Source organism: Congregibacter sp., assembly GCF_047617445.1.
GTDB lineage: Bacteria > Pseudomonadota > Gammaproteobacteria > Pseudomonadales > Halieaceae > Congregibacter.
Window position 1 is genome coordinate 1 of sequence record NZ_JBLGBE010000014.1, and the last position, 52,507, is coordinate 52,507.

Below are 52,507 nucleotides of genomic sequence, written 5' to 3' on the forward strand. Positions count from 1 at the left end.
GTCGTTGCGTTTCAATCAGGTACTACGCTTAGCGGCGAAGATGGAAGCTTCGAGCGGACGTTGCTGGTCGATTGCTACTATGCATTGAGTTTGTTTGTCATCGGTGGCATCGACATCGGCACACCACAATCTGGTCCTACCTGGGCGGTCGTGTCACTTTGGGTGGCCTACTTTGCAGCGCCAATTCTCGCCGTTTCGACCGTGCTGGATCTGTTTTTAAGGATGTTTACGCGGCAGCGCTGGCGATTAAAGCGACTGCGAAATCATGTCATCATTGATGGCGGCGACGAGCTTACGCGAAGCTATCTTAGACACCTTCGACAGATAGATCCCAGTCGTCAGGTGGTGGTTTTGCAAGGCGTCGGTTTTTCAGACACGTCACACGAGCAGCTTCGACGGAGCTTCGGTGCGTTGACCTGGGAAGGCGACTTGATCGACGATTTCACCTTTGATCAGCTGCGAGTTAAACATGCAGCTAAAGTTTTATTGTTCTCAAACTACAATCTCAAAAATTACGAAACAGCGAAAGCAATGCTTGATCGACGCCCGGAGCTGGCCGGAAAAATCATTATGAATGTGGATCGCTTACGATTCATGCGGTCGATGTCCTCGTCGCGTATTGCCGAGGCTGTTACCGTGTTTAACGGTTATCAAAGCGCCGCCGAAAGTCTTGTCACAACGCTAGCGGTGCCTCATGTGCGCCAAAATGGTTCAAAGGTGGGCGTTGTCATTGCCGGTTTCGGACGCTTTGGGCAATCTGTCCTTGAGTCGCTTCAGAATGCGCTACCCGATGAAATCGCTGCAGTTGCAGTGATCGAACACGATGCCGAGCGTCGCGTTATGGTGACGCGGGAACAGTTTTCTATATCTACAAATTTTGAGTTAAAAATCCTCCAGGGCGATATGACTCATCCTGGCGTGTGGGAGGACTTGGATGGATTCTGGGATAGGAATCGCCATGACACGCTATTTGTATTCGCCACTAATCGCGAAGAAGACAATCTAAGGTCGGCACTGTGGTTACGTCGACATAACCCTAAGGCCTGGATCTTTGCGCGCACAAGTCGCTATTCCAGCTTTGCACAGGAAGTCGCAGAAGATAACGACATCATCGTATTGGGAATTTCGCAACTGATCGAGCGCTCGTTTCCACAAAGTTGGATTGATTGTTCGATTGAGGATACTGCCGATTTGATCCCTAAAAATGGCTAGTGTCTGTGTGCGCAGTAACGCCCAGAAAACCCCAGCTCAGGCCTTGGCGAGGCAGACGACGCATCTCGGGTTCGCTGGAGCGAAACCCTGTTCTAGAGCGACAAGCGTCTGCAGTACCAATCTAAAACTAACGACACAGACCTGTGGCTGGGCTTGCGTTTTTAGTCGCGCTTCGACGAAAACTCCGGGGATATTCGCAGTCCCGATGATATTGACGCCGCTGCTGGCAGTGAGCTGGAAATGCGCCGGGCGAGGATCAAGGGTGGGCGATTCTTCAGGTGGTCGATGTCGTAGCCGAGCCGCTAAGTCTTCCGCTTTGGTTTCCGACGGTGATGATCGTGCTGATAGCGCTAGGTTTTGCGATCGCGTTTGTATTTGGTTGGATTATCTTTGCGGATATCATCGACAGCGTTGTGTCCCTTTCAATTAAGCGACATTAAGAGCGGTACGCGCGCCTTGGGTACCGGCTCGGGCTATCAATGGCCTTCATTGACGCTTTCGGGGTCCGATTGAAACCAGTCGCTCATTTTGCGTCGGGCGGCCTCTCTGACATCGTCGTCGATATACATCGCCACTGATGCAACCGCGGCGGCCAGCGCCCCTAGATCGTCAGTGAAACCCACCAGCGGAATCAGGTCAGGAATAGCGTCGACGGGGAGTACAAAATACGCAAGCGCGCCGTAGATGACAGACTTGGCCCATTTAGGCGTGTTGGGCGACTGCGCTGCGTAATACAGCCATAGCGACTTCTCGATCACTCCTCGGCCTGCAGTACGTGCATAGCCAGACACTTTGTTCCAGAAGCTCTGCTCGTCAAAGTCATCGTTCACCGTAATGCCCATCCTCTGTTCTTTGGCCTGTGTGCCTTGTGTGAGATCTAGTCGTCATGCAGAAATCGCTGCAATCGCTGCTTGAGTAACTGGTTCTCCTGGTCCAGTTGCTCGCGCTCGCGGAGCAGGTCGATGACCATGGCGATGGCCACCCAATCCAGATCGAGATCGCGGTGCAGATGAATGGCTTTGCGCAGCCATACAACGTGAGTCGCGTCGAAGACCCAGTCGCTCGCACCTTCGCCCTCTGCCGGGGCGACGATCTCATGTTCCACTGCGGCGACAAGTAAGGATTCCGAGATGTCTTCGCATTCGCAGAGTTCATGCACAGTTATCTGCAACGTAGTTATGGTCATACTCATTTCTCCCACTCAGCACGCGGATTGAATGCGGCGCTCTCGGCAAGTTTTTTCCAGATCTCATCGACGCCATCGGTGCCAGCAGGTGGCATCACCACTTTTAGCTGTGCGAAGAGGTCTCCACGTCCCCCTTTGAGAAGCAGGCCTTTGCCTTTGATGCGCAGTTTTTGTCCCGCCTGACTATCCGGCTGTATGGTCAAACTGATTTTCCCTTCGAGGGTTGGCACAGTGACTTTGGCACCGAGCGCTGCTTCCCAGGGCGCCAAAGGAACCGTCACCAGAAGATTATGGCCCTCAATGTCGAACACCGGGTGGGGCACCAGCCGTACGTGGAGATACAGGTCGCCCGCGGGCGCGTTGCCTACACCGGGTGCTCCTTGCCCCTTCACACGTACTCGCGCCCCGTCGGCTGTGCCGGCCGGGATCGTCACCTTGAGCGACTTGCGAACCGCCGTGTTCTGACCGCTCTCATCCCGGGCCGGTATCTGGTAAGCGACGGGCTTTTGAGTGTCTACAAGTGTCTCTTCCAGAAAGACGGGCATCTCAATTTCGAGATCCTGTCCCCGTATACCAAAACCCCGGGACCCAGCGCCCGCTTGCCCGCTGCTGCGAAAACCGCCCCCAAAAACAGAGTTGAAAAACTCCGAGAAGTCGGCCCCGTCCGCCCCAGCGCGCGACTCCCAGCCCGGCGGTGCCTGAAATCCACCGTCGGGTCGCTGACCGCCGTACTCACGCAGTTCATCGTATTCTGCCCGTCGCTCGGGATTCTTGAGGGCTTCGTAGGCTTCTGCAATCGCCTTGAATTTTTCTTCGGCTTCGGGCCCTGGATTCAGGTCCGGGTGCGTCTTCCGCGCGAGCTGGCGGTACGCCTTTTTGATGTCCTTGGCCTCAGCCTTGGGATCGACACCGAGAATCTTGTAGTAATCTTTGAATTCCATAATTTGGGCTTACTCCGGAAACAACCGCCTATCAACTATCAACTATCAACTATCAACTATCCGCTAAGCACTCTTTCCATAATGATACAACGCGGTCTTGGCGGAAAGCCCTGAAAAGCCCGTCCTGACTATGGCCTCCTGACTATGGTCTCCTGATTATGACCTCCTAAGTTTGGCGTGTGCCGGTGCTGTAGCTATGCAGTTATGCAGTTACCTGAGATGCTTACGCTGGTCTAAGGCGCCGAGCTTTGGCTCGCCAGCGACGCACTCATTCAGCGCGCTCAACCCGCAGACTTCGGTATCGCCATCCAAAAGATCCGTCCTTGGGTATTAGCTGGCTTGATTACTGCATAAATGTCCTGTGATAGCCCGACGGGCTCTGCCATGACCAACAATGGTGCAATTTCTATGGGCTTACACACCACACAGAGGAACGAAAATGAGTGCTAACTCAAGCCGGCAACAGGCCATCCAAAACATTGTTAATCGATCCCCGATGGATGTATCCCCGCCCGAAGCTCTCGGAGAAATCTGGGCCGTGGACGTTTTTAACCTAAGCAGGATGGAGTGGGCTCTGTCCAAAACGGCGTTCAAGGCGATCAAGAAGACGGTCCAGACGGGCGCGCCCCTGGATGCCGCGACAGCTGATGTCGTTGCCGCCGCAATGAAAGAGTGGGCGGTCTCACGGGGTGCGAAGTTCTTTTCACACATCTTTTACCCGATGACGAACATTACCGCGGAAAAACATGACGGTTTTATCGTCACCAATTCGGATGGTGGCGCGATCACGGAATTCACCGGGAGCCTACTTATTAAGGGTGAGCCCGACGGATCGTCATTCCCGAACGGTAGTTTGCGCATGACCAATGCGGCCCGCGGATACACCGCCTGGGATCCCACTAGTCCGGCCTACATCATGCAAACGGACAACGGCGCTACGCTGATGATTCCCAGCGTTTTTATGTCTTGGACCGGAGAAGCACTGGACAAGAAAATTCCCTTGCTGCGCTCTAATGCGGCGATGAATGAAGCGGGGCAGAAAGTATTGGCACTGATGGGCGAAACCGACATCGCAACGCTCAACTCCAGCTGCGGCGCCGAGCAGGAATACTTTCTGGTGGACGCGTACTTTGCCAACAGTCGTCCGGACTTGTTGCTGGCCGGGCGCACCTTGTTTGGTGCACCCTCGGCGAAAGGTCAGGAGTTCGACGACCACTATTTTGGTGCAATACCGGCTCGCGTGCAGGTGTTCATGCAGGACTATGAAGATCAGCTGTATAGATTGGGTATTCCCGCAAAAACGCACCACAATGAGGTCGCCCCGGGCCAGTTTGAGATTGCGCCCTATTTTGAGGCAGCGAATGTCGCTGCGGACCACCAGCAGTTGATGATGACTCTCATGAAGGCCACTGCAAAGAAGCATGGCTTTATGTGTCTGCTGCACGAAAAGCCCTTTGCAGGGATCAATGGCTCGGGCAAACACGTCAACTGGTCGGTGGGTAACTCAACGCAGGGTAATCTGCTGGATCCCGGCTCCACCCCTCATGAAAACCTGCTGTTTCTGTTGTTCTGTGGCGCCGTGATTCGCGGTGTACATCTGTACGGTCCGCTGCTGCGTGCAGTAATAGCCACCGCGTCCAATGATCATCGTCTGGGCGCGAACGAGGCTCCCCCGGCTATCCTGTCGGTCTATCTCGGAGATCAGCTCGAAAAAGTATTTACGGACATCAAAGAAGGCAATATTCACAGCGGAGAGCTGGGCGGTGAGATGGATCTGGGGCTGTCGCAAATTCTCAAGTTCGAGCGTGACCCCGGCGACCGCAACCGCACGTCTCCATTCGCGTTCACTGGCAACCGGTTTGAGTTTCGAGCGGTGGGCTCTTCACAGTCAGTATCCGGCCCGCTGGTGGCTATGAATACAATGCTCGCCGACTCGCTTAATTGGATTGCGGGGAAGCTTGAAACAGCACTGGATGGCGGTGCCAGTCAGGCTGATGCGGTAGTTGGCGTGCTCAAAGAGTTGATGAGCGAGCATAGCAACGTGGTGTTCGGCGGTGATGGTTATTCTGCAGAGTGGCATAGAGCGGCTGTGGAAGAGCGAGGTCTAAAAAACATCCCTACCACCGCGGACGCACTGCCTGCACTGCGCGAAGCGTCCGTTGTGGAGTTGTTTTCCAGTACCGGCGTTCTCAGTCCGGTAGAACTGGAGAGTCGCTTCGAGGTGTACGCAGAGCAATACGTACTCTCGATAGAGGTAGAAGCCAAGCTGGTTATCGATATGGCACAGACACTGATCTATCCCGCAGCAACCAGCTATCTTGAAATGCTGTCCAGCACGGCCCAGAACATGTCGATCATGGGCGTAGAGATGGATGACTCCATCGCCAAAATCGTTGCGGGCCACATCAATGCGATGACCGCCACGACAGCGAAATTGCGAGAGGCGCTTGCTACTGAAGACTTTTCTTCCACTGAGGAGCACATGCAATTCTGTGCGAAGAGCATCAGGCCCTTGATGGACGAAGTTCGCGTTGCCGCCGATGCTCTGGAGGGTTACGTCGCAGATGAGTTATGGCCATTGCCGAAGTATCAGGAAATGCTGTTCATTCGTTAAGCACTATATCCGGGCCACCAGCGCGGCTGGGGCCCGGCAGACAGCTATTGATCATTAGCGGGGAGCATCGACAGTCACTCAACGGATGTTGCCTTGAAATCACTGCTTTCAGCGACTTCATAGAATAGCGGCAGGATATCGGGGTCGAATATGCTGCCAGACTCCTGATCAATAATTTCCATGATCTGATGGTGTTGTTTGGTCCGATGATACGAGCGCGTCGTGCCCATGGCATCGTAAGCATCTACGATATTACCGATTTAATCTCAGTCACCGCGATATCGAAGATCTGCTAGCTGAGCGAGGTATCACTGTCAGCCGCGAACCAATCCGGCTCTGGAGCATCAAATTCGGAGCTTTGTGGTCTGGAGAAGTTAACGTGCCAGCGCCGTTTTGCAGACTGTTGTGTAGCGGTAACGTGGGTCTATACTTGGTCTATCCCAACACTGGGGTACAGGCGAACAAAAGAATGCAGGTAACGAATCATCAAGCTTTCGACGGTGCTGCGGGGGCGCAGGCAAGTTCAAAAGGCTTGCCCGCGCTTTGCCGTGTTGTTGCGCTGCTTATGCTGTTGGTCGCGGCTTACCCGTCATCTGCAGAACTGTTATTGGCACTGGGTACACAGTACGAGGACAGCGTCGCCGATGTTGTAGTTGAGCCCTGCGATGACGCTGACGCCAATTTCACCCAGATTGTTAATGTCGCATTCTCGGCCTCACTCTATGCACTGGGTGAACCAGTCGTCCTAAGTGGTAGCTCTGCGCACTATTCGCCTGCACAAGCTCGCGCTCCCCCATACCCCTTCTCCTGATCCGTCGTACCACCGAATTATTGGTTTGATTAAGCCTTGCGCAATCAGGCGAGCTGCGTGCGTGCCGTGCAGCGAGGCAATGGAGAAAACAATGTCTGAGTTTAAGCACCTTAAAACTGTGCCGCTCGCAACAATCTCGCGAATCCAAAGACCTCAGGTTAATGTGCCGGTTACGGTGAGCAGTCCGGCAACTGCGGTACTTACAGACTTCAGTCTGCAGCAGCCACTTGTACTGGAACATACCACTACGATTGACGAAGCCGAGGCGCTGATGAAAAAAACTCACGTGCGCCTGAAGCTCGTCGTTGATGCCCGCGATGCCTTCAAAGGCGTTGTGTCACTGGCAGATCTATTGTCGGTGAAAGTGATGCAGGCGGTGAAGCGCACCGGGGTAGAGCGTAGCGAACTCACGGTAGAGTCGGTGATGACGAAAAAAGACGCCATGCTCGCTGTCGACATCGCGTCTCTGAAGGCCGCAAAAATTGGCGACCTACTCCTAACGATGCAGTCTTTTGGTGACCAGCATGTGTTGGTGGTGGATGGAGTCGATGGCAGTATTCGTGGCCTCGTGTCGGCCAGTGATATAGCGCGACGCCTGAATATCCCCGTGACTATTAACGAGCGTGCTAACTCGCTTGCGCAAATTTACCAGGCCGTACGTCAGGCTTAGTGTGAGTGCTTTTTCTCTTGCTGCTCCTGCGCCTGGATCCAAGGTATCCAAGATTTCGCCCAGCGGAGACTGGCAGAAAATTTCCGCTGCCACGATCACCGGAAACGTGGCGTCCTACACCATAGTAGATAATGGAAGTCTTGATCTAAATGGGGCCTCAGGCACTATCGAGGACCGCTGTCACCGCAGCGGTACGCCAATAATCGGGCGGAGCAATCGCATGAGGCAACGAGGGTCAGGGAGCGGGGCATGCGCAAGTTCAAATCAAGCCCAAGCGCAGGCCTTCGTGACTGCCCATGCCGCTGTAACTAATCTATTTAACCTTGGCAGGCATCTGGTTCGGGCTCGGCATTACCGCAATCTTAGGACGAATGCGTTCAGTGAGTGGAGCAGGGCGGGTGCGTGAGAATCAAGGCCAGATTACGGTGGTTTTTAAAAGTTAACTTGCCGATACCTGCGCGGGGTTAGGGCGCATACCCCTGCGCTGTGCATCCACTTTTGATGCTCGTTGGGTACACTAGCCCTAAACTTGTGTGAGCAAATTAATGACTAATAACAATAATGGGTCTTCGGAATTTGACGTTGTGATCGTGGGCGCCGGCTTTGCCGGTATGTACCAGTTAAAACGGATGCGCGAAGCGAGTTTTAGTGCGGTCGTGCTTGAGACTGCTGATGACGTTGGCGGGACCTGGTACTGGAATCGCTATCCCGGTGCCCGCTGCGACATTCTCACCGTCGACTATTCGTATAGTTGGGACCGGGAACTCGAAAAAGAGTGGGTTTGGTCCGAGCGCTATGCCACCCAGCCCGAAATTTTGCGCTACGCGCAATTCGTGGCCGACAAGCACGACCTCCGTCGCGATATCCGCTTCAATACGCGTGTTAACGCCGCTCGCTGGGACGAGGAGCAACGCAGGTGGGTAATCACTACGAATGACGGTGGCCAGCTCAATGCGCGCTACTACGTGATGGCCACCGGCTGCCTGTCGATGCCCAAAGTACCTGACGTTGCCGGTAGCGAGCGTTTTACAGGTGAGGTGTATTTTACGAGCACCTGGCCTCACGACGGCGTGGACTTCAGCGGCAAGCGCGTAGGCGTGATTGGTACGGGCTCGTCGGCGGTGCAGTCTATTCCACTGATTGCTGAGCAATGCGAGCAACTCACGGTGTTTCAGCGCACGCCGAACTTTGCGATTCCTGCGCGCAACGGCGCGATCTCCGAAGAGCGTATTGCAGCGTACAAAAAAGACCCCGTGGCTTATCGTGAAGAAGCGCGCTGGTCCGAGATTGGAGTGCCCAGAGAGCGACCGCAGCTGAGTGCGCTCCAGGTCTCCGAAGAAGAGCGGAGTGCGCGTTACGAGGCAATGTGGGAAGAGGGCGAGCTTCGCGCGGTCGGTGCGGTGTACAACGACATTCTTACCAACGCTGACGCCAACGATACGATGCGGCGCTTTATCAACGATAAGATTCGCGCGAAAGTGGATGACCCGGCGATTGCGGAACTGCTCTGTCCTGATAATCATTATGTGGCGTCCAAGCGCCCCTGCCTCGACACGAATTACTTCGAGACCTATAACCTCCCACATGTGAAGTTGCTTGATCTGCGTGACGATCCTATTGCTACGATCACTGAGACCGGCATAGACACGGGTAAGGCTTCTTTTGAGTTTGATGCCATCGTCTTTGCCACGGGGTTTGATGCGATGACGGGTGCGCTGGTGGGCGTGGATATTATTGGCAGCGATGGTTTGACGCTGCGCGATGCCTGGGATCACGGGCCGCAGACCTACCTGGGTCTCATGAGCGTGGGTTTTCCTAACCTATTTATGATCACGGGTCCGGGTAGCCCGTCGGTACTGTCAAACATGATGGTGTCCATCGAGCAGCACGTCGATCTGATTACTGACACGCTCGTCAGCTTACGAGAAAAGGACTTTGACCGAATTGAGCCGACGGAACTCGCCCAGTCTCGCTGGGTTGAGCACAACAATGAGTTTGCGGACCTCACACTGATGCCTTCGGCAAATTCCTGGTACATGGGCGCGAACGTGCCCGGCAAGCCGCAAGTCTTTCTACCCTACATCGGGGGAGTAGATCGCTACCGGACCGCCTGTGATGAAGTGGTGGCACGGAACTACCTGGGATTCGCTCTGAACGGGCCCAGTGGTCAACAGGTCAACGACGGGATCATCCGTGAGCTCAAGCCGGACGTGCAGTTGCTTCTCGAAGCTATTGCGGAGCTCGACCTGCCACCCATGGAGACCATGGGTGTCGACGGAGCCCGGCAGTTTATGATCGAGTCCGGGGCGAGCATGCCGCCGGGGCCAGACGTTGGTGAGATCATGGACGGGACACTGTCCGGCGCTGACCGCAGTGCCCTGGAGTACCGTCTCTACCGTCCGCCCTCGGGTGGTCCTCACCCCATTACGGTCTACTTTCATGGTGGTGGCTGGGTGTTGGGGAATGCAATCACGGACGATCCGCTTTGCCGTTATCTCTGCCTGCATTCAGATTCTATTGTCATTTCGGTTAATTATCGTCACGCCCCCGAAGCCCGTTTTCCTGCGGCTGCCGATGATGGGCTCGCCGCTGTGACCTGGGTTTCAGAGCATGCGCAGGAGCTTGGAGGAGTACCCGGCCGTCTTGCCGTGGCTGGCTGGAGCGCCGGCGGTAACGTTGCTGCCGTCGCGGCGCAGCAGGCGAGGTTTGCCGGTGGCCCCGAGATATGCGGGCAGGTGTTGCTGTGCCCAGCGACCGATGGCACGGATCGACGGCCGTCGCATCATGAGAATGCGGAGAACCTAGGGCTGACTCTCTCGCTGATGGATTGGTTCTGGGATAACTATTGTGACGAGGGCAATCGATCGGATCCAAAGGCCTCGCCGCTACTTGCACGCGACCTCTCGGGGCTGCCACCCGCACTGGTGCTTACCTGTCAGTTTGACCCCCTGCGGGACGAGGGTGATGCCTACGCCGACGCGCTCAAAGGCGCGGGAGTTAAGGTGCGGCACTTGGAATGCGAAGGTCAGATTCACACGTCGATCCCGGCCGTAGATGTGGTGGTGACTGCCGAATATGCAAGGGAGGCAATGGCTACAGCCTTGCGTGAATTTTTCGGTGAGCCATCGCCGGTTTCAAGCGGGCTATAGACGCAATTTGGAGCGACAAAGAAGCGAAGAAAATAGCACGGATTACCCTGGCTACCTTGGTCGTAGCCTTGGGCATTGGCGGGTCTCTCGATGAATTCATCACGAGTATCAAGCTACAAAGAGAGCCCGGCACCCAAATCGTGCGTGAGGAATGGGTCAGTAGTGCAAGACACAGCACTAAGTCGCACTTGTTGCCCGGCTCACGCAGCTGGGCTCGAACCAGCGACCCAATCATTGACAGTAAGGCTGGGAGGCGATTTTGGGGGCTGCGCAATACGCCTCGATCTCTGTAAGCCGCTAACGCCTTGCTTTTTCTTCCCGCCGAGCCCTTTTGGTCAGCGGCGTACCATCTGCATCAACGGTACTTTCGGGCTTCTCGCCCTTTGCCGTCTTTGATGCGCGGCTACGAGTAACTAGCCGCAGGGTTTCCGCATCACGCAATTGGGTCGCGTTCTTTTCGAGGGTATCCAGCTCTTCAAAGCTGTATAGGTCCTTCTTCAACTTCTCTATTCTATTCACGTTGTGCTCTTATGAGGGGTGGCCAGAGTCGGATGCTCTGCGATCGACGAGTATTACACGGAGGCAATAAAAAAGGGCTGCATCGCTGCAACCCCTTTGATATCTATCGAAATATGGATCCGCCTGCTGGGCTCTAATCAGCGACCCAATGATTAACAGAAGCTCTGAGAGGGGCTTTCAGCCGCTGTAAGCACAAGATTTCTAAGCCTTTATCAGCTGCGAAGATCCGCTGCAATTCATATCCGAACCTCTTCCGAACCCGGTTTGGAGGGTAATGCCTCTAGAGCGTCAGTAAGCCCAAGAAAGCCAACGCAAAAGCCAAGCCGAAATCCGAACCAGTGCAGCTTTTTGCTGAGCGCCTCGCCTGCGCGAGAGAGCTCATCGGAGCGCTACTTGTATGTTGATAAGGCCCAGGGGGAGGGGGCCATGCCGACGAGCTGTTCGCAATCAGTCTCATCAAGCCTCGCTGATGAGTTGATTTCAACTTCCGCTTCCACCTCTTTCAGGACATTCGCCTAAGCCAAACCAACTGCCTGTATTGGCAGAAACACCACACAGCGGTCGTACCGTTCGCTAATAACCTATATAAGAAAGGGTTATAACGTGTCGGTTTTTTTTACACTTCCGATTACTTCTAATTTGGACGTTTCTGCCAGCCTTTGATTTCTATAGTTATAAAATAGTTGGTATGGTTCGTGCTTATGCAAACCCATATGCGTAGTTAAGTTCGAGTAATTCTCTGCGGAAGCAGTGGGTCCCTACCCGCTTCGAGACGCAAACTTGTTGACTTTAAATTGGTGACCAGCGTCATGAGCAAAATAGCTATCAAGTGTGCGTCTTTTGTCCTTCCGTTCTTTTGCTTTTCCGCGGCTAATGCGGGGCCAATAAATTTTTTTACGGAAGATTTTGAATCCTTTGCACAGGGTCCCACTGCTTGTTTCGGCACACAGACTTTGTCTAACGGGTGGCTGAACGACACGGGCGACAACCTGGACTTTGTTGCAGACAGTGGTAGGACTCCTTCAGGTTCAACTGGCCCAAATGGGGTGGATTCCAACCCAGGCAGCAGCACAGGGAAATATCTGTACATGGAAACTAGCTGCAATAGCAATGGCAATATCGCTAATTTGCTCTCTCCCATATTTGACTTGTCAGCGAGAAACGGCACGGGTGTATCGTTTGCTTACCATATGTATGGAGCGACCATCGGATCACTACACTTCGATACCAGCTTAAATGGGGGAACCTCTTTCACAAACGACTTTGAGGCGGCGATAGTTGGAAATCAGGGCAACCAGTGGCTCGTTAAAACCATTGATCTCTCACAATTTGACGGTGAAATCGCGTTCCGTCTTCGATTAAGAGGAATATCAGGAGCTAGCTTTACAGGCGATATAGCCTTGGACGACTTTCAGTTTTTTGCGGACTCGACAGTACCCGCACCTGCGACCCTCGCTCTCATGGGCCTCGGTCTCGCGGGGCTTGGTTGGAAGCGCCGCAGGAAAGCGTAAACAGAACTTCTGATGCACTAGCCCACTTCGGTGGGCTTTTTATTGCCTGAAACTTGAGAATGCTAATGTCTCAAAGTAGGCGAAAGCGGTAGTAGCGGCCAAAACCCGACAGGGTCACACGCGTACCCACCTCGGCCAATGCGCTGGAAAGATCACTCGATAGGTGTACCGATTAACTTCCACTTACCGCAGGAGGAAGTCGATATGTACCCAACAATCATTCAACAACCAGTTCATATTCCATGGAATAAAGGAAAGCTATCGGGACAAAAGCGTCCGCTGAAACTTCAAGAAATCTGGGCGATAAGGATTCGATTACAGCTTCAGGAGCGCAGTCGTGAGCTGGCATTGTTCAACCTGGCCATCGACAGCAAGCTGAGAGCCTGCGACCTCATGGCGCTGACGGTCACGGACATCGCTCAAGGAGGCCGAGTGCAGTCCAGAGCGCAGATCGTGCAACAGAAAACTGGCAGGCCTGTTCAGTTTGAGATCACGGAGCAGACGAGGCTGTCGCTCGACCGATGGATCACTGAGGCGGGCTTGCTGCCCCCTGACTACTTATTTCCTAGCAGGGTGAATAACTCACTGCACCTATCCAGGCGACAATATGCCCGTATTGTTGACCGATGGGTGACTGAAATTGGCTTGGACCCGTCTCTTTACGGAACACACTCGCTCAGGAGAACGAAGGTCTCATTGATCTATCGCCGGACGAAGAATCTTCGCGCAATCCAACTTCTGCTTGGGCATACCAAGCTGGAGAGTACTGTTCGTTATCTGGGGGTCGAAGTGGATGATGCGCTGGTATTGTCCGAGCAAACGGAAGTGTGAGTGATGGCAATGGGCGGCTCCCCCCTTGAGTCGCCCATTGCTGCTCCCGCAAACTCCACAGATAAGGCAGCAACCACCTCGAAGCGGCCGAAGTCAGGCAGCGAATTCAATCAATTTCATGTCCGCTTTCGGCCAACAGGCGACATATCCGCGCTCAATTTACAGGCACAAAAAAGCCCGCTCAAGGCAGGCTCTTTATCAAGCTTTCAGTCTACGCCTTCTTGCGGCGCCTCCACCCAAGGCCAGCAAGGCCAAGGCCGAATAGGGCGAGGGTGGCGGGCGTTGGCACATCAACAAACCGCAGTGTGATCGAATCCGCCGTCCCACCGCTGCCCCACGACCACGTGTAGTCGCCTGGTGTAACGCCGAGCGTCTGAAAAGTGGCTCCACTAAACACTGCGCCAGCCGATGGCAATACGGCGCCGCTGACATAGCCAACGGGGAGAAAAATGCTTGCCACGTTTGGGCCTGCATTGACGCCGAAAGCTCCACCTGAGGTCGCTGTTGCAAAAACAGTGTCGTCACTTGTTCCGTAGCCGTATCCACCAAGGCCAAGGCCGGTAAAGTTCCGTGTCACGGCTGATGCGGTGTACTGGTACACGGTGGTCACCCCGGTACCTAATGTAAAGTAGGCGTTGGCGGGCCTTATTCGGGCAGAAGGATACCGCGTACTCGGCCCACTAAGCCCCGCTAGGTTCAGCGTACTGTTGGCATCCAAAGATAACGAAACACCTCCATTTTCCTGCACCGCAGTCACAATAACTCCAGAATAAGATTGCGTGCTGATCGTCAGCAGCATGAGAGCAAATGTGCGTTGTATGCACCTGATCAAGGTGTCACTTCCAAAAAATGAGTTGTGCATTCGTTTATCGCCATCAGGATGTCTGCAATATCGACGCTAGAATCGTGCCAGTATTGGCATTTTTTAACTGTATTAATCTTTTAACTATTTTTTTTGCGGGCTCAGGAATGTGAGTGTAAAAAAACCTGACACTCCGCCACCAGTGAGAGTCCACAGTCGAAAGCGGTCATCGGCCCAAGATTCTCCCAACGACTCAAAGTTGGTTTTGCCCCTGCTCAGTGGACAGTTTCTAAAGATCCTGCGGACTGCTTCTCGAAGTCTACGGGACTGATGTTGCCAAGGTAACCATGCCGTCGTTTCCTGTTATAAAACACTTCGATGTAATCAAAGATATCAGCACGTGCCTCTTCGCGTGTCCTGTATCGCGTTCGATTTATCCGCTCTCGCTTGAGTAGTCCGCAGAAGCTTTCGGCAACAGCGTTGTCGTAGCAGCTGCCGGTGCTACTCATGCTGCACACGATATTGTGTTTTGCCAACTCATTGCGGAAGTCGTCACTCGTGTATTGACCGCCCCGATCCGAGTGATGGATCAGATCGCATTCAGGGTCTCTAGCGTCAATCGCCATTCGCAATGCATCAACTACGATGCGGCGGCTCATCCACTGGCTCATGGACCAACCGACCACTTTCCTTGAGTACAGATCGAGCACAACGGCCAAGTACAGCCAGCCTTGATTTGTAGCTACATAGGTAATGTCTGCGACCCATCCCTGATTGGGTTTGGCTGTTGCGAAGTTCTGCTTGAGGAGGTTTTTTGCAACACGGTGCCCGGGTTCTCGCTGTGTGGTCACTCGGTAGCGGCGCGTAGGACAACCGCGCAAGCCCTCTAAACGCATAAGCTGCGCGACTTTATGCGACCCACGGGGCGACCCTCATCTGCCAGCTCTGCTCGGATTCTTGGGCTACCGTAGACGCCCTTGCTTTGCGCGTGGATGCGTTTGATTTCGCCTAGTAACTCTCGGTTACGTATTGATCGATTGCTCTCTGGGCGACTCTTAGCCGCATAGAATCCGCTGCGAGACACGCCCAGCAATCGGCACATGAGTTGAACTGAATAACGGTCGCGACAGCGCTCGATGCAGGCGTACTTCACTTCGATTCCTTGGCGAAGTACGCCGCCGCTTCCTTTAGGAAGTCTCGTTCCTTTTTGACTTGGGCTAGCTCGCGCTTAAGAGCAGTTACTCCATCATCGCGACTCACGCCCTTGCCAGGGAAAGCGTCTTTCCCGAGTACTTCCAATTCATATCGCCAGCGTCTGAATTGCCGGGTGCTGATATCGAGTTCTTCGCAGACAGCTTTATCAGTCGTGCCTTCCTCTGCTGCTCTGCGTACAGCCTCTTGCTTAAACTCTGCGCTATAACGTTTGTACGGCTTTGGGTTCGTCATATGACACCTCCAACGGGCTTTCTGGCCCTATTCTAGGTGTCCACGGATTTAGGGCAAAACCAGTGCGTCGAAAGCGGTCATCGGCCCAAGATTCTCCCAACGACTCAGAATAGGCGAAAGCGGTCTCTGGCGATGTCGCAACACACCTCAAGGCGGTCGTTCGTTCGTGTGTGAATCAAATAGTTTGAGATTTTGACTCGCGCCGGTTTCATAGCAATGATAGCTTTCTGCATTATCGGGTTTTGAGGGAGGCTAGGACTCTATGAGTGAAACCTATGTCGACGCGACTGATGAATCAGCGTTGAGTTTGTTTGCCAGGAATATTAGTGGTGAGGTCGTTATGCTGAATCTGCTGAGATTCCGAGCGGTCGCCGATTACGCTGACTTTCCGGATCTGGCTCCGGAGCGGGCGATTTCAGGTCGAGAGGCGTATCAGCGATACATCGATCATACGCGGCCTTTTTTACTGCAGTCTGGCGGGGATATTGAGTTTCTGGGCGAAGGTGGGAAATTCTTTGTCGGTCCGCAGGACGAGCACTGGGATCTGCTAATGCTGATTCGTCAGGACTCACTGCAGAGCTTTGTTGCTTTTGCGACGAATGAAGCCTACGTCGCAGGTGTTGGTCATCGAACGGCTGCGCTGGAAGACTCGCGACTGCTGCCGTTGGAACGATATAAAGGCCATAACATTACCGGTCAGAGATAATAGGCTGTGGCTATCTCCTCCTCCTGAGGTCTGGATCATCCTCCAGCGCACCAAGAATATCTGCAATTGCACCTAGGGCACCCCAGTTCATCGCTGATTGTTCTTGGAGTAAAAGTCGGATCGGATGTGAGTATAGCTGCCACTTCTGCTTTTAGGTGCGACCTCAACCGATCGACGCAACACACGCGACAAATCGGTCTGCCGGTGTTGCGTAGTCTAGTGTTTTTCTTGGGCGTTCGTTTAAGCGTCTGGCTACGCGATTGAGCTCGGCCTGCGAATGCACCGATAGATCAGTGCCCTTCGGGAAGTACTGCCTCAAGAGTCGATTGGTGTTTTCGTTGGAGCCTCGCTGCCACGGACTCTTCGGGTCGCAGAAGTAAACCTGTATATCCGTCGCCAATGTAAACTTCTTGTGGGCCGATAGTTCTGATCCGCGATCCCAGGTCAGCGACTTGTACAACTCGGAGGGCAACTTGACCGCTTGTTTAATCAAGGCATTGATAACGGTATTGGTCGTCTTGTCGTCGACCTTCGCCAGCATGACATAACGAGTCTGACGTTCCACCAGCGTCGCTATGTGGCTGCCACGAGACCCGGCTATTAGATCGCCTTCCCAGTGACCCGGTACCGCTCAATCTTCCAATGATGCGGGTCTTTCGCTGATAGATGCCGCATCGGCTATCGAGCCCAGACCTTTTCCTTTGAGCGTCGTGCGTCTTGGCCGACGGATCGTCCGCTGCGTTCTCAAGTGGGCTAAAAGCTCTTTCTTTAAAGCACCGCGGGCCTGGATGAACAAACTCTTGTAGATCGTTTCGTGTGACACGTGATAACGCTCGTCGTCGGGATATCGTGTTTTTAACCAGCCCGCTATTTGCTCTGGCGACCCTTCGAGCTGGAGCTTTATAGTCACCTCCCTCGCAAGCTTTGGCCGTGCAGCCAGTTTGCACACTTTAGGACGAAGTCCTCGCTCCCAAGCAGCGCTCTCCGCTTTGCTGGCTCTGTAAGTAGTATGGCCGTCGTTACGATGAATTTCCCGACTTATCGTCGAGGGCGAGCGACTCAACTGACGCGCTATGGTTCGAAGCGATAGTTGCTGTGCTAGACCCCGCGAGATGACCTCGCGTTCAGCTAGCGTAAGCGCCAGAGGAGACCGCTTTCTTTCCCGAGGACGGATACCGCCATTCTCGGTGAGAATGCGTTGAACAGAGGAATGGTATCGATCAAAGAGCCTGGCGATGTGGTGCATCGAATCGCCTTGTTGCCAGCAATCCCGCATTAAGGCTTTCTGGGCGTCCGTATAGATAATTCGAGTTCGTCGTTTCATTTGCAGCACTCCTTCTCCGTATTGGAAGTTTAGAGTGTTGCGTCGACCGGTTGAGGTCGCCCCACATTGCGGCCTTAAAAGCCACGATAGGATTCTTTACACAATAAGATGAGGTTTTTGAATCATTTTTGGGATCGATGATCACGGAGTGGCTGAAAACACCACTCTAGAGACATTCACTGCTGGTTATATTCTGTACAGTTATTTTGTCAGCTTTCTTTACAAATGTGACTCATATCACAGCCATGGACCGCTGGAGGTCACGTGTTTGCTGGGTTGGCATGAAAAGTGCCTAAGAGATCTTAGAGAATTGAATGTGGCGATCAAGTCAAAGCTCAACGAGTTGGCCATGGCAATGCTGGTTTTAAATGATAAAAAAATAAGGAATATGTTATGCGCTCATCTCTGCTCTCTCTGCTAGCCGGTTTGGTCCTCTCCTGTTCCAATGCTTGGTCTGGCCCGATTTTCTATGATTTTAGCGGCACCTGCGCCTTTGAATGCGGTCCTGTCGGCGGGCCGGTCAATGGTTATCTTGAACTCAATGATGGATACGTACCCGGGGCAGCTATCTCTGCTGTAGATTTTGCTCGTATTAAATTCACGGGGCCGCGAGCGTTCGGAGAATATGTAAACCCCTCTTTCCTAACTGTGGTTCCTACCGGAGTCCCTCTTTCAGGCAGCGGTGTTATTCTTCAACTTCAGGATCTTCGAGACCCACAACCATTATTTGCCGGCCGCTATAGCCTCACCGCTGGCGCGAACGCTCAGTGGTTGGCGAGTTGGAGTAACGGCACGACGTTCAGCCAGATCGACAGTATGGGTTTGACGTTGCGACAAGCCAATGTGCCCATCCCAGCCACCCTCGCCCTATTCGGCATTGGACTCGCCGGCCTTGGATGGTCAAGGCGCAAGAAAGCTTAAAGAACTAAGTCCAGTGATTAGCCCGCTTCGGCGGGCTTTATTTTGCCTGAGATTTGAGAATGGCTACTGTCTCAAGATAGGACAAGCAAAGTCGTCAGGGGCTAATGGCCGCTTTCACCTGCGAAAGCGGACCTTAACGCTATGAGTTACATAGCAGGCGTCAGTTCGCTATCTGTGAGATTGCGGTATGTATCTAGAGTTAGCTGAAGGCGGGGTGTTCTTCACGTTCTTAGGTAAAAGACCAGAATACTGAATCTGAAGGTTTGGCTTGTATAGAGCTACTCATACGTTTGAAGAAAAAGGTTTTTAGGCGGTTCTGGTATTGAGAAAAAAAGATGTGCTCTACGATCTCGTTCCATCCAAACCATGACCCATCTTTCGGAGAAATTCGGGAGGTCGGATTAGGACTGAGTAGGCTCCAATCCTTCGAGTTGGCAGAGCGATCATAGGGTGCCTATCCCACAGTCAGCAACCTTTTCGATCTCAGTAGATATTTGGTCAGGGTGGGGGCACTATCGGAATCTCAGGGTGAATGCGGCCGAGTTAGAGGGCTAACATTGCTAGAGTCGTCCACTAAGCGCCTCAGGGGGCAGTGTGGTAGATGTTCTGCACATCCTCCAGGTAATCCAGCATGTCGATTAGATTGTCCAGGACTGCCCGGTCTTCATCGCCAAGGGGCGTAGATAATTGCGGCACGAACTGAATTTCATCAACCTCGAATTCGGTTTCACCGTATTCATCAATAATGGCCTGTCTGGCTTTGAAGTACTCGGTATGTGGTGTGAAAACGGTAACTTTCCCATCCTCGCTTTCTATATCGCTGACATCGACTTCAGCCATCATCAGCGCTTCAAGAACGGCCTCTTCGTCGTTATGAGAGAAGACGAAAATGGCGTTGTGGTCGAACATGTGGCTGACGCTACCGGTGTTGCCTAGTTTGCACTTGGTCTTGTTGAAACATAGACGCACATCGCCAAAGGTGCGGTTGGGGTTGTCGGTGAGGCAGTCCACGATAACCATAGAGCCGCTGGGGCCGAAGCCTTCGTAGCGTGCCAGAGCGAAATCTTCGCCACTGGTGCCCTTGGCCTTGTCGATAGCCTTATCGATAACATGGGTGGGCACCTGGTCTTTCTTGGCTCGCTCGATAATGCTGCGCAAGGACAGATTGCCGGCCGGATCCAGGCCGCCAGATTTCGCCGAAACATAGATTTCCCGGGCGTATTTGCTGTAAACCCGGGCTTTTTGGTCCGACGTTTTGGCCATGGACAATTTTCGGTTTTGGTAAGCTCTACCCATAATCTGTATTCATTTTTGCGCTGACTAGCAGCGCAAGATAAAGCTTTAGCTGCTTTGTATCCAGAGCGAGGGTATTGGCAACTCAACGCACTGAAATCTCGGGGCAAATGATACCCTCCGGTTTCCGCACGGTATCGCCAAGTTAAACGGCCGAAATGGGTAGAATTGGAACAGGACGGTGGCTTGAGCTTAGGCGCTCGCTTTTCCGATTCCACGGAAGTTAATTTGCCAGTATCGTCACGGTGATAAGCACGGCATTCGTCAACGCCGTGATTCTTTCAGACGGATAACTGATATCCTCATTTCGATATAAAGTAGGGCAAAAACAGCATGGAAAAATTTGCCGCAATCGGTCAGTGGCTAACTGAGAATGAGTCAATACTCAGTGGCGCGGCTGCTATGGCCGCCCTGGCCGGCATCTTATTCTCGGCATTTGCGCTTATCGGCAAACGCATGACCAAGTCTCGGCTGGAAGCATCGACTACCGCCAGTGCTGCGGCGGAAAAACCCATGAGCCTTAAAGAACTTACGGCACCGGCTCCCTATGCCATTCATTATGCGCAAAGCGATGGTTTGCGAATTGCCTACGCCAAGATGGGCAGTGGGCCGTACAACATCATGGTGGCGCCGGGCATTATCTCGCACCTCAACATCACGGCGAACATGCCGTCTATTCGCGATACCTTTAATGCTGTCGGTGAGTTCGGTAACGTCGTCACTTTTGATAAGCGGGGGCAAGGTCTGTCGGATCCCTGCGTTGATCCTCCGGATGTGGTGCAACGCGTTCATGATATCGAAGCGGTCCTGGATGCTGCTGGGCTAGACAAAGTTGTGCTTTTTGGAATCTCGGAAGGTGGTCCTATGTCCGTAAAGTTCGCGCATGAGCACCCGGAGCGCGTTCAAGGGCTTGTTCTGTTGGGCTCTACCGCGTGTTGGCTACAGGGAGCGAATTGTCCCGGCGGGATTGAAGAAAGCATGCTCGATAGATTGGCGGCTGTCTGGGGGACGGGCGTGCTTAGACGCGTTTTCTTTCCAAGCATTTCGCAAGCGCAAATGAGTGATGAAGTGTACAAAGCTTTTGAGCGTCTCATCGCCACTCGGAGTTCGGTAAGACAGATTGTTGAGTATATAAAACGCACAGACGTGCGCGATCTCTTGCCGCAGATTAGCTGTCCTACCTTGGTTATTCACTTTTCTGGTGATTTGGCCGTTCCGGTAAGAATGGGGCGTGCCATGGCCGATGCCATCCCCAACGCCGAGTTTGTCGAGTTGCCCGGCATTGATCACGCCGATCTTTCTTCTGCGCCAGAAGGCCTGGCGAAGGTGCGTCAGTTTGTCGAAATGGTGAATGCAACTGCTGAGGCTTAATTAGTCTTTTGAAAGCAGCTTGCGGTTCTGTAGCAAGACACACCACAACACCCCAGTTTTACTATCCTTTCTGACATCGGGGCACACGCTTCCAGTGCATCCTGAGATCTCGCACAGCCTCATCGGGGGTAGTGCGCACGGGCACAAGACACGTGGGTGGCTGTCGCGGCGGGGCTGTATGACCACTGCTTTCGGTCCATAGGTCGCTCCCGTTTCACGACTACTGGGTGACCCACTGATTCGCTACCGTTGCCCGGAGCTTTCCTAGAACCCAATAAAAAAGGGCTGCATCTCTGCAACCCTTTGATATCTAACTAAATATGGCTCCGCCTGCTGGGCTCGAACCAGCGACCCAATGATTAACAGTCATTTGCTCTACCAACTGAGCTAAGGCGGAGTAACACTCTCCTCTCGAAGAGGGACGCGATTCTAATCAGCCTCCGCTTCGGAATCAACACCAATTATACTAATAAGCTTTTGGTCAACAGTATCCATTATGAGCAAGCCGTTTAAAGTTCACTCGTCCTTCGAGCCCGCCGGAGATCAGCCGGCGGCGATTAAGGCTCTCGTTGAGGGTATTCATGCGGGGTTGGCGGCCCAGACGCTGTTAGGTGTAACGGGCTCGGGCAAGACCTTCACCATTGCGCACGTGATTGAACAATTACAGCGACCCACCATCGTCATGGCACACAACAAGACGCTGGCAGCGCAGTTGTACGGTGAATTTAAAGAATTCTTTCCGGACAACGCGGTGGAGTACTTTGTCTCCTACTACGATTACTTCCAGCCAGAAGCTTACGTGCCGTCCTCTGACACCTTTATCGAAAAAGACGCGTCTGTGAACGAACACATCGAGCAGATGCGTCTGTCGGCGACTAAGGCCTTGCTGGAGCGCAAGGACTGCATCGTGGTCGCAACCGTGTCAGCAATTTATGGCTTGGGCGATCCTAAGGCTTATTTCAAAATGGTCATGCACGTCTCTCGAGGCGAGATCATTGATCAACGGCAGTTGTTAAGGCAGTTGGCGGAGCTGCAATACAAGCGCAACGACGTCGATTTTTCTCGGGGGACGTATCGTGTGCGCGGAGACGTGATTGACGTGTTTCCCGCAGAGGCAGAAGCAGAGGCGGTGCGCATCGAACTCTTCGATGAAGAGGTCGAGAAAATCAGCCTGTTCGATCCTCTGACAGGAGTAGTCATTGCCAAAGTGCCCCGGGTAACTATTTACCCCAAGACTCACTACGTCACCTCCCGAGAGACCATGCTCAATGCCATCGAACACATTGAGGTGGAGCTCGAAGAGCGGGTAACCCAGCTCAAATCCGTCGAGAAGCTGGTAGAGGCCCAGCGCTTGTCCCAGCGAACGCGCTACGACATCGAAATGATTCGAGAACTGGGTTATTGCCAAGGCGTGGAGAATTACTCTCGCTACCTGTCGGGCCGTGGCCCCGGCGAACCGCCGCCGACCCTCTATGAGTACCTGCCCGATAATGCGCTGGTGATCGTCGATGAATCTCATGCCAGCATCCCGCAAATTGGCGCGATGTATAAGGGCGATCGGTCACGTAAAGAAACGCTCGTTGAGTACGGCTTTCGTTTGCCCTCTGCTTTAGACAACCGCCCCTTGCGCTTCGAAGAGTGGGAGAACCTTCGGCCTCAGGCCGTATTCGTATCAGCTACCCCGGGACCCTACGAAGCGGCGCACGCGGGTCAGGTAGTGGAGCAGGTAGTACGGCCGACGGGTTTAGTTGACCCTGAAATTGAGATCCGCCCTGCAACAACGCAGATTGATGACTTACTCGGAGAAATCCATAAAGAGGTAGCAATGGGTGATCGCGTGCTGGTCACGACGCTGACCAAGCGTATGTCGGAGGATTTGACCGAGTATCTCGCCGAGCACGATGTGCGGGTCCGGTATCTGCACTCGGATATTGATACTGTCGAGCGCGTGGAGATTATTCGCGATCTGCGTTTGGGCCATTTTGATGTGCTGGTTGGCATCAACCTGTTGCGGGAAGGTTTGGACATGCCCGAGGTTGCCCTGGTCGCTATCTTGGACGCCGACAAAGAAGGCTTCCTGCGTTCAGAGCGCTCCCTCATTCAGACCATCGGACGCGGAGCGCGGAACCTGCGGGGCAGGGCAATACTCTATGCGGACAGAGTGACGGGTTCCATGCAGCGTGCCATCGATGAGACCGACCGCCGTCGGGCCAAGCAGGTGGAGTTCAATGCCGCCAATAACATCACGCCGGTGGGGGTCATCAAGAGTGTTCAGGACATTATGGAAGGCGCTCGGCGCATGCCGACCAAGGCCAAAACCAAAGGTCAGAAGGTTGCAGAAGAAACCCTGGCTTACAGTCAGGAGCTACTCAAGCTCTCACCGACCGCGCTGGCTCGGCGTCTCGATAAAATGGAAGGGCAGATGCACGAGCATGCCAAGAACCTGGAGTTTGAACAGGCCGCTGCGCTCCGCGATCAACTCACGGAGATCAAGCAGCAGGCCTTTATGAGCTGACTCTTGCAAGCTTAGCTAGCGAATAACCAGCACTCGGTTCGTGACCGGATAAACCCACTCAACACCACGCTCGGTCACGACCGCGTCGTCTTCTAAGGGGACTCGCAGCTTTTTGCCGCCCCACTCAGGAATCGCGGTGTACGCAAATAGTTCGATGGAGAACAAATTGCTGGGGTGAATCATGTACTTCATGCGCTCAGGGTTAAACCAGGCGATGGAAGGGCCAATGCCATGGCCCAGGTTCCCCACACTGTGACAGCCTATGATGACGTCAACCACGTTGGGGTCGTCCGTAGGCTGATTGAATTTTTCCATGACCTTAAAGCCTGCTTCATTAATCTTGCCGTTCACTAGATCGTAGGTGTCTCCTGCGGTACGTCCGGCTTTGATATTGGCCTTGATGATGTCCCGCACTTTTCGCGCGTTTTCAAAAGCTTTTTGGATACTTGCGGGCACTTCTGTCTCGCCTTCCTCAAGCACATAGGCCTGTCGCTTCATGTCGGTGTAGAAATTGAGATAGCCAACGCCCCAGTCGATCGCCAAAAAGTCGCCGCGTTGAATAACGTGGTCGTCCGATAGTGCAACGAAGCCGTCCGGCCCGGTGATGTACACCGAGGGCATGCCAAAGGAGGTGCCCAAGTTGTTCGCAAATTGCTGTTCGCGCATCCACCAGGCTACGTCTGCCAGCGTTGTTACTCCGGGGGTGATGACTTCGTTAGAAAACGCGGTCTCGGCAATCTTGCGCGACATTTCTCCGGCGCGGGCGAATGCAGCAATTTCTGTAGCGACTCGCCGCGATCTAAAGTCTGAGGCGAGTTTTTCTGCGGACACAAATCGTTCGCTGTATTTGTCACCCAGGATTTTCTGTAAGTGCCGATACGCGGTGAGGGTGAGTCCGTCGGCGCCGCCAATGTGTTCGGCGTAGTTCAGCGCAATGCTTTTGGGATCGCGCTCTGCGACAAATGCGGCGAGATCGAACTCGCCGTCGGTGGTGTAATCGTAGGCACCGTTCTCTTCGATAAGATGTGTGCCGATGCCCAGTGCGACGCGCTCTACACGGCCTTTGTCATAGTCGTCTTCGCGGTAGGTAAATATGTAATAGCCCCAGCCGCCGACATAGCCCTCGCCAAAGTCTTCGGTGAGTGGGTCTTTGTAGCCTTCACGATTAACAGTGATCCACATTTCGACACCGTTCTCTCGCATGACTTCGGGCATTACTAAATCGAACTTTTCCTGGCGAATCTGATTCATGAGCTCCCAGCGCGTTTGTGCCTCTCCCTTGCCAAGGGCAGACATGCTGGAAAGCGTAACCAGCACGGTGAGTAGCAGTCTTGTGACCAGAGTCATGGGCGATATTCCTGTTTGGTTGGCTAGGCCGAAACTCTAGCAGCTGCTGCGCGGTACTTCTTCTCTTTAATCTTGGCTTGCACTGGGGCAGAATGCGCGCCCCGCGGTGGAGGTCTACCTTTACCGAAATCAAGTGGCCCATCGTGGGGGCCACCACTGAAGGAAACGCACTAGATGCCAACCATTACTTTGCCTGATGGCAGCCAACGAGAATTTGACAGCGCCGTTACCGTCGCTGAAGTCGCCGCGGATATCGGTCCAGGCCTTGCCAAAGCCGCATTGGCCGGCGTGGTCGATGGCCGTGAGGTCGACACCAGTTTTAGTATTCAAGCTGACGCCGCGCTTGCGATCATCACCGAGCGTGATGAAGCGGGCGTTGAGTTAATCCGTCATTCAACCGCACATCTGCTGGCTATGGCTGTGCAGGACTTGTTCCCGGGCACCCAGGTCACCATCGGTCCTGTCATCGAAGATGGCTTTTACTACGATTTTGCCGGTGAGCATCACTTCACGCCCGAAGACCTGCCCAAGATCGAAGAGCGCATGGCACAGATCGTTGCCGACGATCTGCCGGTAGAGCGCATCGTGATGGATCGAGATGACGCTGCGGCCGCGTTTGAGAAGATGGGTGAGAGCTACAAGGTTGAGATCATTCGTGACCTGCCCGAAGGAGAAGAGATCTCCTTGTATCGCCAGGGAGCCTGGATGGATCTCTGTCGTGGCCCCCATGTGCCCAGTACCGGTAAGCTTGGCGCCTTCAAGCTGACAAAGCTGGCAGGCGCCTACTGGCGGGGTGATTCAAACAACGACATGCTTCAGCGTGTGTATGGCACAGCCTGGGCCAACAAGAAGCAGCTCAAGCAGTACCTCCGCCGCATAGAAGAAGCCGAGAAGCGGGATCATCGCAAGATTGGCAAGAAGCTGGATTTGTTCCACACCCAGGAAGAAGCCCCCGGTATGGTGTTTTGGCATCCGCAGGGCTGGACGATTTATCAGGTTATCGAGCAGTACATGCGCGAGCAGCAGCGTTCGCAGGACTACCAGGAGATCAAGACTCCTCAGGTAGTCGACATGTCGCTGTGGGAGAAGTCCGGTCACGCAGACAAGTTTGGCGATGACATGTTCACCCTCAAGACAGATGAGCGCGAGTACGCCGTCAAACCTATGAACTGTCCCTGCCACGTTCAGGTCTTTAATCAGGGGCTGCGTTCTTATCGTGACCTGCCGCTGAGACTCGCAGAATTTGGTAGCTGCCACCGGAATGAACCCTCAGGGTCACTGCATGGCATCATGCGGGTTCGTGGGTTTACGCAGGACGACGGCCACATATTCTGTACTGAAGAGCAGATCCAGCCGGAAGTTTCGACGTTTATTGATTTTTTGCATGCGGTTTACGCCGATTTTGGCTTTGATGAGGTGATTTATCGTCTCTCAACACGGCCTGCACAGCGCGTGGGATCTGACGAAGACTGGGATCGAGCCGAGAAGGCGCTGGCCGATGCGCTGGATGCTCAGGGTCTGGATTGGCAGGAGCTTCCCGGTGAGGGGGCTTTTTATGGGCCGAAGATTGAGTTTTCGCTAAAAGATTGCATCGGCCGGGTTTGGCAAATGGGCACCATGCAGGTGGATTTTTCGATGCCTGGAAGATTGGATGCACAGTACGTCGCCGAAGACGGATCGCGTAAAACACCGGTCATGTTGCACCGTGCGATTTTGGGATCTTTCGAGCGATTTATCGGAATTCTCATCGAAAACTTCGAAGGCTCGTTCCCTGTTTGGTTGGCGCCAAAACAGGCGGTGGTCATAAATATCACCGAAAAGCAGGACGAATATGTACGATTTGTGGAAGATTCCTTGAAAAACAAGGGTTTTCGGGTTTTTTCGGACTTGAGAAACGAGAAAATCGGCTTTAAAATCCGCGAGCACACAATTCAGCGCGTTCCCTACCTTCTCGTGGTGGGGGAAAAAGAAGTCGAAGCGAAGACAGTGGCGGTGCGGTCGCGTAATGGTGAAGATCTCGGAACGATGTCGATAGAGGCATTTGTAGAGATTCTCGACCAAGACGTGGCACGACTCGGTCGTATGACTGTCGGCGACGCTCAGGACGTGTAGCCCTTAATAACGGCGAAGTGTTCAAGGCCCCAAAAGGCTGAGTAGCAACGAATTGAAAGAAGGCTCCCAATTGATGGAGCGCAGAAATGGAGAACAGCGATCAGCAAAGATAGCGGTAAGGGTAAGAAATCCCTTATCAATGACGAAATAGTCGCGGATAAGGTCCGTCTTGTAGGTGCCGAAGGAGAGCAGGTGGGCGTTGTCCCTCTTGCCGAGGCACGAGCTGCTGCTGAGGCGGCGAGCATGGACCTTGTATTGATTGCGGATCAGTCGGATCCCATGGTCTGTAAGGTCATGGATTACGGCAAGCACATCTTTGAGGCGAAGAAACAGAAAAACGCCCAGAAGAAGAAGCAAAAGCGTACGCAGCTTAAAGAAATGAAGTTTCGTCCAGGGACGGAGGAAGGGGACTACCAGGTAAAACTACGCAACCTGGTGCGTTTTCTTGAGAACGGGGATAAGGCCAAAGTCACGCTGCGTTTTCGCGGTCGTGAAATGGCTCACCAGGAGATAGGCATGGAGCTACTCAAACGAGTAGAAGCCGATCTTGCTGAACTTGGCGGTGTCGAGCAATTTCCGAAAATGGAAGGCCGGCAGATGACCATGGTTATTGCCCCGAAAAGGAAGAATGGCTAGCGGCCCGTGAATGCCCTAGACCGTTTGATTTTATGTGAGTTTCGACGATAAGCCTCCGGGCACAGTCGAACCCAATGCGGAGTAAAAGTAATGCCTAAAGCAAAAGTTCACAGCGGAGCGGCTAAACGCTTCAAGAAAACCGCAGGCGGCTACAAGCGCAAAAGTGCGCATAAGAGCCATATCCTGACCAAAATGACCACTAAGCGTAAGCGTCAGCTGCGTGGAACTTCAATGATCCATGACAATGACAAAGTGCTAATCGACCGTATGTTGCGGGCACGCTAAGCGGCTTTTTATTAAGGACAGGAGAAAACTATGCCTCGCGTAAAACGTGGAGTCGTCGCACACCGTCGACACAAGAAAATTCTAAAGCAAGCCAAAGGTTATTACGGAGCGCGCTCACGCGTCTTTCGCGTAGCCAAGCAGGCTGTCACTAAAGCAGGTCAGTACGCTTATCGTGACCGTCGTCAACGCAAGCGTCAGTTCCGTGCACTGTGGATTACGCGTATTAACGCCCAATCCCGTGCCAATGGTTTGACTTACAGCAGGCTGATCAATGGTCTTAAGAAGGCCAACATTGGTTTGGATCGTCGCGTACTTGCGGATCTCGCAGTACATGACAAGCCAGCCTTTGCAGCGGTCGTGGAGCAAGCGAAAGCAGCTATCGCTGCTTAAGCCACTGGCTGGATCAATCCCGCCGCGATAGCGGTACGGCTTGCAACACAGAAAAATCAAAGGGAGAGGGCGCAGCCTTTTCCCTTTTTTTATGGGTACTAATGGACCATGGAAAACCTCGAACAACTTGCCAGCGAAGCACGTCAGGCGATTAACGCCGCCCCTGATGTGCCGGCGCTGGAGACGGCCCGAGTCGACTATCTGGGTAAAAAAGGTGCGCTAACGGCTCTGCTTAAAGGCCTGTCGTCACTCTCCCCAGAAGACCGGCCGGCTGCGGGTGCGCAGATCAATGTAGTAAAGCAGGAGATGCAGGCGCTGATCGGCGGGCGCAAGGCCGCTCTGGAAGAAGCTGCCGTCAGTGCTCGCCTGGCGAACGAATCCATCGATGTGACGCTACCCGGCCGCGCTGCGGGCGGTGGTCGTGTGCATCCGATTAGCCGCACCATTGAACGCATTGAAGAGTTCTTTGGCGCCGCCGGATTCTCGGTGGCCGATGGTCCCGAGGTCGAAGACGACTATTACAACTTTGAGGCGCTGAACTTTCCTCCTCATCATCCGGCGCGCGCGGAACACGATACGTTTTTTGTCGATCCAAGAACCGTCCTGCGGACTCATACTTCACCTGTGCAGGTGCGGGTGATGGAAAGCAGCGAGCCGCCGCTTAGAGTGATTTGCCCCGGACGTGTGTATCGCTGTGATTCAGATTTGACGCATACACCTATGTTCCATCAGGTCGAAGGGCTGTTGGTGGACGAGCATTCGAGTCTTGCGGATCTGAAGGGGCTCATTGAGCAGTTCCTTCAGGTTTTCTTCGAAAAGGAATTCGCGGTGCGTTTTCGTCCTTCGTACTTTCCCTTCGTTGAGCCTGGTGCCGAGGTCGATATTCAGTGCGTGCACTGCGGTGGTGATGGCTGTCGTGTCTGTAGCCACACCGGTTGGCTTGAGGTGATGGGCTGCGGCATGGTTCATCCTCGCGTATTTGAAATGGCGGGTATTGATCCTGAGCGCTACTCTGGCTTCGCTTTTGGTATGGGAGTAGAGCGTCTCGCCATGCTGCGTTATGGCGTCAACGACCTGCGACTCTTCTTCGAAAACGACCTGCGTTTCCTTGCGCAATTTTGATTGCGCGGCAACTGTTGCGGCATAAAGGAGTTATCACGTGAAATTCAGTGAGCAATGGCTGCGCGAGTGGGTGAATCCCGCTATGGGCAGTGAGGCCCTGGGACATCAAATTACGATGGCAGGTCTCGAGGTGGATGCTATCGAGCCCGTGGCTGGTGCGTTTAGCGGCGTGATCGTCGCCGAGATTACCGAGGCTGTTCAGCACCCGGATGCGGACAAATTGCGCGTTTGCACCGTGGATGCGGGCAACGGCAATACCCTGAAGATCGTTTGTGGCGCTCCCAACGCGCGTGCAGGTTTGAAAACACCCTTGGCGGTTGTTGGGGCGCTGTTGCCGGGTGACTTTGCTATCAAGGCGGCAAAGCTTCGCGGTGTCGAGTCTCAGGGGATGCTTTGCGCGGCCTCGGAGCTGGGGCTGTCCGAAGAGAAGGACGGTATTTTGGAGCTGCCAGCGGATGCGCCCGTGGGCACGGATCTTCGCGACTATCTTAAGCTTGACGACGTGAGTATTGAGATCGGGCTGACGCCTAACCGTTCGGATTGTTTGGGTCTTGCGGGAATAGCACGAGAAGTTGGCCTGCTGAACGATCTGCCCGTGTGCGCACCCCCCGAGAATGTACAAACGGTCAGTACGAATGAGGCTGTCACAGTGGAGCTGCGTGCGAAAGAGCGTTGCCCGCGGTATCTGTGCCGTGTCATCGACGGGGTTGATCTGAGCCGGCCTACGCCCCTGTGGATGCAGGAGAGGCTTCGCCGTTGCGGCTTCCGCAGTATCGATGCGGCCGTGGACATTACTAATTACCTGCTTCTTGAACTCGGGCAGCCGATGCATGCCTTTGATCTCGACAAGATCAGTGGCGGGATCATCGTTCGTGAGGCGAGTGCAGAAGAGTCCTTCACCTTACTCAATGATCAGGAGATCACCTTGGGTGAGGGCAATCTGGTGATTGCTGATCATCAAGGACCTCTGGCATTTGCCGGCATCATGGGCGGGGCAGATTCTGCGATAGGCGAGGGCACATCGCGGCTGCTCCTTGAGGCGGCATTTTTTGCGCCCGAGCCTCTGAGCGGCCAGGCCCGGTCCTTTGGTCTGCATACGGATTCGTCACACCGTTTTGAGCGTGGTGTGGACTTTCGTCTACAGCGCCGGGCTATGGAGCGCGCTACCGAGTTGTTGCTGGACATAGTAGGGGGTGCTGCGGGCCCGATCACTGAAGCGGTGTCTGAAGACGACCTGCCGGCTCCGGCACCGATACATCTTCGCGCGGCACGTATTGAGCGGCTGCTGGGCGTGGTCATCGATGATGCGACAGTCGAGCGGATTCTTCGCGGTGTTGGTTTAGAGGTGACCTCTGTAGACGGAGCGTGGGAATGCGCAGTGCCAAGTTGGCGTTTTGATTTGCGTATCGAGGCCGACCTTCTCGAGGAACTGGCGCGAGTCTACGGCTATAACAATCTGCCGGTGACTCGTATCCGTGCCGACGTGGTGTTACCGGCGATACCGGAAGAAAAGGTTCGGCTCAAGCAGCTGCGCCGGGCTCTGGTGGCTAGAGATTACTACGAGGCGATTTGTTACAGCTTTGTTGATGCGGATATTCAGAAGCAGCTCGATCCCGATATTGCCCCCGTTGTGCTAAATAATCCGATCTCCCCGGAGCATGCGGTGATGCGCAGCAGTCTGCTCGCAGGTTTATTACGCTCGGCACAGCACAACGTAAAACGACAACAACCACGGGTTCGTTTGTTCGAGACGGGTTTGCGTTTCGTTCCCGGTCCTGAGGGACTCAGTCAGCGTCCTGGCCTTGCTATGCTAATCACGGGCTCTTTGGCTGCCGAGGGCTGGGCCGAGCCCAGTCGTAATGCCGATTTCTATGATCTCAAGGGGGATGTAGAGGCTTTGCTGGAATTGACCGGCGACGCCGCGTCTTTTCACTTTGAGGCCGGGGAGCGCAGTGCACTGCATCCCGGGCAAACAGCGTGGCTCAAGCGCGGTGATAGCACCGTAGGTTTTGTTGGCGCGCTGCATCCTACTTTGCAAAAGGACTTGGATTTTGATCTTCCGGTCATGGTGGCTGAGCTTGATCTTGAGATCCTCAGCGTTGCTGTCATCCCTGCGTTTGCTCCGGTGTCGCGATACCCAGCGCTGCGCCGCGATGTAGCGGTGGTGGTGGATAAGGCCGTGGCAGCTGGTGAACTCTTAGCCAATGTCCGCGCTAACGCAGGCATTTACCTTCAAGACTTAACGCTCTTTGACGTCTATGAGGGCAAAGGTATTGATCCTGCTCGCAAAAGTGTCGCACTGGGTTTGACTTTTCAGGATCATTCGCGCACCCTTGATGATAATGAAGTCAATAAATGCATTCAGCAAGTCATTGATTCGCTGAAAGAAAACTATCAAGCGGAGCTTCGCGGGTAAAACGGAAGTTCGCAGTTTAAGGTGTGACCGGGACGGTTGAGCATGAGTGCACTGACCAAATCCGAAATGGCAGAGCGATTATTTGAAGAGCTTGGGCTGAATAAGCGCGAGGCGAAAGAAATAGTCGAACTGTTTTTTGAAGAAATTCGAGGCTGCCTGGAGAACAACGAACAGGTAAAGCTTTCGGGTTTTGGCAATTTCGATTTGCGTGACAAGAACCAGCGTCCGGGACGTAACCCAAAGACGGGAGAGGAAATTCCGATTTCTGCTCGCAGAGTGGTAACCTTCAGGCCGGGGCAAAAGCTCAAGGCCAGAGTAGAGGAATATGCTGGAACCGAGTCACAATAACGAACTCCCTCCCATTCCAGGCAAGCGCTACTTCACCATCGGTGAGGTGAGCGAGTTGTGTGCGGTAAAGCCGCACGTATTGCGTTATTGGGAGCAGGAGTTTCCGCAGCTCAAGCCGGTGAAACGCCGTGGTAATCGTCGCTATTATCAGCGTGAGGATGTTCTGACTATTCGCCAGATTCGTACCTTGCTGTACGACGACGGGTACACCATCGGTGGCGCGCGTCAGCGTATGACCGATGAGAAGACCAAAGGTGTTCATCCAACGCATATCGATGCAGTGATTCAGGAAACTATTGATGATCTGGAAGAATTGCTCGAGTTGTTAAGGCCCGGCCGCTAGTTAACCCTTGCTGCGCTGGCATTAGTAGTCAGCGACAACCATTAGTAGCGTCAATCGTTGTCAGCAACAATTACTTGCGTATAATGCCGCCTCGATTGCTGAGGTGAGTTCTCACTAAGTGATCAAGTTCTACCGCTCGGGGCGTAGCGCAGCCTGGTAGCGCACCACACTGGGGGTGTGGTGGTCGCAGGTTCAAATCCTGCCGTCCCGACCATTTTTTCTTCCACAACGATTTTAATTGACTCTGCCAGTTCTGCCTAATAAGTAGAAGATCAGGGTATTGTTCACTCCGATTGTATGGCCTTCAAAACTGCCTTTGGATCGTTCCTGATCGCGCGAAACAGTATGCGTGCCGGGCCTGTAGGCTCACGCCGACCTTGCTCCCAGTTTCTTAGCGTGCCAACCGACACGTCAATCAAGGTGGCAAACTTTGTCTGAGACAGCTTGGTCATAGATCGAACTTGCTTCACTTGAACAGCGTCAATGTGCGTTTCTCTTGACGGTTTTTTCTCGCCCCTGCTTATCTCGCCCATTTCGTCTACGCTGGCCATCAAGTCGGCAAATAGTTTTTCATCCATTATTGGTTCCACCTCTGTATTGAATGTTGTAGTGCTGTCTTCTGTTGGGCGGTCAGGTCGTCTGCCACACTCTTTTTGTAAGCCAGTAAAAGCCGGATTTGACAATCGGCACTGACATGAAAATAAACCACCCGGAGACCGCCGCGCTTGCCCATGTTTTTACACGACCAGCGAATTTTACGAAGACCACCTGTGCCTTGAATGACATCGCCGGAGGTGGGGTTGTCCGCTAAGTATTGCTGAAACTCAGCATAGGCATCATCACTTAGAAGATTTGATATCTGTTGCGTAAAGATTGTTGTTCCAATAAAAATCACGAGGCCGGTAGTAAGTCAATGGCGTACGTACGTCAATGGCGTATATTGCTGCTGTGCGTTCCGCCTCCCAGGCACTTATGATGTTGTGATGGCACTTGGGGCCGATCTATGCAAATTTTTAAAAAACCTGCGGATACACTACGTTTACGGCGCCTTGCATTGTCGGCCCAGGGTTTGCTCCAGAACCAGTCCTTTGGGACGGGGCTTGCAGGAGCCGCCGAGGCTATCAGCCACATTGGTTACGTGCAGATTGACTCTATTTCGGTGGTGGAGCGAGCTCACCATCATGTACTTCATGTCAGAGTGCCTGGCTTTAAGCCGGCAATGATGAACAAGCTTTTACTCAATCGCGATATTTTTGAGTACTGGAGTCATGCGGCAGCCTTTCTTCCCATGGCCGAGTTCCGTTTTTCTTTGCCCTATAAGCAGGCGATCAAAAACGGTCAGATCCATTGGTACAAGTCCCCGGATAAACCACTTATGCGGGATTTGTTGGATCGTATTCGCCGCGATGGCCCACTGCGCTCCCGGGACATCAAAAGCAATCAGCCCAAGCGAGAAGGTTGGTGGGATTGGAAGCCGGCAAAAAAGGCACTAGAGCAGCTATATATGCAGGGCGACTTGATGGTCAGTGATCGTGAAGGGTTTCAAAAGGCCTATGACCTCGCTGAGCGCGTGCTTCCGAGTCATGTCGATACCCGAACCCCCAGCATCGAAGAGTTTGCACAGTACCTGCTCGATCAGCAACTGCGCAGTCACGGCTGTGTGTCGCGACCGGGTGTCACCTACTTACGCAAGAGTGCGCCATTGCGCGCCGCCGTAAAGACCCTCGTTGATAGAGGACTCGCACAGCAGACGCTAGAACAGGTTCAGACGCCCAATGGCGACGTATTGATTATCGAGGCCGGCGCTCTCGATCGATCCTTGCCCCGGGTTAGCAATTGGATGCACATACTGTCGCCGTTCGATAACAGCCTGATTCAGCGAGACCGACTCAAAGCGCTATTTGATTTTGACTACCAGCTGGAGTGCTACGTGCCCGAGGCTAAACGTCAGCACGGTTACTTTTCGTTGCCGCTGCTTTTTCGCGATGAGTTTGTTGGGCGCATGGACTGCAAGGCGCATCGAAAAATCCAACACCTGGAGATCAAAGCGCTGCATTGGGAGCTGAATCATCATGATGAGGGCCTGCTTGTGCAGGCGTTCGTCGAGGCCCTTAGACGCTTTCTGCCTTTTCAGGGTTGTGAGTCGGTGTCGCTGACCGAGGTTTATCCAAAGCGTTGGGCCGGGCGTCTGAGGCGCGAGCTTACCGCTTTGGGATGACCTGGGATGCCGGCCGGAGCACTCTTCCAGAATGTGTCCCCGTGGCCACTCCATCGTCCAGCACGAGTTGCCCATTGACCCACACATTGTGAACACCCGTCGATAGAACTTGTCCGTCCCGGATACCCGCATGGTCTTGAATGGTTTCGGGATCAAAGAGCACTAAATCGGCCTTCATGCCCGGCGCAATACGGCCTCTGTCCGTGAGGCCTATATGATCAGCCGCACGCGATGTCATTGCCGCTACCGCCGCCTCTAGCGAGAGTATTTTCTTATCGCGAACATAGTGTGCGAGCACTCGAGGAAATGTACCGTGTCCCCGGGGGTGTCCGTCAAAGCCGCCGTCGGAACAGATGTTGGTGTGCTCCCAGGCAATAAAGGTTTTGATGTCCGACTCGGTCATGGATTTTCCCATAATCGATTCAGCGGAAGCGCCGTCGTGAGCTGTTGACCAGACATCAGCTTCTTTTAAAAGGTCAGAAAACGTCTGCACCTCTGAACTACCCCTAAGCGCAGCGATCTCGGCTACGGATTGGTTCACATAGCTTGGGTTGGGTTCGAAGCGCGTAAAGATAACTCCCGACGCAGGCGTGAGCTGCTCCAGTACAAATGCGATTTCTTCCAGATCGTCTGCATTTCTGTCGGGTAGCAGTACCCACATGGTTGATTGCCAATATTCATAGGGGTAAACGTCGGCGGTTATGTCGATGCCTTCTGCGCGCGCCGCCTCCAACTTCTCCAGTAGTGTCGGCGCCTGCCCCCAGAGGTTTTTGGCAGCAAGCTTGATATGAGAAATCTGCACCGGCATACCCGTTTGCCTGCCGATCTCGATAATTTCGTCCATGGCATCCCACAGGAAGCGATCTTCAGATCTCACGTGGGAGATGTATCGGCCCCCTTGAGTCGCCGTGGCTTTGGCAAGAACCAGGACCTCGTCGGTCTGTGAGTAGATACCGGGCTCATACTCCAGCCCGGTGGATAGACCCAGAGCACCCGCGGCGAGCTCCTCCAGGAGCATTGCGCGCATAGCATCGACCTCGTCGTCTGTGGCTATCCGCTGGGCGTCATCGCCCATGACGCGCTCGCGCAGCGTGTTGTGACCCACATAAGAAGCGACATTGACGCTGGCGGGGCTTTGATCGAAGTCAGTGAGAAACTCACTCAGCGGATAGTTGTGGCCGCCATCTTGGCCAAACACGCTGGTGGTGATGCCCTGAGTGAGCAAGGGGAGTGCGTCTGGGTTCTCGCTTAGGGCGCCGTCATCGTCGTGGTGACTGTGCGTGTCGATAAAGCCCGGGGCTAAGACGAGACCGTTGGCATCGATAACACGCTCGCCTGGTTGGGGTGACAGTTCGCCGACGTTAACAATCACATCATCCATTATTCGGATCGCACCTCGCGATGCGGGCTCTCCAGAACCATCAACGATTTTGGCGTTGTGTATAAGGATCGAGCCCCGCATTGCCGCGACCTGAGTCTCGGCGATGCTATCGCTGGGAAGGAGGGTCCCCGCTGCAAGGCAACTTAAGGCGACGACAATTCCCGTTGTGATGCCAGTCGTCGAAAGGCGCGTGAGGCGATTTGATCTGTTTACTAACACGAGGGACTCCTTTTTCGTAAACTAAGGGTAACTCAATCTAATTACTCAGCATTTAAGGACTTTTCATGCGGCGATTTTTCATTTTACTGATTGCCACGTTTACGCTTTCTAACGCTCAGGCCGACGATCCACTCAACCCCACGGGCTTCCCTTATGTCTTTCATATGGTGCAGGCGACGCTTTGGGAACAGGTGCTTGCAGATGATACGACCTACTTTCCGCCTACCTATGAGGTAGACGGTTTTACCCACGGTACCTCTAACCCGGCAAAACTGATGAACGTGGCGAACCACTTTTATCCCCAAGTAAAGGGAGATTGGTACTGCTTGCGTATGACAGTAGAGAGTCTTGCCTCGACCGGGGTAAGGACGGTGTTCGAAGGGACCGCCCCTGTGGGCGACATACCGCCAAACTTTGAAGGCGCTACCGACGAGTTGTTCCCGCATATTCTCGGCGGTATCAAGGCCGGCGCCGTGCTTGAGGCACACACCATCGTGAGAGCCGAGGATGGGACGTTCCTGTCGATTGAAGGCGTGACTGACTGATTTTTCTCGCGGTACTTGGGTATGCCCAATTTCGACAACGATAATCACAACGATAATCACAGCGACAATCACAACGACAACGCGGAGAACGCTTGAATGCCTTTGAAGACCCCCACGATGCTCACAAAACGCGCTGCCTTTTCATCGGTGCTTTTGGCGTCGCTAATGCTCGCGAGCCTTAACACTAGCGCTGATGATGCGCAGGGCCCCCAATCAGCCTGGCAAACGATTTCTGAAGACGAACGTAGTGAAGTGTTCGCGTTTGCCGAAGACTACAAAGACTTTATGCGTCGCGCGAAGACAGAGCTGAGTTTTGTCACTGAGGCGGTGCGAATTGCCGAGAAAGCGGGCTTTAAAGCAATGCCGGAGAGCGGTAAGTTTCGCCCTGGTGATCGCTACTATGACGTGAATAGAGGGCGAACACTGACGCTCTTTGTCGTGGGTTCTGAGCCCATGACCGACGGCTTTCGTGTGGTAGGCGCACACGTTGACTCTCCCAGGCTGGAGCTTAAGGGGCGTCCGCTCTATGAGTCAGAGGGCTTTGCACTGTTTCAAACCTATCGTCACGGGGGCATCAAGAACTATCAGTGGGTGAATCTTCCGCTGGCATTGGTGGGGCATGTCGATAAGAAAAATGGTGACCGGGTAACGATCTCTGTGGGCCTGAGCGAAGACGATCCTGTTTTCATCATCCCGGATCTTTCGCCGCATGTTGATCAGGATTATCGTGAACGAACCAATCGTGACGTCATTATGGGCGAGGAGTTGGATCCGATTATTGCCTCCATCACTCCCTCGGACTCGTCGCTAAAGGACTCGGTCCTTGGCTATCTGAAAGCCGAGTACGATATTGACGAAGACGACCTGGTGTCCGCCGAGTTGGCGATCGTACCTGCAATGGCTCCCCGGGATGTGGGCTTTGATCGCGGCATGATGGCCATCTACGGACAGGACGACAAGCTTTCTTCATACACGGCACTGCGCGCCATTCTTGAACAGACTCAGCCAAACAGAACAGCGGTTGCATTCCTTGTGGACAATGAAGAGGTGGGGAACGTCAATAACACCGGGTCGAACTCTGACTACTTTGTTGATCTACTCGCGGAGCTTATATATCGAGAGCGAGGCGACGCTTATACCGATATTGATGTGCGGCGGGCACTGCGCAATACCAAAGTCGTTTCTTCTGATGTGAATCCCGGAGTACACCCTAGTCATCCCGGTGTATGGGAGGCGGGTAACGCACCGCGCTTAGGTTATGGCGTGAATCTCAAGCTCTACGGCGGGGGATTCAACGCAAACTCTGAGTTCATGGCATGGAATCGTGCTTATCTTGACGACGCTAGCGTGACCTGGCAGACAGCGACCTATAAGGGTCGCGCCTCCGGCGGGACGATTGGCAATTCACTATCCCGGCGTAACATGGAGGTCATCGACTACGGTGTACCGGTCCTGTCCATCCACTCAACCTATGCTGTGAGCTCCAAAGTTGATGTCCACATGTTGTATCGCGCGATGAACGCTTTTTACCGCTTCGCCGATTGATTAACTATTTCAACGACCTCGCCGCTCGGGGTCACAACCCTCGGTGCGGCGCGTATCGTCTAACTGAAGAATCTTCCACTGGCCCTCAGCTTTACGCAGGCTAAAAATATCCACACCGCAGTGATGGAACTCGCCATTCACAAATAAGTTGTAGGGCGTCCAGGCCATAGCCATGCCATCGTCGACAAGTACTGTTTCATCAAAGGTGACCTCGTCCAGATAGGCGTCTGAGTTGGATACCTGCGTGATCCATGCCTCCGTGCCGTCTGTGCCCAGTCGTCCTTCCGGCAGGAATGCCGAGCGCAGTGTGTCGGCATCCTTGGCGCGCATACCATCAAATAGTGAAGTGACTGCCTTGAGTACCTGCTGCTCCTGATCCTCCTGGGCATGCACAAGCGGCGTGCTACCTACGAGCGCGCATAGCATTGCTGTAGCGAGTCGAGTATGCGGGCGCTTTCGCGCTACAATCAATATTCGAGATCCCAAAGTGCTGAGCCCTTGGCTGGTGTGTTGCACCGTGTTCAGTGGTTGGCGCATAAGGGGATTCTCCCAATAGTTATTGCTGTAATGCTCTGAACAATGGCTGTACTTCTCCTGAAGGTCAACGAAGGTTTGTGCATAGGTTCGGTGCTTGCTGCTGCGAGAGCGCTGCGTTTCTATACGGCGCACAAACTAAAAAGACAGGGGTGCGATAGATGACGAGACTACAAACAGGAACACTCAAAACGACTGCTTATGCGGTCGTTGCCACCGCTGCACTGCTAAGCGGCGCGCTCCTATCGGTATCCGCGACAGCGGGCACCGCTTTAGTGGGCGGGCGCTTGATAGACGGTTATGGACACCAACCGATCGCCAACAGCGTGATATTGGTAGAAGACGGCGTGATTCAACAGGTTGGCACTGTGTCGACGTTGCCCGTACCTGAGGGATACGAGGTGGTCTCCACCGAGGGCATGGATGTACTGCCAGGGCTTTGGGAAAACCATGCGCACCTAATGCTCACCGGTCACGCTGACTATAGTCATTGGCATCCTACTTATGTGGACCGTTTTGCCAGCGAGATTATGCCTGCAAGCGCGGTGCAACTATTGCTTGCGGGAATAACTACCGCCCGGGATCTGGGGGCGCCGCTGGAAGCGTCTATTTCGGTCAAGAGTCGCATAGAGTCCGGGGAGATACCGGGCCCCAGACTGTTTGTATCGGGACCGTTTATTCAGCACGAGCCTTATCCGGGCACCGACTTTTATCGCTGGGGGGTTGATAGCCCTGCGGACGGACGACGCAAGGTCAAGAAACTCGCTGATGCGGGTGTAGACATTATTAAGTTGATTGACCAAGACAAAATGACTCTTGAGGAGTCTCAAGCGGTGGTTGATGAAGCCCACAAGCACGGCCTGAAAGTCGTGGCGCATTCGCATCGGCCAGACGAAGTTCGCCGGGGTATTGAGATTGGTGTGGATAACTTTGAGCACACCGGTCTGACGACGGCGCCAGAGTACCCGGCAGATGTTATTGAGCTGCTTCGCGAGCGTACCGCGACGGGACGTATTGCCGGCGGCCCGATGTTTTGGACGCCCACGGTCGAAGGTTTGTGGAACTACGATCTTACGGTAGCCAATCCCGAGAAATTGGATAACGAATGCTGGCACCGGGGTCTTGAGCCTTCGACCATTGCTGACATCAAGGCGTCTATTCAGGAGCCTGGTCAGCTGGCCTACACGCAGCTCACGCCGCTGCGAAAGCCCACGCTCAAGCGCAAGTTCCAGCAGTTACGCGATGCCGGTGTTGTGATGCTCGTGGGCACCGATAGCGGTATACCCATGAAGTTTCATTGCCAAAGCACCTGGAATGAGATGGACGTATGGGTCAACGTCATGAATGTGGACCCTATGAGTACCATTCGCGCCGCAACCTACTGGGGTGCCGTAATGATGGGCGTATCCGACAAGTGGGGTACCGTGTCTGCTGGCAAATACGCCGACATCATCGCTGTTAAGGGCGATGTGCTGCGACACATCAACCTGCTCTCTCGCGTGGACTTTGTGATGAAAAACGGTGTGGTCTACAAGCAAGACGGTCAAGCCGTCGAGTCGGCACTGTAAGGACAAAAAGCATGACGGATTTTCAAGCCTTCGCGGTTGAGCAGTATCTGTCCGAGACTGAGCACGGGGTTCACTTCAACTTCTCCGAAAGTGGTGTGCATCCCATGAGCTACGCCGAGCTCATTGAGCTGGCTGGCATCGACACTGAGGCACTGCTCGCCACGCTGGTGGACTATCCGCAGGTCAATGGCGACCAAGCGCTCCGTGAGCGCATTGCGGCACTGTATGCAAACGCTCACGCCGAAAACGTGTTGGTCACCGTTGGGGCCACAGAGGCCAACACGCTCGTGGCAGCGACCTTGCTTGAGCCTGGTGACAACCTCGTTCGCTTTAGTCCTACCTACGAGCAGCTTGCGGGGAATGCGCATAACTTGGGCTTTGAGGTTCGTACGGTGAACATGCTCGAAGCCCGAGGCTGGGCCATCGATGCACAAGCGTTGGCGGCAGCTGTGGATAACGACACCCGCATCATTCATATCGTTAACCCCAACAATCCCACAGGACGAATACTGAGCGCGGCGGACCGGGACTTGATCATTAATGCAGCAAAATCTGTCGGCGCGTGGATCGTGACTGATGAGGTCTACTGCGGAACCGAACGACACTCCGATGAACCCACGCCGTCGTTCTGGGGTGATTATGGTCGGGTGATTGCCATCAACTCTATGAGCAAGGCGTATGGCTTGCCGGGGCTACGACTGGGTTGGCTGCTTGCACCGGAGTCGCTGATTCCTGCTCTGTGGCGTCGTCACGAATATGCATCGATTACCGCAAGCATGATGTCTATGCAGTTGGCCTGTGCCGCACTGGCACCGGCTGCCCGGGACGCTATCACTGCGCGGGCGAGAGGGCTTATTCGCCGCGGTTTCGAAACCTTGCGCGAAGGACTCAAGGTGCATGGGGGTGTTTACTCCGTCGTGCCTCCGGAGGCATCGGCGATGTCCTTTGTAAAGTTTGAGCTTCCGCTGAGCTGTGATGAATTTGCCGCGCGACTCCTGGCGGAGGAAGGGGTGTTGGTGATTCCCGGCTCTCGATTTGGGGTAGAGCAGCACTTTCGATTTAGTTCGGCCCTGCCAGACGATCATCTCCGGGAGGGTCTTGCGCGAATCAATGATCTGACGGGGCGGATCCTGGCGGAGTTGTAGAGGTTTTTTCAACGACTGAGTTACCGGGGCCCAGGCTGACATGACGTTTTTGTCTTTTCTTAGAACTCAGCTAGTGATGGGCCTCCTGACCGGTGTGGCCCTGGGCGTGGTGATATTTGTTGCGCTGTTGTTTGCCGGTAGTGTCAGTGGTGGCTTTGACATTGATGTGGACCTCAGTTCGCTGGATGGACTCTGGGCGCTGCTTTTACTCCCCGCTTTGCTTGTAGCGTTGGTGCTTTTGGTCTCTCCGCTGTCTTATGGCTTGCTTTTGCTGATTCGCAAATGGCAATCATAGCGAGCCTCGGTTGATTAATCCGTGGACGGTTTTACGAGCGCGCGAAGCACCCGTGATGGCCTGAAGTTGGTCACCAGCATTGTTCCACTCAGTACCAGCCCCGCACCCAGAAGCGTGTGCAGCCCTACCGCTTCGTCCAAAAACAACCAGCCCCAGAGTACACCCCACAAGGGGATTAAGTACCCGACGGTCAGCGCCGAGGGTGCTCCTGCGGTGGCAATGAGATGGAAGTACAGAAGATAAGCAACGCCGGTGCATAGCACGCCGAGAATCAGGGCTGCGGCTACTGCGCCCGGGGGCCATACCGTGGGCATAGGCGCAAAGGGTACGAAGGGTAAAAGCAGCAGCGTGGCAGCCCACAGACTGCCGTGGGCATTGGCGTAGGTTTCTACCTTTTCGGCGTATTCTGCATAGCTGCTGGCGATACCGTAACAAACAGCGGCCGATGCGGTGAGTACGACGGCAAACAGGGCTTCGGGTTGCACCGCGAGCCCTCCGAGACCGACCAGGCTCGCTACGCCGGACATCCCTAGCAGCAATCCGAGGATAGCGCGGCGCGTGATGGGTTTACCTCGCCAGACAAAACCGATCAGTAAGCCCCAAAGTGGCGCCGTCGAGTTGAGTATCGCCAACATCGAGGCGGGGAGTGTTTGTGCGGCGTAGGCAAAAGCCCAAAAGGGTAGCGCCGTGTTGAATACGCCCAGAATCAAATAGTGCCGCCAGTGCTTGCGAATGTGAAGAGGGCGGCGCAGAGCACTGCTAATGACAAGCAGGATTAGAGACGCGGCGACCAAGCGCATTTCGAGCAGCCACACCGGACCAAGCTGCGGTACGGCGATGCGCATGAACATAAACGACGCACCCCAGATCGCCGCCAGAGTGACGAGCTGTGCGAGTTGCGCTGCACTCATTCGTTCTGTTCCCAAAGATGTAAGGCCATTTTTCGTTCCAGACCCCAGCGATAGTTACCCCAATCTCCGCCTTGTCGAATGACCCGATGACAGGGAATGAGATAGGCAATGCGATTGCGAGCCATCGCTGAACCTACCGCGCGATGAGCCTGCCCCGTCCCGGCGATTGCACCGAGTTGCTGATAGCTCACGAGTTGTCCCGGCGTGACCTGCATCAAGGCTTCCCAGACTTTGACTTGAAAGTTGGTGCCTCTAAGCAGTAAGTGCAGTTTTCCGCGCTCCAGAGGCTGTGCAAAAACGCGTTCCAGCAGATCCGCTGCAGCAGCATTGTTTTCCTGCCGTGTGGCACCACGCCACTCTTCGTTGAAGCTCTGGCTTACTGTCTCCACTCGACTGTTATGAATGCTCAGCTGACAGACGCCTCTAGAGCTCCAGGCGATAAAGGCCGGGCCAAATGGAGTATCTCCCCATCCATAGTCCAAACACAGTCCCTTGCCGTAGCTGGCAATCTCGCCGGGAGTCATGGCATCGCAGCTTAACGTCAGGTCGTGGAGACGACTGGGGCCTGAAAGCCCGGCGTCGAGGCTGGCATCCAGCACCGAGGTCTGCTCTCGCAGTGCTTCTACCGCGTACTGCCGCGTAATGATCTGCAAAAAGCGCTTGGGTGATACGCCGGCCCAACTACTGAACGTTCGTTGGAGATGCGATTGGCTGGTATCCAGCGCTTGAGCCAGCGCTTCCAGACCCGGCTGCTCGCGCTGGTGCTCGCGAAGGTAGTGGATCGCGTTGGCAACGAGCTGATAGTGATCAGAAGGGCTGTATGAGGAATCAGACATAGGGCGAATTGTCGCATCCGCAGACGCACTGTGGTGACGCATACACAAACTCTTTTTTACCGGGGCTTACAGTGTTTCTTTACTGCGTTTCGACCGCCACCCGATTCTTGCTTCAAGCATCCGATTGCTCGTCTAGGATCTGGGCGTCAAAGCCAGCTGTCGTGACTGGGCAACAAGGCGGCCGCTGCTGTCCCAGACTTCCCCGTCTTCTTCCATCATCCCGCCGCTAATGAAGCGCGTGCTGAAACGACAGCGCAGCCAGCCAGGTTCAGGTATTGCTCGGATGTGCGCCGTGAGCTCTACCGTCGGGGTCCATGCCACCGGAAGATTGGCATTGAATATCGTAGGGGGAAAGCCGTCCGTTGCCAAGAGCAGGCCAAAGGGGTCCATGGGCTGATTGTCGGGAAAACGCAGCCAGCCGCGAATCAAAGGATCGCCCGAGGGTTTGCCACGGAGAAATTCCGCGTCGTCCGGATGCAGCCGTAAATCCACGCGACCCATCATAGCCGGTGGGAAGCCCCGCTCAGGATTCGGTACCGAGCGTACGCATTGGTCCGGGGGAGGGAGATCCGGTGGGCTAGCGTCCACGCGAGCAGGTCCGGTAAAGCTCTCTAGATCGGCAAAGCTGCCCAGTAGTTCGATGAGGGGTTTATCGGGGCTTTGTAAGGTCGCTCGAACGGTGGTGAGGCGTTTGCCTGCTTTGATGACTTGCGGGTCGATGGTGACCGGGCCAGGTTTGCCGGGGGCCAGGTAATGAGCTGTGACGGTGATGGGGTGTGGTCGGCCTGCTGCGCGTGCCATAGCTCGTGCGCCTAGAGCGAGTAGGTAGCCGCCATTGGCGTTGCCCACAATATCCCAGCCTTCGGCGATCTCTGCGGTATAGGGTTGTTGCGTGCTGTCTATCGCGGTTGCCTTCTCGAAGCTCATTGCCCGATGACCTCTGTGATGAGTTTGGAATTGTGATGCTGCCAAGGTCGTTAATGTTGGCCAGTGTGACGCATATCTTGGACGCAGAAAGTACCCGCTCAGCGCGAACGAAGCTAGCCCTTGACGCACTCTGAGCAGGACAGGCTTTGGGCGTGCACGGTGGCGTTCCTGAAGCCTTGACCACACACGGATTTCCTGTGATTGTTTGCGCCATCAAAAATATTCGTAAGCGCGTACAGAAGGGTGCACTCATGACAGAAAAAGACAGCAGCAGACTCTTATTAGAGTTGGAAAAAATCCGGCGTGATGTCAATCGTGAAATCATGAATCCATCCATACCAGAGCTGAGCGTCGATTCCATACGACCGGTGATCACCATGGCGGCTCGAGCACGACTTTTCTATCTTCAGGAGTTAATTGAGATCGCAAAAATATCGCCCGACACGCCATCCCATGAGCAGATAGCCATGCTGGCGCGTCGGCGTGAGGCCTACGAAGAACTACGAGCGGCGGTTAACGCCTTGGAAACAGCAATCAACCGAGGCTATCTCGACGTCATTGGCGCCTGAGATGAGTGACACCATGCATCCACAATTTCCCCATCTCTTTGAGCCGCTGGATCTTGGTTTTACCCAACTTAAGAACCGCATCTTGATGGGGTCTATGCATACTGGCCTGGAGGAGATGGGCCCCGCAGGCTTTGAGCGGATGGCCGCTTACTACGCGGAGCGTGCATCCGGTGGCGTTGGCATGATTATTACAGGTGGGAATGCGCCTAACGACTCAGCGGCGCTCGCGCCCGGCGAGTACGGAGCCTTTAACAGTGATGCGCATGTGCCCATGCATCGACTTGTTACCGATGCGGTGCACGAAGCTGCGCCGGATTGCAAAATTTGCCTGCAAATACTGCACGCCGGCAATCTGGCTCACAGCGCTGATCCCGTAGCACCGTCGCCCATCACATCACCTATTAGTCGCCGCGAGCCTCGGGCGATGACGGTTGATGATATCGAGGCAACCATTCAGGACTTTGTGCTCTGCGCTCAGCGTGCAAAGAACGCGGGCTACGACGGCGTCGAGATCATTGGTTCTGCGGGTTACTTGTTGAGCACCTTCCTACTGGACAAGACCAATCACCGACAGGACGAGTGGGGCGGCGATTATGAAAACCGAATGCGTCTGCCTGTGGAGATTGTGCGGCGTACCCGGGAGGCTCTTGGTCCCAATTTTATCGTTATCTATCGTATTGCAGCTATGGAGCTTATGGCAGATGGCAGCAGCTGGGACGAGGTGGTGACCCTCGGCAAAGCTATCGAGGCCGTCGGCGCATCCATCATGAGTACGCACTTTGTGTGGCACCAGGCGCAGGTACCTACCATCAGTACTCGGGTGCCTCGTGCCGCATTTGCTAGCGTTACCGGGCGTCTGCGCAAAGAACTCTCCATACCGATGATCACGAGCAACCGTATCAACATGCCCGAAGTGGCCGAGCAGGTACTTGCCGACGGGTTTGCCGATATCACCTCTATGGGGCGCCCGATGTTGGCCGACTCGCAGTTTGCCAATAAGGCTTTTGAGGGTCGTGTGGACGAGATCAATACCTGCATTGCCTGCAACCAGGCCTGCCTTGATCACGCTTTTCGTGGGAAGACGGTGTCCTGTTTAGTGAATCCCAGGGCTTGTCACGAAACTGAACTGGATTACCGTCCGACGACTGCGCCCAAGCGTATTGCCGTGGTCGGTGCGGGTCCGGCGGGTTTGGCGTTTGCGACTACTGCCGCGTTGCGAGGTCACAAGGTGACACTGTTTGAGGCAAGCAATGAGTTAGGTGGACACTTTAATCTGGCCATGCGTATACCCGGCAAAGAGGAATTCGCCGAGACCATTCGTTACTTCAAACGCCAGCTGGAACTCACCGGCGTGACAGTACACATGGAACATCGGGTGAACCCCAATGAGCTGAGCGCTGATGATTGGGATGAGGTGGTGATTGCCACAGGCCTGGTCCCTCGCGATCCCGAAGTTCCGGGTATCGATCATCCGATGGTGATGAGCTATGACGAGGCTATCCGCGGCACGCGGTCTTTAGGTAAATCGGTAGCGATCATCGGGGCGGGTGGCATAGGCTTTGATGTTGCGGAGCTTGCGTCTCACGCGGGCGTTTCTGCCGCGCTGGACCGCGATGTTTTTGCCCGGGAGTGGGGGATCGACTTCGAGAATCATCCTCGCGGTGGTGTTGCCGGCGTGGAGCCCGTGGTGGAAATTGCGGATCGGGAGATCTTTCTTTTGCAGCGCAAGCCGACCTCCCCGGGTCGCGGCTTGGGTCCGACCACTGGCTGGACGCATAAGCTGGCCTTAAAGCGCCGGGGCGTGCATATGCTCAAGGGCGTACGCTACGACGGCATTGATGATCGTGGGCTGCATATCTCTATTGACGACGAGCCGCAGCTTTTGCCGGTGGATGCTATTGTGGTCTGTGCAGGGCAGGAGTCGGAGCGTAGCCTATTCGATGCGTTGGTGAGTGCGCGAAAGGGCGTTCATTTGATCGGTGGCGCCGATTTGGCCGTGGAGATTGATGCAAAACGCGCCATCGATCAGGCCTGTCGCTTGGCAGCCGAGCTATGAGTGAGTTTGGTCGCCGTTAAAAGCTAGTCATGTTTCAGCGCGCTCGCTTGGGTCGCTGTGCAAATCATTTGAACAAGGTGAATTAATCGTGCCCGTGCCCACCTATTTTGTGGCTGACTGGAGATGCTTGCTACTTAGCGACAATGAGGCCGTTGTCGGTGAGTGACTTACTGCCCTGGGAATACGGGGTCATCGCCTTACTGTTTGTCTGGGGGGGCTTTGTGCGCTCCGGCTTAGGCTTTGGTGGTGCGGTACTTACGCTGCCTTTTTTGCTGCTGATTCGCGATGAACCGCTGCTTTTTTTACCGATTATTTCGGTGCACCTGCTGTTTTTCTCGGGCTTAACGGTATGGCAGGCCCATCGGACGGATGCCAAGCAAGGGAAGGCGGTTAGCACGATCAACTGGGAATTTCTGCGCTACGCGCTGCCCCTAATGATCGTGCCCAAGCTCATTGGTGTGGCTGGAGTGATTACGCTGCCTGGTTCGCTGGTAACCGGATTCATCTTTTGCACGGTCACTCTATATGCAATTAGTTACATAGTGGGTCGGCCGTTTAAAAGTAACAGCAAGCGCGTGGATGCTTTCTTCCTCATGCTTGGGGGGTATGTGAGCGGTGTGTCCTTGATCGCGGCTCCTCTGGTGGTGCCGGTGGCGGCAAGCCGAGTCTCAAAGGAGCAGCTGCGCGATACTTTATTCGTGCTGTGGATAGTTCTGGTGGGTCTTAAGCTTCTGGCGTTTGTCCTTACAGACGTAGACCTGCAGTGGAGCGAGCATCTGTGGCTGCTTCCCTGTGCGGCCATTGGGCATGTGCTGGGCCTGAGGTTTCATGCCTATAGCCTGCGGGCGGATACGCAATTATTTTTTAGGTATCTGGGCATTGCACTGTTGATGGTCAGCGCAGCAGGTCTTGCCAGGTTTTGGCTCAGTTGGACTGCAGGCTGACGCGACCCAAAATACCCGCTACCCTTAGACCATAGACTAAACGAGTAACTGTCATGATTTTTCGAAGCGTTGTCGCACTGCTAGCCCTGTCTCCATTGATGGGGTTCGCCCAGTCTTTGGGTATGGAGAGCGACTGGTTAGAGCTGGTCAAAGGGCAGCGAGACGGTAAGTCCGGCGCACAGGTCATGGATGTCAAACAGGATCCGTCCACCGGCTTTCAGACTGTGATGATGAAGGTGCCTAAAGTCGTGATGGCTTCCGACTATGACATGGAAGAGGTGAGGGTGGTTGGCCAGGCTCCGGAAGAGACCGAAATGCCGGACTTGTTGCCCGAGTTAGAAACCGAATGGGTCGATGACTACGATAACGACCACTATGGCCTGCTCGTGAAATTTAGAAGTGATCAGAAAATACCTTTCCGTTTGTTCTTCTCTGCCGATGGGCAGGGCGGAAGCATTGATGGCGGTGTTCAGCCTTGACAGAAAACGTCTAGATATCTATAGTCCCGCCCGCTACGCGCCCGTAGCTCAGCTGGATAGAGTACCTGGCTACGAACCAGGGGGTCGCAGGTTCGAATCCTGCCGGGCGCACCATATAAATCAAAGGGTTACAGAGTTTCACGCTCGTAACCCTTTTTTTATTTCCGACGTTTTTCCGACAGCCTGTTTTTGACCCTGAATAATGGCCAAAGCAGGCGTCTGTGCAGTACCCCGATCCGTAATCCTCTGAGCAGCCGACAGCAGTTCTCCTGGCTCTGCTGCGTAGTAGTGGGTGGTGATATCGCCACTTGCGTGGCCCAGCAGTAGTTTCCTGGTTTCCAGCGGTACGCCGGCGGCGCGCAGTCTGCGGCCACAGGTGTGGCGCAGGTTGTGTACCCCCTTCATGACCATCGGATCCTCCGGGAGCCCCGCACGCGACCACGCGCGGCGCCAGGCAGAGGTGCGCAGCGTACCGAGGCGTTCGCCAAGCTTCGAGGGTGTTGCCCGGACGGCCAATGAGAGATGAGAGGAAAGGCATGCAAAACAAGTCGAGTTGTTCCCGGATACTGTTGTGTGGGCTGCTGCTACTGGTAGTGCCTCTGGGAACTGCACAGGCGCTAGCAGCGCAAACTTCGGCCTTGCCCGAGAGGGCTCAGGCGGTCTCGCTCGATGGGTGGCCGTTCTACGCCGCAGGGCCGAGCGAGCAAACGCTGGAGAATCTCCGCGCAGCCCAGCACGCTTACGACGTCGATCCCGGGGACGCCGAAGCCAATATCTAGCTGGGCAGGCGCATTGCCTACACCGGCGATTATCGTCGCGCGATCAAGGTGTTCAGCGACGGTATTTCGACGTTTCCTGGTGATCCGCGTTTCTATCGACACCGCGGGCATCGCTATCTCTCCGTCCGCAAGTTTGACGACGCCATTGGCGATTTTCTGCGTGCGGTCGTGCTGATGCAGGATTTGCCGTCGGCTATCGAGCCCGATGGTATGCCCAATGCATTGAACATCCCTCTGACCACCACGCAGGGCAACGTCTGGTACCACCTGGGTCTGGCGTACTATCTCAAGCAGGACTGGCCTCTGGCGTTGGCGGCGTTTCGCAGCGGGTATCGTCTGGGCGGCAACGATGACAACCTCGTGTCGAGCGGGCATTGGATTTATATGATTTTGCGTCGTATGGGTGAAGACGCCAACGCCGCGGAGGCTCTGGACGAGATTAGCGTCGATATGAATATCACCGAAAACATGAGCTATCACCAGCTCTGTCTTCTGTATAAAGGCGGTCTCCCCATGGAGGAAATGATGGATGCGAACGGTGACGATCCGAGCAATGCGGCCGTCGCTTACGGGCTTGCCAACTACTACTACAACGGTGACAGGGCGCGATCAGACGAACTGCTGCGAAGTATCGTGTCGGGATCCAGTTGGAGTTTCTTTGGTTACATTGCTGCCGAGGCTGATCTGGCCAATCCGGCGCGTTAGCGACTAACATCAAATGTTTGATGCCTCCCGCACAAGTGGGCGCAACAAAAACGGATTCGCACGATTACCACTGGTGCGGCATGATGAAAGTAATATCTGTCGACCGAGATACACAATTTATCAGAGCCGGTTATATTGCAGGCTTGAAATCACCATTTCACCAATTCAAAAACGTGAGGCACCACATGAAGAGAAATATTTTTGTCATCGCTATGGCGCTAGGTATCGCAGGATCGCCTGCTGTCGCCGCCGATTATGACGCCGTTAAATCCAAGCTGGAAAAAGCAATGGCTGCCCCGGTCAGATCAGAGGCCGAGACGAGTAGAGATCGCAACCGCAAGCCAGTCGAGACTCTTGAGTTCTTTGGCTTACGTGATGATATGAAAGTGGTCGAACTGTTTCCGGGAGGTGGCTGGTACACGAAGTTGCTGGCGCCTGTACTGGCCGAGGACGGTGAGTTCTATGTCGCTTTCGGCGCAGACCGCGTGCTGGAGTCCTTGGCGGGTAAGCCCGGTTTTGGCGAGATTCAGAAGACCGGCGAATTCGCCAATATTGACCTCGATATCGACGATGTCGACATGGTGCTAACGTTTCGTAACTATCATAATTTCGACGAAGACAAGCGGATGGCCTTGAACGAATCTGTTTTTGACTCGCTTAAGTCAGGAGGCATTTATGCGGTGGTGGATCATACGCGCCGACACATGCAGGGTGATAACGACGAGAACGGACGGCGCGTTGACCCGGTACACGCCATCAAGGAGATTCAGGCCGCCGGCTTCGAGCTTGTTGACTACTCCAACCTGCACTACCGAGCCGATGACGAATTGCGCTACGAAGTGGGTCGCAAGACCGTCACTGGCAATACGGACCGCTGGACCCTGATGTTTCGTAAGCCGTAGGCAGAAGATGAGAAGGCGTTTTATAGCTTGGGTGCACAATCATCGCGGCTAAAAACGCCTCAGAAAACTCAGTAAGTTCTCCCGCGTGCGCTGGCTGCGCTCGCGGGAGAACTTAATCACCCCATTTTACGGCGCTTATTGTGAATTGAGGTGCGATCCAGAGACTCTGCGGCCGGGCCAGCTGCGGCTCGGATTCGTTGTCGCTAGTTAGAAAAGCTGTCGAAGGTGAAGGTATCGACAGGGGTGTCCAGTTTGAGATCCAAACGATGCCAGCCAGGGCGCAAAGCCTCAACAGCAATCAACGTGGCCGAAACTGGCTGTGACAAGTAGCGTCCATTGATGCGGCCGCGGTTTTGTCACGAGGGCGGCCAATTGCGCAATGAAATCCACCGGATCGAAGGCGACCTGGGTTGCCCCGTCCCGATAAGGCGTCTGTAATCAACGATTACCAATCGAGTACCCCTATGAAGAACACATGCACCAACATCGACCAATTCATGGCTGGCTTGCGCAAGCGCAATCCAGGCCAGGAAGAGTTTCACGAAGCCGTCCAAGAGGTGGCCTCCGACGTGCTGCCATTCATCGCGAATCATAAAGACTACCAAGGCGAATGCCTGCTGGAGCGCCTAACCGAACCCGACCGCGTCATTTCATTCCGTGTGAGCTGGGTCGATGATGAAGGCAATGTACGCGCCAACCGTGCTTGGCGCGTACAGTTCTGCAACGCCATCGGTCCCTACAAGGGCGGCATGCGTTTCCACGAAACCGTCACCGAGAGCGTGCTTAAGTTCCTCGGCTTCGAACAGATCTTCAAGAACAGCCTTACCGGCCTGCCTATGGGCGGTGCCAAGGGTGGATCTAACTTTAATCCGAAAGGTAAGAGCGATGGCGAGGTAATGCGCTTCTGCCAGTCACTGATGACCGAACTGCACCGCTACATCGGCCCGGATAAGGACGTGCCCGCAGGAGACATCGGCGTCGGCGCGAGGGAGATCGGCTACCTGTTCGGCCAGTATCGTCGCCTGTCGCACACCTTCACCGGTGCAATGACCGGCAAGGGAATCTCGTTCGGCGGTAGTGTCGGCAGGAAAGAGGCGACCGGCTACGGTGTCGTCTACTTCATGCGCG

At 54.4% G+C, this 52,507-nt stretch carries 49 protein-coding genes, 3 tRNA genes and 3 pseudogenes; 36 read left to right on the forward strand and 19 right to left on the reverse strand.

Annotation, left to right across the window (positions count from 1 at the left end):
* Nucleotides 1-1,212 (forward strand): NAD-binding protein (locus tag ACI9KD_RS05240; protein WP_414980107.1); only part of this gene is annotated, 1,212 nt, incomplete at its 5' end.
* Between the two features lie 476 nt (nt 1,213-1,688).
* Here the strand turns inward: ACI9KD_RS05240 and ACI9KD_RS05245 are convergent.
* Genes ACI9KD_RS05245 through ACI9KD_RS05255 form a run of 3 tightly spaced genes read right to left on the reverse strand, consistent with a single transcriptional unit; the run spans nt 1,689 to nt 3,339 of the window.
* Nucleotides 1,689-2,054, reverse strand: a complete 366-nt coding sequence (locus ACI9KD_RS05245; RefSeq protein ID WP_414980108.1) for a YkvA family protein — start codon at nt 2,052-2,054, stop codon at nt 1,689-1,691.
* 35 nt (nt 2,055-2,089) lie between these two features.
* On the reverse strand, nt 2,090-2,398 hold the full coding sequence (locus ACI9KD_RS05250; protein WP_414980109.1) for a chaperone modulator CbpM: 309 nt from the start codon (nt 2,396-2,398) through the stop codon (nt 2,090-2,092).
* Nucleotides 2,399-2,400: 2 nt separating this feature from the next.
* Nucleotides 2,401-3,339 (reverse strand): DnaJ C-terminal domain-containing protein, encoded by a 939-nt coding sequence (locus ACI9KD_RS05255; protein WP_414980110.1) that lies wholly within the window; start codon nt 3,337-3,339, stop codon nt 2,401-2,403.
* 439 nt (nt 3,340-3,778) lie between these two features.
* Here ACI9KD_RS05255 and ACI9KD_RS05260 point away from each other — a divergent pair, with 439 nt between their 5' ends.
* The 5 genes and pseudogenes from ACI9KD_RS05260 to ACI9KD_RS05280 all read left to right on the forward strand — a co-directional run bounded on the left by ACI9KD_RS05260 (nt 3,779) and on the right by ACI9KD_RS05280 (nt 10,583).
* Nucleotides 3,779-5,953 carry a glutamine synthetase III gene (locus ACI9KD_RS05260; protein ID WP_414980111.1) on the forward strand — a complete coding sequence of 725 codons (2,175 nt, stop codon included), beginning with the start codon at nt 3,779-3,781 and terminating at the stop codon, nt 5,951-5,953.
* A 250-nt stretch (nt 5,954-6,203) separates the two neighbouring features.
* A pseudogene (locus ACI9KD_RS05265) lies at nt 6,204-6,308 on the forward strand (IS6 family transposase); the annotation flags it as partial.
* Nucleotides 6,309-6,422: 114 nt separating this feature from the next.
* A complete protein-coding gene (locus ACI9KD_RS05270; RefSeq protein ID WP_414980112.1) occupies nt 6,423-6,764 on the forward strand; it encodes a hypothetical protein in 342 nt (113 codons plus the stop codon).
* A gap of 91 nt (nt 6,765-6,855) precedes the next feature.
* Nucleotides 6,856-7,434, forward strand: a complete 579-nt coding sequence (locus ACI9KD_RS05275; protein WP_414980113.1) for a CBS domain-containing protein — start codon at nt 6,856-6,858, stop codon at nt 7,432-7,434.
* 545 nt (nt 7,435-7,979) lie between these two features.
* Entirely contained in the window at nt 7,980-10,583 is a 2,604-nt protein-coding gene (locus tag ACI9KD_RS05280) for a flavin-containing monooxygenase (RefSeq protein WP_414980114.1), read from the forward strand.
* A gap of 297 nt (nt 10,584-10,880) precedes the next feature.
* Here ACI9KD_RS05280 and ACI9KD_RS05285 read toward each other — a convergent pair whose 3' ends face one another.
* Complete coding sequence (locus tag ACI9KD_RS05285) at nt 10,881-11,102, reverse strand: hypothetical protein (RefSeq protein WP_414980115.1); 222 nt, start codon at nt 11,100-11,102, stop codon at nt 10,881-10,883.
* A gap of 809 nt (nt 11,103-11,911) precedes the next feature.
* Here ACI9KD_RS05285 and ACI9KD_RS05290 point away from each other — a divergent pair.
* Together ACI9KD_RS05290 and ACI9KD_RS05295 are read left to right on the forward strand one after the other, a co-directional pair.
* Nucleotides 11,912-12,613 carry a PEP-CTERM sorting domain-containing protein gene (locus ACI9KD_RS05290; protein ID WP_414980116.1) on the forward strand — a complete coding sequence of 234 codons (702 nt, stop codon included), beginning with the start codon at nt 11,912-11,914 and terminating at the stop codon, nt 12,611-12,613.
* Between the two features lie 204 nt (nt 12,614-12,817).
* Nucleotides 12,818-13,444: a tyrosine-type recombinase/integrase gene (locus ACI9KD_RS05295; RefSeq protein ID WP_414980117.1), complete on the forward strand. Its 627-nt coding sequence runs from the start codon at nt 12,818-12,820 to the stop codon at nt 13,442-13,444.
* Between the two features lie 211 nt (nt 13,445-13,655).
* Here ACI9KD_RS05295 and ACI9KD_RS05300 read toward each other — a convergent pair whose 3' ends face one another.
* Together ACI9KD_RS05300 and ACI9KD_RS05305 are read right to left on the reverse strand one after the other, a co-directional pair.
* Nucleotides 13,656-14,201 carry a PEP-CTERM sorting domain-containing protein gene (locus ACI9KD_RS05300; RefSeq protein ID WP_414980118.1) on the reverse strand — a complete coding sequence of 182 codons (546 nt, stop codon included), beginning with the start codon at nt 14,199-14,201 and terminating at the stop codon, nt 13,656-13,658.
* Nucleotides 14,202-14,521: 320 nt separating this feature from the next.
* Nucleotides 14,522-15,692 (reverse strand): annotated as a pseudogene (locus ACI9KD_RS05305) (IS3 family transposase).
* 262 nt (nt 15,693-15,954) lie between these two features.
* On the opposite strand from ACI9KD_RS05305, the gene ACI9KD_RS05310 reads away from it, so the two are divergent.
* Entirely contained in the window at nt 15,955-16,398 is a 444-nt protein-coding gene (locus ACI9KD_RS05310) for a DUF1330 domain-containing protein (protein ID WP_414980119.1), read from the forward strand.
* Between the two features lie 163 nt (nt 16,399-16,561).
* Here the strand turns inward: ACI9KD_RS05310 and ACI9KD_RS05315 are convergent.
* Nucleotides 16,562-17,722 (reverse strand): annotated as a pseudogene (locus ACI9KD_RS05315) (IS30 family transposase).
* A 393-nt stretch (nt 17,723-18,115) separates the two neighbouring features.
* Between ACI9KD_RS05315 and ACI9KD_RS05320 the strand changes: the two are divergent.
* Nucleotides 18,116-18,643 (forward strand): PEP-CTERM sorting domain-containing protein, encoded by a 528-nt coding sequence (locus ACI9KD_RS05320; protein ID WP_414980120.1) that lies wholly within the window; start codon nt 18,116-18,118, stop codon nt 18,641-18,643.
* Between the two features lie 582 nt (nt 18,644-19,225).
* Here the strand turns inward: ACI9KD_RS05320 and ACI9KD_RS05325 are convergent.
* Nucleotides 19,226-19,939 carry a YebC/PmpR family DNA-binding transcriptional regulator gene (locus tag ACI9KD_RS05325; protein WP_414980121.1) on the reverse strand — a complete coding sequence of 238 codons (714 nt, stop codon included), beginning with the start codon at nt 19,937-19,939 and terminating at the stop codon, nt 19,226-19,228.
* Nucleotides 19,940-20,269: 330 nt separating this feature from the next.
* Here ACI9KD_RS05325 and ACI9KD_RS05330 point away from each other — a divergent pair, with 330 nt between their 5' ends.
* Nucleotides 20,270-21,307, forward strand: coding sequence for an alpha/beta fold hydrolase (locus ACI9KD_RS05330; RefSeq protein ID WP_414980122.1), 1,038 nt, complete (start codon nt 20,270-20,272; stop codon nt 21,305-21,307).
* 321 nt (nt 21,308-21,628) lie between these two features.
* On the opposite strand, the gene ACI9KD_RS05335 is transcribed toward ACI9KD_RS05330, so the two are convergent.
* Nucleotides 21,629-21,704: transfer RNA gene (locus tag ACI9KD_RS05335), tRNA-Asn, on the reverse strand.
* 99 nt (nt 21,705-21,803) lie between these two features.
* On the opposite strand from ACI9KD_RS05335, the gene uvrB reads away from it, so the two are divergent.
* Nucleotides 21,804-23,822: an excinuclease ABC subunit UvrB gene (gene uvrB / locus ACI9KD_RS05340; RefSeq protein ID WP_414980123.1), complete on the forward strand. Its 2,019-nt coding sequence runs from the start codon at nt 21,804-21,806 to the stop codon at nt 23,820-23,822.
* A gap of 15 nt (nt 23,823-23,837) precedes the next feature.
* On the opposite strand, the gene ACI9KD_RS05345 is transcribed toward uvrB, so the two are convergent.
* Nucleotides 23,838-25,169, reverse strand: coding sequence for a M24 family metallopeptidase (locus ACI9KD_RS05345; RefSeq protein ID WP_414980124.1), 1,332 nt, complete (start codon nt 25,167-25,169; stop codon nt 23,838-23,840).
* Nucleotides 25,170-25,343: 174 nt separating this feature from the next.
* On the opposite strand from ACI9KD_RS05345, the gene thrS reads away from it, so the two are divergent.
* The 9 genes from thrS to ACI9KD_RS05390 all read left to right on the forward strand — a co-directional run bounded on the left by thrS (nt 25,344) and on the right by ACI9KD_RS05390 (nt 33,035).
* A complete protein-coding gene (gene thrS / locus ACI9KD_RS05350; RefSeq protein WP_414980125.1) occupies nt 25,344-27,281 on the forward strand; it encodes a threonine--tRNA ligase in 1,938 nt (645 codons plus the stop codon).
* A gap of 99 nt (nt 27,282-27,380) precedes the next feature.
* Nucleotides 27,381-27,917, forward strand: a complete 537-nt coding sequence (gene infC / locus ACI9KD_RS05355; protein WP_414980154.1) for a translation initiation factor IF-3 — start codon at nt 27,381-27,383, stop codon at nt 27,915-27,917.
* A 90-nt stretch (nt 27,918-28,007) separates the two neighbouring features.
* Nucleotides 28,008-28,202, forward strand: a complete 195-nt coding sequence (gene rpmI, locus ACI9KD_RS05360) for a 50S ribosomal protein L35 (protein ID WP_414980126.1) — start codon at nt 28,008-28,010, stop codon at nt 28,200-28,202.
* Nucleotides 28,203-28,232: 30 nt separating this feature from the next.
* Nucleotides 28,233-28,592 carry a 50S ribosomal protein L20 gene (gene rplT, locus ACI9KD_RS05365; RefSeq protein ID WP_414980127.1) on the forward strand — a complete coding sequence of 120 codons (360 nt, stop codon included), beginning with the start codon at nt 28,233-28,235 and terminating at the stop codon, nt 28,590-28,592.
* 108 nt (nt 28,593-28,700) lie between these two features.
* Complete coding sequence (pheS, locus tag ACI9KD_RS05370; RefSeq protein WP_414980128.1) at nt 28,701-29,714, forward strand: phenylalanine--tRNA ligase subunit alpha; 1,014 nt, start codon at nt 28,701-28,703, stop codon at nt 29,712-29,714.
* Between the two features lie 37 nt (nt 29,715-29,751).
* A complete protein-coding gene (gene pheT / locus ACI9KD_RS05375; protein WP_414980129.1) occupies nt 29,752-32,130 on the forward strand; it encodes a phenylalanine--tRNA ligase subunit beta in 2,379 nt (792 codons plus the stop codon).
* Nucleotides 32,131-32,172: 42 nt separating this feature from the next.
* Nucleotides 32,173-32,478 (forward strand): integration host factor subunit alpha, encoded by a 306-nt coding sequence (ihfA, locus tag ACI9KD_RS05380; RefSeq protein ID WP_414980130.1) that lies wholly within the window; start codon nt 32,173-32,175, stop codon nt 32,476-32,478.
* Nucleotides 32,456-32,821, forward strand: a complete 366-nt coding sequence (locus ACI9KD_RS05385) for a MerR family transcriptional regulator (protein ID WP_414980131.1) — start codon at nt 32,456-32,458, stop codon at nt 32,819-32,821. The genes ihfA and ACI9KD_RS05385 overlap by 23 nt, the downstream gene beginning before the upstream one ends.
* A gap of 137 nt (nt 32,822-32,958) precedes the next feature.
* Nucleotides 32,959-33,035, forward strand: a tRNA-Pro gene (locus ACI9KD_RS05390).
* Nucleotides 33,036-33,105: 70 nt separating this feature from the next.
* On the opposite strand, the gene nadS is transcribed toward ACI9KD_RS05390, so the two are convergent.
* Together nadS and ACI9KD_RS05400 are read right to left on the reverse strand one after the other, a co-directional pair.
* Entirely contained in the window at nt 33,106-33,399 is a 294-nt protein-coding gene (gene nadS, locus ACI9KD_RS05395) for a NadS family protein (RefSeq protein WP_414980132.1), read from the reverse strand.
* Nucleotides 33,399-33,716: a hypothetical protein gene (locus ACI9KD_RS05400; RefSeq protein WP_414980133.1), complete on the reverse strand. Its 318-nt coding sequence runs from the start codon at nt 33,714-33,716 to the stop codon at nt 33,399-33,401. Before ACI9KD_RS05400 ends, nadS begins: the two co-directional genes overlap by 1 nt.
* A gap of 108 nt (nt 33,717-33,824) precedes the next feature.
* Between ACI9KD_RS05400 and ACI9KD_RS05405 the strand changes: the two genes are divergently transcribed.
* Nucleotides 33,825-35,039, forward strand: coding sequence for a winged helix-turn-helix domain-containing protein (locus ACI9KD_RS05405; RefSeq protein WP_414980134.1), 1,215 nt, complete (start codon nt 33,825-33,827; stop codon nt 35,037-35,039).
* Here ACI9KD_RS05405 and ACI9KD_RS05410 read toward each other — a convergent pair.
* Nucleotides 35,023-36,639, reverse strand: coding sequence for an N-acyl-D-amino-acid deacylase family protein (locus ACI9KD_RS05410; protein ID WP_414980135.1), 1,617 nt, complete (start codon nt 36,637-36,639; stop codon nt 35,023-35,025). The two genes, ACI9KD_RS05405 and ACI9KD_RS05410, sit on opposite strands and share 17 nt — an antisense overlap.
* A 65-nt stretch (nt 36,640-36,704) precedes the next feature.
* Here ACI9KD_RS05410 and ACI9KD_RS05415 point away from each other — a divergent pair, with 65 nt between their 5' ends.
* A complete protein-coding gene (locus ACI9KD_RS05415) occupies nt 36,705-37,184 on the forward strand; it encodes a DUF952 domain-containing protein (protein WP_414980136.1) in 480 nt (159 codons plus the stop codon).
* 96 nt (nt 37,185-37,280) lie between these two features.
* A complete protein-coding gene (locus tag ACI9KD_RS05420; protein ID WP_414980137.1) occupies nt 37,281-38,729 on the forward strand; it encodes an aminopeptidase 1 in 1,449 nt (482 codons plus the stop codon).
* Between the two features lie 9 nt (nt 38,730-38,738).
* Here ACI9KD_RS05420 and ACI9KD_RS05425 read toward each other — a convergent pair whose 3' ends face one another.
* Complete coding sequence (locus ACI9KD_RS05425; protein ID WP_414980138.1) at nt 38,739-39,398, reverse strand: hypothetical protein; 660 nt, start codon at nt 39,396-39,398, stop codon at nt 38,739-38,741.
* Between the two features lie 26 nt (nt 39,399-39,424).
* Here ACI9KD_RS05425 and ACI9KD_RS05430 point away from each other — a divergent pair, with 26 nt between their 5' ends.
* From ACI9KD_RS05430 to ACI9KD_RS05440, 3 genes are read left to right on the forward strand one after another with little or no spacing between them, the layout of a single operon-like run.
* Entirely contained in the window at nt 39,425-40,831 is a 1,407-nt protein-coding gene (locus tag ACI9KD_RS05430) for an amidohydrolase family protein (RefSeq protein WP_414980139.1), read from the forward strand.
* 11 nt (nt 40,832-40,842) lie between these two features.
* Nucleotides 40,843-41,976, forward strand: coding sequence for an aminotransferase class I/II-fold pyridoxal phosphate-dependent enzyme (locus ACI9KD_RS05435; protein ID WP_414980140.1), 1,134 nt, complete (start codon nt 40,843-40,845; stop codon nt 41,974-41,976).
* Nucleotides 41,977-42,016: 40 nt separating this feature from the next.
* Complete coding sequence (locus ACI9KD_RS05440; RefSeq protein ID WP_414980141.1) at nt 42,017-42,271, forward strand: hypothetical protein; 255 nt, start codon at nt 42,017-42,019, stop codon at nt 42,269-42,271.
* 14 nt (nt 42,272-42,285) lie between these two features.
* Here the strand turns inward: ACI9KD_RS05440 and ACI9KD_RS05445 are convergent, their stop codons facing one another.
* The 3 genes from ACI9KD_RS05445 to ACI9KD_RS05455 all read right to left on the reverse strand — a co-directional run bounded on the left by ACI9KD_RS05445 (nt 42,286) and on the right by ACI9KD_RS05455 (nt 44,945).
* Entirely contained in the window at nt 42,286-43,182 is an 897-nt protein-coding gene (locus ACI9KD_RS05445; RefSeq protein WP_414980142.1) for a DMT family transporter, read from the reverse strand.
* On the reverse strand, nt 43,179-44,060 hold the full coding sequence (locus ACI9KD_RS05450) for a methylated-DNA--[protein]-cysteine S-methyltransferase (RefSeq protein WP_414980143.1): 882 nt from the start codon (nt 44,058-44,060) through the stop codon (nt 43,179-43,181). Before ACI9KD_RS05450 ends, ACI9KD_RS05445 begins: the two co-directional genes overlap by 4 nt.
* 90 nt (nt 44,061-44,150) lie before the next feature.
* Nucleotides 44,151-44,945, reverse strand: coding sequence for a thioesterase family protein (locus ACI9KD_RS05455; RefSeq protein ID WP_414980144.1), 795 nt, complete (start codon nt 44,943-44,945; stop codon nt 44,151-44,153).
* Nucleotides 44,946-45,091: 146 nt separating this feature from the next.
* Here ACI9KD_RS05455 and ACI9KD_RS05460 point away from each other — a divergent pair, with 146 nt between their 5' ends.
* From ACI9KD_RS05460 to ACI9KD_RS05480, 5 genes are all read left to right on the forward strand, one after another.
* Nucleotides 45,092-45,514 (forward strand): hypothetical protein, encoded by a 423-nt coding sequence (locus tag ACI9KD_RS05460; protein ID WP_414980145.1) that lies wholly within the window; start codon nt 45,092-45,094, stop codon nt 45,512-45,514.
* A 1-nt stretch (nt 45,515) separates the two neighbouring features.
* Nucleotides 45,516-47,570: an FAD-dependent oxidoreductase gene (locus ACI9KD_RS05465; protein ID WP_414980146.1), complete on the forward strand. Its 2,055-nt coding sequence runs from the start codon at nt 45,516-45,518 to the stop codon at nt 47,568-47,570.
* Nucleotides 47,571-47,728: 158 nt separating this feature from the next.
* Nucleotides 47,729-48,514, forward strand: a complete 786-nt coding sequence (locus ACI9KD_RS05470; RefSeq protein WP_414980147.1) for a TSUP family transporter — start codon at nt 47,729-47,731, stop codon at nt 48,512-48,514.
* A 53-nt stretch (nt 48,515-48,567) separates the two neighbouring features.
* Nucleotides 48,568-48,993, forward strand: coding sequence for a hypothetical protein (locus tag ACI9KD_RS05475; RefSeq protein WP_414980148.1), 426 nt, complete (start codon nt 48,568-48,570; stop codon nt 48,991-48,993).
* Nucleotides 48,994-49,030: 37 nt separating this feature from the next.
* Nucleotides 49,031-49,107: transfer RNA gene (locus ACI9KD_RS05480), tRNA-Arg, on the forward strand.
* A 24-nt stretch (nt 49,108-49,131) separates the two neighbouring features.
* On the opposite strand, the gene ACI9KD_RS05485 is transcribed toward ACI9KD_RS05480, so the two are convergent.
* Nucleotides 49,132-49,605, reverse strand: a complete 474-nt coding sequence (locus ACI9KD_RS05485) for a tyrosine-type recombinase/integrase (protein ID WP_414980149.1) — start codon at nt 49,603-49,605, stop codon at nt 49,132-49,134.
* Between ACI9KD_RS05485 and ACI9KD_RS05490 the strand changes: the two genes are divergently transcribed.
* The 3 genes from ACI9KD_RS05490 to ACI9KD_RS05500 all read left to right on the forward strand — a co-directional run bounded on the left by ACI9KD_RS05490 (nt 49,530) and on the right by ACI9KD_RS05500 (nt 51,379).
* Entirely contained in the window at nt 49,530-49,772 is a 243-nt protein-coding gene (locus ACI9KD_RS05490) for a hypothetical protein (protein ID WP_414980155.1), read from the forward strand. The two genes, ACI9KD_RS05485 and ACI9KD_RS05490, sit on opposite strands and share 76 nt — an antisense overlap.
* A gap of 48 nt (nt 49,773-49,820) precedes the next feature.
* Nucleotides 49,821-50,477, forward strand: a complete 657-nt coding sequence (locus ACI9KD_RS05495; protein WP_414980150.1) for a hypothetical protein — start codon at nt 49,821-49,823, stop codon at nt 50,475-50,477.
* A 185-nt stretch (nt 50,478-50,662) separates the two neighbouring features.
* The gene (locus tag ACI9KD_RS05500; RefSeq protein ID WP_414980151.1) at nt 50,663-51,379 is read left to right on the forward strand and encodes a class I SAM-dependent methyltransferase; all 717 of its coding nucleotides are present in this window, start codon (nt 50,663-50,665) and stop codon (nt 51,377-51,379) included.
* Between the two features lie 203 nt (nt 51,380-51,582).
* Here ACI9KD_RS05500 and ACI9KD_RS05505 read toward each other — a convergent pair whose 3' ends face one another.
* Nucleotides 51,583-51,705 carry a glyoxalase superfamily protein gene (locus ACI9KD_RS05505; protein WP_414980152.1) on the reverse strand — a complete coding sequence of 41 codons (123 nt, stop codon included), beginning with the start codon at nt 51,703-51,705 and terminating at the stop codon, nt 51,583-51,585.
* Between the two features lie 138 nt (nt 51,706-51,843).
* On the opposite strand from ACI9KD_RS05505, the gene ACI9KD_RS05510 reads away from it, so the two are divergent.
* Nucleotides 51,844-52,507 (forward strand): Glu/Leu/Phe/Val dehydrogenase dimerization domain-containing protein (locus ACI9KD_RS05510; protein WP_414980153.1); only part of this gene is annotated, 664 nt, incomplete at its 3' end.

What these genes read in the sequence shown, in the direction of transcription:
- ACI9KD_RS05245 (WP_414980108.1), bottom strand. Translation starts at nt 2,054, where the DNA reads ATGGGCATTACGGTGAACGATGACTTTGACGAGCAGAGCTTCTGGAAC.
- ACI9KD_RS05250 (WP_414980109.1), bottom strand. Translation starts at nt 2,398, where the DNA reads ATGACCATAACTACGTTGCAGATAACTGTGCATGAACTCTGCGAATGC.
- ACI9KD_RS05255 (WP_414980110.1), bottom strand. Translation starts at nt 3,339, where the DNA reads ATGGAATTCAAAGATTACTACAAGATTCTCGGTGTCGATCCCAAGGCT.
- ACI9KD_RS05260 (WP_414980111.1), top strand. Translation starts at nt 3,779, where the DNA reads ATGAGTGCTAACTCAAGCCGGCAACAGGCCATCCAAAACATTGTTAAT.
- ACI9KD_RS05270 (WP_414980112.1), top strand. Translation starts at nt 6,423, where the DNA reads ATGCAGGTAACGAATCATCAAGCTTTCGACGGTGCTGCGGGGGCGCAG.
- ACI9KD_RS05275 (WP_414980113.1), top strand. Translation starts at nt 6,856, where the DNA reads ATGTCTGAGTTTAAGCACCTTAAAACTGTGCCGCTCGCAACAATCTCG.
- ACI9KD_RS05280 (WP_414980114.1), top strand. Translation starts at nt 7,980, where the DNA reads ATGACTAATAACAATAATGGGTCTTCGGAATTTGACGTTGTGATCGTG.
- ACI9KD_RS05290 (WP_414980116.1), top strand. Translation starts at nt 11,912, where the DNA reads ATGAGCAAAATAGCTATCAAGTGTGCGTCTTTTGTCCTTCCGTTCTTT.
- ACI9KD_RS05295 (WP_414980117.1), top strand. Translation starts at nt 12,818, where the DNA reads ATGTACCCAACAATCATTCAACAACCAGTTCATATTCCATGGAATAAA.
- ACI9KD_RS05310 (WP_414980119.1), top strand. Translation starts at nt 15,955, where the DNA reads ATGAGTGAAACCTATGTCGACGCGACTGATGAATCAGCGTTGAGTTTG.
- ACI9KD_RS05320 (WP_414980120.1), top strand. Translation starts at nt 18,116, where the DNA reads ATGCGCTCATCTCTGCTCTCTCTGCTAGCCGGTTTGGTCCTCTCCTGT.
- ACI9KD_RS05325 (WP_414980121.1), bottom strand. Translation starts at nt 19,939, where the DNA reads ATGGGTAGAGCTTACCAAAACCGAAAATTGTCCATGGCCAAAACGTCG.
- ACI9KD_RS05330 (WP_414980122.1), top strand. Translation starts at nt 20,270, where the DNA reads ATGGAAAAATTTGCCGCAATCGGTCAGTGGCTAACTGAGAATGAGTCA.
- uvrB (WP_414980123.1), top strand. Translation starts at nt 21,804, where the DNA reads ATGAGCAAGCCGTTTAAAGTTCACTCGTCCTTCGAGCCCGCCGGAGAT.
- ACI9KD_RS05345 (WP_414980124.1), bottom strand. Translation starts at nt 25,169, where the DNA reads ATGACTCTGGTCACAAGACTGCTACTCACCGTGCTGGTTACGCTTTCC.
- thrS (WP_414980125.1), top strand. Translation starts at nt 25,344, where the DNA reads ATGCCAACCATTACTTTGCCTGATGGCAGCCAACGAGAATTTGACAGC.
- rpmI (WP_414980126.1), top strand. Translation starts at nt 28,008, where the DNA reads ATGCCTAAAGCAAAAGTTCACAGCGGAGCGGCTAAACGCTTCAAGAAA.
- rplT (WP_414980127.1), top strand. Translation starts at nt 28,233, where the DNA reads ATGCCTCGCGTAAAACGTGGAGTCGTCGCACACCGTCGACACAAGAAA.
- pheS (WP_414980128.1), top strand. Translation starts at nt 28,701, where the DNA reads ATGGAAAACCTCGAACAACTTGCCAGCGAAGCACGTCAGGCGATTAAC.
- ihfA (WP_414980130.1), top strand. Translation starts at nt 32,173, where the DNA reads ATGAGTGCACTGACCAAATCCGAAATGGCAGAGCGATTATTTGAAGAG.
- ACI9KD_RS05385 (WP_414980131.1), top strand. Translation starts at nt 32,456, where the DNA reads ATGCTGGAACCGAGTCACAATAACGAACTCCCTCCCATTCCAGGCAAG.
- nadS (WP_414980132.1), bottom strand. Translation starts at nt 33,399, where the DNA reads ATGGATGAAAAACTATTTGCCGACTTGATGGCCAGCGTAGACGAAATG.
- ACI9KD_RS05405 (WP_414980134.1), top strand. Translation starts at nt 33,825, where the DNA reads ATGCAAATTTTTAAAAAACCTGCGGATACACTACGTTTACGGCGCCTT.
- ACI9KD_RS05415 (WP_414980136.1), top strand. Translation starts at nt 36,705, where the DNA reads ATGCGGCGATTTTTCATTTTACTGATTGCCACGTTTACGCTTTCTAAC.
- ACI9KD_RS05420 (WP_414980137.1), top strand. Translation starts at nt 37,281, where the DNA reads ATGCCTTTGAAGACCCCCACGATGCTCACAAAACGCGCTGCCTTTTCA.
- ACI9KD_RS05430 (WP_414980139.1), top strand. Translation starts at nt 39,425, where the DNA reads ATGACGAGACTACAAACAGGAACACTCAAAACGACTGCTTATGCGGTC.
- ACI9KD_RS05435 (WP_414980140.1), top strand. Translation starts at nt 40,843, where the DNA reads ATGACGGATTTTCAAGCCTTCGCGGTTGAGCAGTATCTGTCCGAGACT.
- ACI9KD_RS05440 (WP_414980141.1), top strand. Translation starts at nt 42,017, where the DNA reads ATGACGTTTTTGTCTTTTCTTAGAACTCAGCTAGTGATGGGCCTCCTG.
- ACI9KD_RS05445 (WP_414980142.1), bottom strand. Translation starts at nt 43,182, where the DNA reads ATGAGTGCAGCGCAACTCGCACAGCTCGTCACTCTGGCGGCGATCTGG.
- ACI9KD_RS05450 (WP_414980143.1), bottom strand. Translation starts at nt 44,060, where the DNA reads ATGCGTCACCACAGTGCGTCTGCGGATGCGACAATTCGCCCTATGTCT.
- ACI9KD_RS05455 (WP_414980144.1), bottom strand. Translation starts at nt 44,945, where the DNA reads ATGAGCTTCGAGAAGGCAACCGCGATAGACAGCACGCAACAACCCTAT.
- ACI9KD_RS05465 (WP_414980146.1), top strand. Translation starts at nt 45,516, where the DNA reads ATGAGTGACACCATGCATCCACAATTTCCCCATCTCTTTGAGCCGCTG.
- ACI9KD_RS05475 (WP_414980148.1), top strand. Translation starts at nt 48,568, where the DNA reads ATGATTTTTCGAAGCGTTGTCGCACTGCTAGCCCTGTCTCCATTGATG.
- ACI9KD_RS05490 (WP_414980155.1), top strand. Translation starts at nt 49,530, where the DNA reads ATGCAAAACAAGTCGAGTTGTTCCCGGATACTGTTGTGTGGGCTGCTG.
- ACI9KD_RS05500 (WP_414980151.1), top strand. Translation starts at nt 50,663, where the DNA reads ATGAAGAGAAATATTTTTGTCATCGCTATGGCGCTAGGTATCGCAGGA.